This window comes from Rhizobium sp. 10N427 (assembly GCF_056394605.1).
The window spans coordinates 1-50,942 of the sequence record NZ_JBFTID010000024.1 but is presented as its reverse complement, the minus strand read 5'-3'; the positions used below and the strand labels follow the sequence as shown (position 1 = coordinate 50,942).

Annotated in this window: 57 protein-coding genes and 2 pseudogenes; 34 read left to right on the top strand and 25 right to left on the bottom strand. The window is 56.8% G+C overall.

Features of this window, described 5'->3' with window-relative positions; translation table 11 throughout:
* Positions 1-113 precede the first annotated feature (113 nt).
* The gene (locus AC1DIJ_RS29485) at positions 114-908 is read left to right on the top strand and encodes a 3'-5' exonuclease (protein WP_477831737.1); all 795 of its coding nucleotides are present in this window, start codon (positions 114-116) and stop codon (positions 906-908) included.
* Positions 909-991: 83 nt separating this feature from the next.
* Here AC1DIJ_RS29485 and AC1DIJ_RS29480 read toward each other — a convergent pair whose 3' ends face one another.
* The gene (locus tag AC1DIJ_RS29480) at positions 992-1,213 is read right to left on the bottom strand and encodes a hypothetical protein (RefSeq protein ID WP_162698710.1); all 222 of its coding nucleotides are present in this window, start codon (positions 1,211-1,213) and stop codon (positions 992-994) included.
* 341 nt (positions 1,214-1,554) lie between these two features.
* Between AC1DIJ_RS29480 and AC1DIJ_RS29475 the strand changes: the two genes are divergently transcribed.
* On the top strand, positions 1,555-1,896 hold the full coding sequence (locus AC1DIJ_RS29475; RefSeq protein WP_162698711.1) for a helix-turn-helix domain-containing protein: 342 nt from the start codon (positions 1,555-1,557) through the stop codon (positions 1,894-1,896).
* Entirely contained in the window at positions 1,883-3,163 is a 1,281-nt protein-coding gene (locus AC1DIJ_RS29470) for a type II toxin-antitoxin system HipA family toxin (protein ID WP_162698712.1), read from the top strand. Before AC1DIJ_RS29475 ends, AC1DIJ_RS29470 begins: the two co-directional genes overlap by 14 nt.
* Before the next feature lie 342 nt (positions 3,164-3,505).
* On the opposite strand, the pseudogene AC1DIJ_RS29465 reads toward AC1DIJ_RS29470, so the two are convergent.
* Positions 3,506-3,619, bottom strand: a pseudogene (locus AC1DIJ_RS29465) (IS110 family transposase); the annotation flags it as partial.
* Between the two features lie 340 nt (positions 3,620-3,959).
* Complete coding sequence (locus tag AC1DIJ_RS29460; RefSeq protein ID WP_148194362.1) at positions 3,960-4,229, bottom strand: hypothetical protein; 270 nt, start codon at positions 4,227-4,229, stop codon at positions 3,960-3,962.
* A gap of 190 nt (positions 4,230-4,419) precedes the next feature.
* Here AC1DIJ_RS29460 and AC1DIJ_RS29455 point away from each other — a divergent pair, with 190 nt between their 5' ends.
* Positions 4,420-4,545 (top strand): hypothetical protein, encoded by a 126-nt coding sequence (locus tag AC1DIJ_RS29455; protein ID WP_442208228.1) that lies wholly within the window; start codon positions 4,420-4,422, stop codon positions 4,543-4,545.
* Between the two features lie 689 nt (positions 4,546-5,234).
* Here AC1DIJ_RS29455 and AC1DIJ_RS29450 read toward each other — a convergent pair.
* On the bottom strand, positions 5,235-5,510 hold the full coding sequence (locus AC1DIJ_RS29450; protein ID WP_112390520.1) for an ArsR/SmtB family transcription factor: 276 nt from the start codon (positions 5,508-5,510) through the stop codon (positions 5,235-5,237).
* A 241-nt stretch (positions 5,511-5,751) separates the two neighbouring features.
* Between AC1DIJ_RS29450 and AC1DIJ_RS29445 the strand changes: the two genes are divergently transcribed.
* From AC1DIJ_RS29445 to AC1DIJ_RS29395, 11 genes are all read left to right on the top strand, one after another.
* Positions 5,752-6,135, top strand: coding sequence for a LysR family transcriptional regulator (locus tag AC1DIJ_RS29445; RefSeq protein ID WP_112538312.1), 384 nt, complete (start codon positions 5,752-5,754; stop codon positions 6,133-6,135).
* Between the two features lie 1,080 nt (positions 6,136-7,215).
* Entirely contained in the window at positions 7,216-7,638 is a 423-nt protein-coding gene (locus AC1DIJ_RS29440) for a hypothetical protein (RefSeq protein ID WP_112390473.1), read from the top strand.
* 107 nt (positions 7,639-7,745) lie between these two features.
* Positions 7,746-8,324, top strand: a complete 579-nt coding sequence (locus tag AC1DIJ_RS29435) for a hypothetical protein (protein ID WP_112390474.1) — start codon at positions 7,746-7,748, stop codon at positions 8,322-8,324.
* 29 nt (positions 8,325-8,353) lie between these two features.
* Positions 8,354-8,899, top strand: coding sequence for a hypothetical protein (locus tag AC1DIJ_RS29430; protein ID WP_148194361.1), 546 nt, complete (start codon positions 8,354-8,356; stop codon positions 8,897-8,899).
* Positions 8,900-9,252: 353 nt separating this feature from the next.
* Positions 9,253-9,939, top strand: coding sequence for a hypothetical protein (locus tag AC1DIJ_RS29425; protein ID WP_112390521.1), 687 nt, complete (start codon positions 9,253-9,255; stop codon positions 9,937-9,939).
* An 851-nt stretch (positions 9,940-10,790) separates the two neighbouring features.
* The gene (locus tag AC1DIJ_RS29420; RefSeq protein WP_112390476.1) at positions 10,791-12,266 is read left to right on the top strand and encodes an N-6 DNA methylase; all 1,476 of its coding nucleotides are present in this window, start codon (positions 10,791-10,793) and stop codon (positions 12,264-12,266) included.
* Entirely contained in the window at positions 12,256-13,179 is a 924-nt protein-coding gene (locus AC1DIJ_RS29415; protein WP_112390477.1) for a hypothetical protein, read from the top strand. The genes AC1DIJ_RS29420 and AC1DIJ_RS29415 overlap by 11 nt, the downstream gene beginning before the upstream one ends.
* A gap of 281 nt (positions 13,180-13,460) precedes the next feature.
* A complete protein-coding gene (locus AC1DIJ_RS29410) occupies positions 13,461-13,652 on the top strand; it encodes a hypothetical protein (protein WP_112390478.1) in 192 nt (63 codons plus the stop codon).
* Between the two features lie 90 nt (positions 13,653-13,742).
* Positions 13,743-13,925 carry a hypothetical protein gene (locus tag AC1DIJ_RS29405; RefSeq protein WP_112390479.1) on the top strand — a complete coding sequence of 61 codons (183 nt, stop codon included), beginning with the start codon at positions 13,743-13,745 and terminating at the stop codon, positions 13,923-13,925.
* Positions 13,926-14,017: 92 nt separating this feature from the next.
* Positions 14,018-14,491: a GNAT family N-acetyltransferase gene (locus tag AC1DIJ_RS29400; protein WP_112390480.1), complete on the top strand. Its 474-nt coding sequence runs from the start codon at positions 14,018-14,020 to the stop codon at positions 14,489-14,491.
* Between the two features lie 162 nt (positions 14,492-14,653).
* Positions 14,654-14,863, top strand: a complete 210-nt coding sequence (locus tag AC1DIJ_RS29395; protein WP_442208230.1) for a hypothetical protein — start codon at positions 14,654-14,656, stop codon at positions 14,861-14,863.
* A gap of 173 nt (positions 14,864-15,036) precedes the next feature.
* On the opposite strand, the gene AC1DIJ_RS29390 is transcribed toward AC1DIJ_RS29395, so the two are convergent.
* The 5 genes from AC1DIJ_RS29390 to AC1DIJ_RS29370 all read right to left on the bottom strand — a co-directional run bounded on the left by AC1DIJ_RS29390 (position 15,037) and on the right by AC1DIJ_RS29370 (position 19,092).
* Complete coding sequence (locus AC1DIJ_RS29390) at positions 15,037-15,264, bottom strand: hypothetical protein (RefSeq protein WP_112390481.1); 228 nt, start codon at positions 15,262-15,264, stop codon at positions 15,037-15,039.
* Between the two features lie 779 nt (positions 15,265-16,043).
* A complete protein-coding gene (locus tag AC1DIJ_RS29385) occupies positions 16,044-16,304 on the bottom strand; it encodes a hypothetical protein (protein WP_112390483.1) in 261 nt (86 codons plus the stop codon).
* On the bottom strand, positions 16,291-17,121 hold the full coding sequence (ku, locus tag AC1DIJ_RS29380; protein ID WP_112390484.1) for a non-homologous end joining protein Ku: 831 nt from the start codon (positions 17,119-17,121) through the stop codon (positions 16,291-16,293). Before ku (AC1DIJ_RS29380) ends, AC1DIJ_RS29385 begins: the two co-directional genes overlap by 14 nt.
* Positions 17,122-17,134: 13 nt before the next feature.
* The gene (gene ku, locus AC1DIJ_RS29375) at positions 17,135-18,052 is read right to left on the bottom strand and encodes a non-homologous end joining protein Ku (protein ID WP_112390485.1); all 918 of its coding nucleotides are present in this window, start codon (positions 18,050-18,052) and stop codon (positions 17,135-17,137) included.
* A gap of 878 nt (positions 18,053-18,930) precedes the next feature.
* Positions 18,931-19,092, bottom strand: coding sequence for a hypothetical protein (locus AC1DIJ_RS29370; protein ID WP_310295772.1), 162 nt, complete (start codon positions 19,090-19,092; stop codon positions 18,931-18,933).
* Positions 19,093-19,422: 330 nt separating this feature from the next.
* Here AC1DIJ_RS29370 and AC1DIJ_RS29365 point away from each other — a divergent pair, with 330 nt between their 5' ends.
* The gene (locus AC1DIJ_RS29365; protein WP_112390487.1) at positions 19,423-19,602 is read left to right on the top strand and encodes a DUF3309 family protein; all 180 of its coding nucleotides are present in this window, start codon (positions 19,423-19,425) and stop codon (positions 19,600-19,602) included.
* A gap of 198 nt (positions 19,603-19,800) precedes the next feature.
* On the opposite strand, the gene AC1DIJ_RS29360 is transcribed toward AC1DIJ_RS29365, so the two are convergent.
* Positions 19,801-20,703, bottom strand: a complete 903-nt coding sequence (locus tag AC1DIJ_RS29360) for a hypothetical protein (RefSeq protein WP_112390488.1) — start codon at positions 20,701-20,703, stop codon at positions 19,801-19,803.
* Positions 20,704-21,679: 976 nt separating this feature from the next.
* On the opposite strand from AC1DIJ_RS29360, the gene AC1DIJ_RS29355 reads away from it, so the two are divergent.
* A complete protein-coding gene (locus AC1DIJ_RS29355) occupies positions 21,680-22,084 on the top strand; it encodes a PAS domain-containing protein (RefSeq protein WP_112390489.1) in 405 nt (134 codons plus the stop codon).
* 499 nt (positions 22,085-22,583) lie between these two features.
* Here the strand turns inward: AC1DIJ_RS29355 and AC1DIJ_RS29350 are convergent.
* Both AC1DIJ_RS29350 and AC1DIJ_RS29345 read right to left on the bottom strand, forming a co-directional pair.
* Positions 22,584-22,667: pseudogene (locus AC1DIJ_RS29350) on the bottom strand (conjugal transfer protein TraH); the annotation flags it as partial.
* A 291-nt stretch (positions 22,668-22,958) separates the two neighbouring features.
* Positions 22,959-23,690: an SDR family NAD(P)-dependent oxidoreductase gene (locus AC1DIJ_RS29345; RefSeq protein WP_112390490.1), complete on the bottom strand. Its 732-nt coding sequence runs from the start codon at positions 23,688-23,690 to the stop codon at positions 22,959-22,961.
* Between the two features lie 85 nt (positions 23,691-23,775).
* On the opposite strand from AC1DIJ_RS29345, the gene AC1DIJ_RS29340 reads away from it, so the two are divergent.
* Positions 23,776-24,165, top strand: coding sequence for a winged helix-turn-helix transcriptional regulator (locus AC1DIJ_RS29340; RefSeq protein WP_112390491.1), 390 nt, complete (start codon positions 23,776-23,778; stop codon positions 24,163-24,165).
* 123 nt (positions 24,166-24,288) lie between these two features.
* Here AC1DIJ_RS29340 and AC1DIJ_RS29335 read toward each other — a convergent pair whose 3' ends face one another.
* Together AC1DIJ_RS29335 and AC1DIJ_RS29330 are read right to left on the bottom strand one after the other, a co-directional pair.
* On the bottom strand, positions 24,289-24,864 hold the full coding sequence (locus tag AC1DIJ_RS29335) for a flavodoxin family protein (protein WP_112390492.1): 576 nt from the start codon (positions 24,862-24,864) through the stop codon (positions 24,289-24,291).
* 105 nt (positions 24,865-24,969) lie between these two features.
* The gene (locus AC1DIJ_RS29330) at positions 24,970-25,317 is read right to left on the bottom strand and encodes a DoxX family protein (RefSeq protein ID WP_112390493.1); all 348 of its coding nucleotides are present in this window, start codon (positions 25,315-25,317) and stop codon (positions 24,970-24,972) included.
* A 134-nt stretch (positions 25,318-25,451) separates the two neighbouring features.
* Here AC1DIJ_RS29330 and AC1DIJ_RS29325 point away from each other — a divergent pair, with 134 nt between their 5' ends.
* Positions 25,452-26,024: a TetR/AcrR family transcriptional regulator gene (locus AC1DIJ_RS29325; protein ID WP_112390494.1), complete on the top strand. Its 573-nt coding sequence runs from the start codon at positions 25,452-25,454 to the stop codon at positions 26,022-26,024.
* 867 nt (positions 26,025-26,891) lie between these two features.
* Here AC1DIJ_RS29325 and AC1DIJ_RS29320 read toward each other — a convergent pair.
* Positions 26,892-27,233 carry a hypothetical protein gene (locus AC1DIJ_RS29320; RefSeq protein WP_112390497.1) on the bottom strand — a complete coding sequence of 114 codons (342 nt, stop codon included), beginning with the start codon at positions 27,231-27,233 and terminating at the stop codon, positions 26,892-26,894.
* 237 nt (positions 27,234-27,470) lie between these two features.
* On the opposite strand from AC1DIJ_RS29320, the gene AC1DIJ_RS29315 reads away from it, so the two are divergent.
* A complete protein-coding gene (locus AC1DIJ_RS29315) occupies positions 27,471-28,196 on the top strand; it encodes a Crp/Fnr family transcriptional regulator (RefSeq protein WP_112390498.1) in 726 nt (241 codons plus the stop codon).
* 57 nt (positions 28,197-28,253) lie between these two features.
* On the opposite strand, the gene AC1DIJ_RS29310 is transcribed toward AC1DIJ_RS29315, so the two are convergent.
* Positions 28,254-28,454 carry a hypothetical protein gene (locus tag AC1DIJ_RS29310; RefSeq protein ID WP_112390499.1) on the bottom strand — a complete coding sequence of 67 codons (201 nt, stop codon included), beginning with the start codon at positions 28,452-28,454 and terminating at the stop codon, positions 28,254-28,256.
* A gap of 508 nt (positions 28,455-28,962) precedes the next feature.
* A complete protein-coding gene (locus AC1DIJ_RS29305; RefSeq protein ID WP_162702750.1) occupies positions 28,963-29,100 on the bottom strand; it encodes a hypothetical protein in 138 nt (45 codons plus the stop codon).
* A 1,002-nt stretch (positions 29,101-30,102) separates the two neighbouring features.
* Between AC1DIJ_RS29305 and AC1DIJ_RS29300 the strand changes: the two genes are divergently transcribed.
* From AC1DIJ_RS29300 to AC1DIJ_RS29285, 4 genes are all read left to right on the top strand, one after another.
* A complete protein-coding gene (locus AC1DIJ_RS29300) occupies positions 30,103-30,591 on the top strand; it encodes a hypothetical protein (RefSeq protein WP_112390502.1) in 489 nt (162 codons plus the stop codon).
* Positions 30,592-30,686: 95 nt separating this feature from the next.
* The gene (gene xth, locus AC1DIJ_RS29295) at positions 30,687-31,478 is read left to right on the top strand and encodes an exodeoxyribonuclease III (protein WP_112390522.1); all 792 of its coding nucleotides are present in this window, start codon (positions 30,687-30,689) and stop codon (positions 31,476-31,478) included.
* Positions 31,478-31,810 (top strand): hypothetical protein, encoded by a 333-nt coding sequence (locus tag AC1DIJ_RS29290; protein ID WP_112390503.1) that lies wholly within the window; start codon positions 31,478-31,480, stop codon positions 31,808-31,810. Before xth ends, AC1DIJ_RS29290 begins: the two co-directional genes overlap by 1 nt.
* Before the next feature lie 97 nt (positions 31,811-31,907).
* Complete coding sequence (locus AC1DIJ_RS29285) at positions 31,908-32,606, top strand: DUF899 family protein (RefSeq protein ID WP_112444222.1); 699 nt, start codon at positions 31,908-31,910, stop codon at positions 32,604-32,606.
* A gap of 143 nt (positions 32,607-32,749) precedes the next feature.
* Here the strand turns inward: AC1DIJ_RS29285 and AC1DIJ_RS29280 are convergent, their stop codons facing one another.
* On the bottom strand, positions 32,750-32,956 hold the full coding sequence (locus tag AC1DIJ_RS29280; protein ID WP_148194360.1) for a hypothetical protein: 207 nt from the start codon (positions 32,954-32,956) through the stop codon (positions 32,750-32,752).
* A 175-nt stretch (positions 32,957-33,131) separates the two neighbouring features.
* On the opposite strand from AC1DIJ_RS29280, the gene AC1DIJ_RS29275 reads away from it, so the two are divergent.
* The 6 genes from AC1DIJ_RS29275 to AC1DIJ_RS29250 all read left to right on the top strand — a co-directional run bounded on the left by AC1DIJ_RS29275 (position 33,132) and on the right by AC1DIJ_RS29250 (position 39,926).
* Positions 33,132-34,118, top strand: a complete 987-nt coding sequence (locus tag AC1DIJ_RS29275; RefSeq protein WP_112390523.1) for a helix-turn-helix domain-containing protein — start codon at positions 33,132-33,134, stop codon at positions 34,116-34,118.
* A 1,157-nt stretch (positions 34,119-35,275) separates the two neighbouring features.
* Entirely contained in the window at positions 35,276-37,063 is a 1,788-nt protein-coding gene (locus tag AC1DIJ_RS29270) for a putative bifunctional diguanylate cyclase/phosphodiesterase (RefSeq protein WP_442208236.1), read from the top strand.
* 14 nt (positions 37,064-37,077) lie between these two features.
* Positions 37,078-37,500, top strand: coding sequence for a PilZ domain-containing protein (locus AC1DIJ_RS29265; RefSeq protein ID WP_148194359.1), 423 nt, complete (start codon positions 37,078-37,080; stop codon positions 37,498-37,500).
* Positions 37,501-38,004: 504 nt separating this feature from the next.
* Entirely contained in the window at positions 38,005-38,172 is a 168-nt protein-coding gene (locus AC1DIJ_RS29260; protein ID WP_162698910.1) for a hypothetical protein, read from the top strand.
* Between the two features lie 422 nt (positions 38,173-38,594).
* Positions 38,595-38,750 (top strand): entericidin domain-containing protein, encoded by a 156-nt coding sequence (locus tag AC1DIJ_RS29255; protein WP_112390507.1) that lies wholly within the window; start codon positions 38,595-38,597, stop codon positions 38,748-38,750.
* A gap of 798 nt (positions 38,751-39,548) precedes the next feature.
* The gene (locus AC1DIJ_RS29250; RefSeq protein ID WP_112390508.1) at positions 39,549-39,926 is read left to right on the top strand and encodes a helix-turn-helix domain-containing protein; all 378 of its coding nucleotides are present in this window, start codon (positions 39,549-39,551) and stop codon (positions 39,924-39,926) included.
* A 1,089-nt stretch (positions 39,927-41,015) separates the two neighbouring features.
* On the opposite strand, the gene AC1DIJ_RS29245 is transcribed toward AC1DIJ_RS29250, so the two are convergent.
* Positions 41,016-41,516 (bottom strand): cupin domain-containing protein, encoded by a 501-nt coding sequence (locus AC1DIJ_RS29245; protein WP_112390524.1) that lies wholly within the window; start codon positions 41,514-41,516, stop codon positions 41,016-41,018.
* Positions 41,517-42,770: 1,254 nt separating this feature from the next.
* Here AC1DIJ_RS29245 and AC1DIJ_RS29240 point away from each other — a divergent pair.
* Complete coding sequence (locus AC1DIJ_RS29240) at positions 42,771-44,180, top strand: Dyp-type peroxidase (protein ID WP_112390510.1); 1,410 nt, start codon at positions 42,771-42,773, stop codon at positions 44,178-44,180.
* Between the two features lie 144 nt (positions 44,181-44,324).
* Here AC1DIJ_RS29240 and AC1DIJ_RS29235 read toward each other — a convergent pair whose 3' ends face one another.
* Both AC1DIJ_RS29235 and AC1DIJ_RS29230 read right to left on the bottom strand, forming a co-directional pair.
* Positions 44,325-45,308, bottom strand: coding sequence for a L,D-transpeptidase family protein (locus tag AC1DIJ_RS29235; RefSeq protein WP_112390511.1), 984 nt, complete (start codon positions 45,306-45,308; stop codon positions 44,325-44,327).
* 186 nt (positions 45,309-45,494) lie between these two features.
* Positions 45,495-46,382 carry an adenylate/guanylate cyclase domain-containing protein gene (locus AC1DIJ_RS29230; RefSeq protein WP_112390512.1) on the bottom strand — a complete coding sequence of 296 codons (888 nt, stop codon included), beginning with the start codon at positions 46,380-46,382 and terminating at the stop codon, positions 45,495-45,497.
* Positions 46,383-46,572: 190 nt separating this feature from the next.
* Between AC1DIJ_RS29230 and AC1DIJ_RS29225 the strand changes: the two genes are divergently transcribed.
* On the top strand, positions 46,573-47,505 hold the full coding sequence (locus AC1DIJ_RS29225) for an NAD(P)-dependent oxidoreductase (protein ID WP_477831736.1): 933 nt from the start codon (positions 46,573-46,575) through the stop codon (positions 47,503-47,505).
* Positions 47,506-47,583: 78 nt separating this feature from the next.
* Here the strand turns inward: AC1DIJ_RS29225 and AC1DIJ_RS29220 are convergent, their stop codons facing one another.
* The 4 genes from AC1DIJ_RS29220 to AC1DIJ_RS29205 form a co-directional block, all read right to left on the bottom strand.
* On the bottom strand, positions 47,584-48,156 hold the full coding sequence (locus AC1DIJ_RS29220; protein WP_112390513.1) for a response regulator: 573 nt from the start codon (positions 48,154-48,156) through the stop codon (positions 47,584-47,586).
* Between the two features lie 168 nt (positions 48,157-48,324).
* Positions 48,325-48,579 carry a hypothetical protein gene (locus AC1DIJ_RS29215; protein ID WP_112390514.1) on the bottom strand — a complete coding sequence of 85 codons (255 nt, stop codon included), beginning with the start codon at positions 48,577-48,579 and terminating at the stop codon, positions 48,325-48,327.
* Positions 48,580-48,640: 61 nt separating this feature from the next.
* On the bottom strand, positions 48,641-48,886 hold the full coding sequence (locus AC1DIJ_RS29210) for a DUF982 domain-containing protein (RefSeq protein WP_112390515.1): 246 nt from the start codon (positions 48,884-48,886) through the stop codon (positions 48,641-48,643).
* A gap of 214 nt (positions 48,887-49,100) precedes the next feature.
* On the bottom strand, positions 49,101-49,463 hold the full coding sequence (locus AC1DIJ_RS29205; RefSeq protein ID WP_162706086.1) for a hypothetical protein: 363 nt from the start codon (positions 49,461-49,463) through the stop codon (positions 49,101-49,103).
* A gap of 122 nt (positions 49,464-49,585) precedes the next feature.
* On the opposite strand from AC1DIJ_RS29205, the gene AC1DIJ_RS29200 reads away from it, so the two are divergent.
* Together AC1DIJ_RS29200 and AC1DIJ_RS29195 are read left to right on the top strand one after the other, a co-directional pair.
* The gene (locus AC1DIJ_RS29200; protein WP_112390516.1) at positions 49,586-49,729 is read left to right on the top strand and encodes a DUF1127 domain-containing protein; all 144 of its coding nucleotides are present in this window, start codon (positions 49,586-49,588) and stop codon (positions 49,727-49,729) included.
* 240 nt (positions 49,730-49,969) lie between these two features.
* Positions 49,970-50,347 (top strand): response regulator, encoded by a 378-nt coding sequence (locus tag AC1DIJ_RS29195; RefSeq protein WP_112390517.1) that lies wholly within the window; start codon positions 49,970-49,972, stop codon positions 50,345-50,347.
* Positions 50,348-50,942 lie beyond the last annotated feature (595 nt).

Sequence of the window (50,942 nt, the reverse complement as noted above, 5' to 3'; positions counted from 1 at the left end):
TTTGCGCTCCGTTGTCCAGCGTCGCCGCCGGACGTCACCGATCATCAGATCAACCTGTCGAAACTCGTTAGACATAAGCTTATCCTCAAGCCTGTGCTTGAGCCTTCCTGCTTATGCTGAGTGTCCGGTCGAAAGTGGGGGCAGTTCACCAGATATCAAAACAGACCATTGTCCGCGTGATCGACCTCGAGACTAGTGGCAACGGTCCGCATGACGTGTGCGAAATCGGCTGGCAGGATGTGATACAAACGGACGACGGTCGCTGGCAGCTCGATCTCGAGCGCGGTTCGCTCCTGGTCAATCCAGGCCGTCCGATTTCCGCCGAAACGATGGCCGTCCACCATATCCGTGATAGCGATGTGGCGGGCGCGCCTCTATGGAAGGAAGTCGCAGCTTCGGTGCTTCAGCCCACCCGACCGGTTGTCGCGTTGGCTGCCCACCGCGCCAGTTTCGAGCAGCGTTACTGCACCCCACGCCTGACGGGCGGCGCGCAATGGATATGCACGTGGAAATGCGCGATGAGGTTATGGCCGCATCTGCAACGATTTTCGAACCAGATGCTTCGCTACCAGCGAATGCCTGAAGGCCTTATCCACCAGCTAGGACTTCCAGCTCATCGGGCTATGCCGGACGCCTACGTCACCGCGCACCATCTTCGCGACATGCTCAACGTGTCGTCAATTGAACGGCTGCTCGCGTGGAGTGCTGAGCCGGGACTTCTGCCCCGGGTGCCATCCGGACCTGACCGCGGTAAGTCTTGGGATTTGATAGACTCTAAGGTCGTCGAGCAGTTCTTGATGGATCGTGATCGAGATGTCCGATTTACCGCCGAAACCGAGATGGTTAGGCGAGGAGCAGCATCGGTAGCTGACGTCGATAGCGAGCCGAGCCAAGGCAGTTTGCTGTAATAAATGAGCTGCCACGGCGCGGTATCAACAATGCAAAGCCAGGTTGACCTGTCTAGGATCGAGCCGTCTTCGGGTCCTAGCCTCTAGGCCGAGACGCCGTCCGGAAAATGATCCGCCTCCCACGCCTCGTCTTGGGCGGCAGAGTAGTCCTCCTGTTCCTGCCTCAACTTCTCAAGGCGTGATCGCTGCTCTTGGACGAGCGCGATCATCGCCTTCACCTCCGTCCGCTTCTTGTGGTTTGGCTCGACCTTCGTCAGCTCTTCGCTGTCGAGAACTCGCGACGCTTTCGAGTAGACGTCGTTCACCGCGAGCCTCCGAAACTGACCGCGCCGCTCGCGGAGGAGGCGAACTGATGGGCGGCCTCGGATCTCGATGCGAACTTCGTGATCCAGGTGGCGTTTGTCGAAGCGGCTCAAGCGGCCGGGATGAACGTGTTGCCCGACGACCTCCCTCGATTAAAGATGGCGATCTGACAGAGAGGTGCTCCGCAGGGGTAGGGCGGGGCGCGCGAAGATGCAGCAGGTCGATGCGGCGAAGATTTTTTCGTTTTATTGAAAAATATCACGTAAGATTCTCTATATAGAAATTGACAGAAACACGAGTGTTCGATAAAAAGAAATATTATATGATATTTTCGGCTTATCGAATGAGTATCAAGACTGAGATCGGAAGACAGGTATCGAGTTTTCGCAGGAAGCGAGGGCTGCGTATCCACGATCTTGCACAGAGAACAGGAAAGAACCCCGCTCGTATCAGCGAGCTCGAAAATGGTAAGTCCAATAGCACGGTAGACTTCCTCAACGAGATCGGAGCAGCATTGGGGCTAACGCTGATGTTCGTGCCAAATGACAGACTTGCCGATGTGCAAGCAATAATTGGTATTCGTGACCGTCAGATAGCACCGGCCTACGACCTGCCGACTGTTTTCGATGAAGTATTCATCGACGACAGCGAAACCGGCGAGGAAGGCCTCGATGCTGATCGTTAACCGGGCCGGGTTGATAGGGATCACGTTCGCGGTAGCGCCAGGGAAGGAGCTGCGAGTTGGATCATTGATACGTGAGCCATCAGGGACGGTTAGATTCTTCGTTGACGATGGTTACATCGCTCTTGGCAAGGAGCGTCCGCTTGTCAGTGTCTCATGGCGAGGTGCAAATGAGGAAGAAACCGTCGCTCGCTTGAGGGCGACGGGAGATAAGGTAATGTTTGGTGGCTCGTTACCTTCCTTCTTTCAAAACCTTCTGCCAGAAGGTGCGCTCCGGGAGCTCGTCGAGAAGGAATTCGGTGCTGGAGCGTTTGACAATTTCGATGTGTTGGCAAAACTAGGCGAGGACTTGCCCGGCGCGCTGATTGCTCGCCTCGAGGCAGGCAGTCCAGCGCTTGCGGCGCGAGTAGACAAGCAACCGGCGACCAAACCTGCTCCTTCTGAAGAGATCAGATTCTCTCTTGCAGGTGTGCAGCTGAAATTCTCAGCGACAAATCGGGCTGCGTTGACAATCCCTGCGAAATCCGGAGACGGCCATCTCATACTCAAGACCCCATCTCCCCAGCACGCATTTCTTCCAGAAGCGGAGTGGACCGCGCTTAGACTTGCTGCAGCCGTCGGCGTGCGCGTCGCGAACGCGGATTTGATTGCACAGGAGAAGATAGACGGAATCCCTGCCGAGTATCTGTTAAAAGGCCAGCACTCCCTTTCCCTCGAGAGATTTGACCGGGGACCAGAGGGCCAACGAATACAGTCCGAAGACTTTGCCCAGATTGTCGGCGCGATGGGGGATCAGAAATACACCAAGGCCAATGAGGCAACCGTCATGAACATCGTTCAGCGGTTTTGCTACGACGGCAGGGGTGAGCTTCTAGAGAGCGTACGGCGTATCGTGGTCAATTTGCTGCTTGGAAACGGCGACGCTCACTTGAAAAACTGGTCATTCTTGTATCCCCGGAGCGGAGAAATAACTCTGACGCCCGCCTATGATATAGTGCCGACATTCCTTTATGGTGATGCGAAGATGGCCCTGGAATTTGGAGGGACGAAAGATCCAAATCTAGTCGGATTACGCAGGTTCGAGCGGGCGGCGGGTGCGCTCAAGGTCGCACCAAAGGTGATAATTGATCAAGTCATCGATACCGTTCGAAAAGCGGTTCACTCTTGGCCACCGATAATCGACGAAGCGCCCTTACCCTCTGAAATGAAGGGCAAACTTCTTTCTCGCTTGTCCACACTCTCCCTCGTGCGAGAAGTTGTTTCAGCATAGCTAAAACCTCGATGATCAGACGAGGTGATGATTTGCGCTGAAAGCTGACGCCGGACTGCGGCAGACTTCTCAGTGCAAATCCCGGGTCAGCTTTCAGCGCAAACGCATGGCCCGCCCTTTTTGCAAGTAGATTTTTTAGAACCCTGAACAGTCTTCTTCAACGTATTCGGTCTCACGGTCATGCAGTGGCCAAGATGGATATCCGCACGTCCGGAGCCTCAATAATCAACACGGCTTCAAGCCATTTGCACTGCTGGGCTTTCCGTACGCCGGTCAACTGTCAGGCCATCTATGGTCCTTCTCGCAAACATCATGGGCTGCAGATAAACGCAGCCGATCTTCTTACGCTGTGATGGCGCCCCACGCGCGATCGAATGGACGTTCCTTTCGCAATACGGCCCAGGCAATGCGGGCGAGCTTGTTTGCCATCGCCACGATTACGACGTTGCGGTGCAGGCCGGGCTGACGCGAGCGTCCGCTTCCTTTGCGCGAACGCGGTGCGGCGAAGTTCTAGTCCGCTACGAAATGGAGCGCCTCCAGCTGGTGCCCATGGCGAATGTGCAGGTAATGTCGCTGCGGCGCGTACAAGGAGCGCCCTGCGGCCTCCGCTGTCGCCCAATGAATACGGCAGTTGTTGGGGATAGATCGGTGCACTTAGCTACGAGGTAGGCCCGGCGGGAGTGCATTCCAATGCAAAAGACCCACCGTGAGGGTTTCGCGGCGGGTCCTAGGCCTGCCCTGGGGCGAAACCGGCGGCTGCGGTGCTGCCAGAAATTAAGTAAGCATGCTATCGAACTCACGGCAATTCTACGGTGGGATTACCCGGCCCTACACCTCGTGCCATTCCCACAGGTGGCTTGCCCAGACAATGACAGCCCGCTCCTGGCGTTGCTGTGCAAAGCAAGGTGAACCATATGAACAGTTGCTGCTGGACATGTGTGCAACAAACCGTATCGATCTCGGCTATGCCAACGGTAGCGGGGTGAGAAAGCGCATAGTGGATCAGGCCAGCGGCAACCACAAAAGACGCACCGATCAAACAGAATGCCAAACGCAAAATCGTCATGTTTCCTCCTGCATGCCACGACGTCACAATCGCGCAAATTCGGTGCAGCACATCTTGGCTATCAGGGGGATAACGGCGTGATCGTAGCGAGAAGCGGTTACAGGCATCCCATTCGGCTTAAGTCGTATGGCCCGGTTGTATTCTCGTCAGGCACGGCAAAACTGACAAGATAAGCGGTGGGGGAGCGTCGATGTTCATGCTGACTGTCGGAGTACCAATTGCATTTGCTGTCGTCCTGATTATTGCAGGGTTGCTGAAGCTGCTCGAACATGCGGTTGCGGGACCGAACGGCGGCTCCGGCAAAGCCGATCCCTAAATGGCGCCTGTGGATGGTGTTCAGCTCGATCTACTGCCAAGAGGGTCGCGGTCGATGCCGATCGATAGCGTCAGCAATACCCGGTTTAGCAATTTCAAAGCGGTCATCGGCATGCGATCGATGGACAGTTCGTTTCCCGCCGCTATGCTTTTAATCTGCAGACCTGATCCCGCTACCTTGATCCTCGATGAAGGCTTAACCCGACTTAACAGGATGCGGTGACGATAGGCTCGTTGAACGGTCCTCGTTACGGCATGTTGCGTTGCCGTTGCTCACCCCGCCCGATGCTCGCCGCCGCTTTCGCGTTGGGCGGGGTGAAGATCCCCGGAGCCGCCGCTTCCTGCATATCGAATAGTCTTTCAACATTCGCGGATCTGCCGAACAACCAGAGAATTCGCCTTCGCCAATCTCTGGTTGACAGTGCTGAACGCTCCCAGCAACGTTTCAATCGGCCATGCGAGATTTTGACCCGAGGATGGTTTCATATCAAGCGCGACGGTCTTGGCACAGCATCTTGCCCCGGATGGCAGCCCCCCCGCATCAGTCTCAAGCGAATTCGCCAAGGCCTCTCACGGACATCCCTGTCATCGGCTGCCGCAACGAAAATTAGCAAGAAAGAATATAGGGAGTGACAAATGTGAGAACGTGTTGCGAACGCGAAATACAATCTGCGAGATTGCAAGTGTTGGTCATTTGCCGGACGATTGCGCGTGTCTGCCGCCCCGTTGGTTCTGGACGAAAATCTCTTCCAGAACCGAAAGCATCTTGAGAACGCGAGGATCGCGTGTTGCGTAGTAAATGGTCTGGGCGCTCCGTCTCGTGGAGACCAATTTGTCGTGCCGAAGCTTGGAGAGGTGCTGGGAGAGCGCTGATTGCGAAAGCTCAACATACTGCTCAAGATTGCCCACGGATGTTTCGCCCCTCGACAACGCCAGCAAGATCTTTAGCCGGTTGGGATTGGCCATAGCTGAAAGAAGGGCGGCTTTCTTTTCAGCCAATCTCTCGTGTTCGTCGCTCAAACTGTACGCCTTCCGTAAGGTGATGTACCGCAATTACGGCTAGCGTTAATCTACCGGCCGCAAAAACGGAAGCAACCAAAGATCATTGTTTTGGTCCGCGGTTCGTGCTGAGAGGTATTCGCTTAACGATGCCAAGCACTTGGGCTTGACGTTGATGAGCTGAACATCTTGAAGGCGCAACGCTGGCGTGGACGAGAACCCGCACCGGTGCGTCGAAATCCAGACAGCAATGTCGGTCAACGAACTGAATGACCGTCGATACTTCACCGCTGTCGTCGCCCATGGCGGTTATTCGGCAGCCAGCCGCAGCCTTGGCATTGCAAGGTCGAAACTCAGTATTCGCATCCAGAAACTTGAGGATGAGTTGAGCGCGCGGCTGATAGAGCGCTCAACGCGCAATTTTCACGTAACGGAGATCGGAAGAGCTTTATATGAACCCTGCGTCGCGATCCTGCAGGCCGCCGAGGACGCGAGAAATGCAGTCATCAGCGCGCAGGAGCGGCCGCAGGGGCTTGCCCGGCTGGGATGTCCGACGCCATTCGTTGAGCTCGTCGTCACCCGGACGGTTTAAAATTTTCTCAAGCGCTATCCGGATGTTTCCGTTGAGGTGGTCGGAACTGAGCACAATAGTGACCTTGTCGGTGCGGGGATCGATCTTGAAATCCGTTCGAGCCGCACGCGTGAAACGCAATCCAGCATCGTCATGCGGCGTTTGCGCAAGACGTCCTCGGTCCTAGTAGCCAACCCGGACGATAACCCGCTGTTGATATTAAGCTTCAAGGTAAACGCTAGGACGCAGCCAGTATGGCGAGGTGTCTGATGTCACGTCAGGGAGAAGCGCGGCTTGCGGAATGCGGGTCCGACCAAGTAGATCGCTCCTGCAATTAGGGAAAGATGGCAAAGTGGCACCAGATGCCAGATCGACCATCCCCCGTATACGACAGCTACCACCACGAACCCTGCCGAGACGAATGGCGCGATATCGATGCCAGAAATACCGCCGTGACGGTAACGGCGAAGATCGAATGGACGACTTGGTAGAGCCCGGCGCGCATGACCCGTTTCGATACAATAGTTTGCTCCCGATCTATTGCCTCATATTGGGGTAAAAGGCCGGATTATCGCGCGAAACCATACCGGCCCGCATTCACACCAAGATGACATGGCGTATTGCATCCTTACGCTCGTACAAGAGAGGTGTCTCAAAACGGCACGGCTTTCACCCGAATTTAAACCTATTGCGGAATGCTTGTGGAGCGGAGAATGCCGCGCTTGGATCGACTCAGCTGCGCGTTCCAAGTTGCGTCGCCGCCTCGCGGCAGGAGCCCGCTGACCCCCGCTTGACGCGCGGCGGGCTCCGCATTTGATGCGTGTCTCAAAGCGCAATGCCGGCGTGAGTAGTTTGTCAGCTCCTCTTTTCAGACGCTAGGTTCAGGTGCGCCTCCTTACCAGACATAATCTTTCGCCATCGACATTTTCACCTGACCGTGCGCAACCGGTCGATCGATGCGTCCGCTGTGAAAGAGACCGGAAGGAACGAGGTCGCCTCCGGACAAGATTCGCTTGCTAGTCATTCTGCCGTCCAAGCGGCTCGATTGACTCTGCGCGTTGGACATCCGACAACATCTTCGCCTTTAAAGGGAGAAAACCGATGGCCGACGAAATTACCCAGAACCCTGCTGCCGACACGGCGGGTGTTGCTCCGATTGCATCTGCTCCTGAAAAGAAGAAACGTGCTCCCCGTACGCCTAAAGTTGCGCCCACTACTGCTCCTGTCGCAGCTGCCACGACCGGAAGAGGGCGCAAGAGCGCCGCCGTAAAGGCTGACGAGACCAAGCCAGATGCCCAGCCTGTGGTACGTCGTAGAGGCAAAGCCAAGGTGGAGGGTCCAAAGGTTGACGGGCGCAAGCGCGCTGCGGCCCAGACTGCTGCGACGGTCGCGATTTCTTCCGCCGCCGATGAGATGACCGAACTCCTGAAGCTCGAAGACGAGAACAAGCGCCTGCGCAAGCAGCTCGGTGACAAGCTCCGCGCCGAAAATGTCGACCTTCGCAAGAAGCTCGGCGTTAAGTAATTACCAGCGACGGCGGTTGCTCAGGCTGCCGTCGATCCTAGATCCCTAAGGTCTGGCAACCGGGTTCGCGCCGCGGCCCCGGCTGCAATGTGTTCGGGGTATATTACATGAAATCACCATGGAAACTTCTGGGCCAGTTCATCTCGCGCCGCGATGCGAACAGGGAGATCGGCGAAGAGGATCCCGTCCTGCATGAGGATCCTGCCGACAAGACGGTGCAGGTTCCTGCGTCGCCACAGACCCTGGTCGACCTTCAGTCCCCCTCGACCAACAGCAGCATGGACGAGGGTCGTTCTGCGGGGAATACGCCAGCTGTTGGTGATGGGACAGAGACTGGCAAGACGCCATTGGCAGTAATCGCTGGCGAGACAACGCCCCCGCCCCCGGTCAGGCAGCCAAAGCAAAATGCTCGTGCGCCAGGCGGAGGGGCTCAACAGCCGCAAGCCAATACCGCCGAAACGGGCGCGCCGCCTGCAAATAAATCGAAAACGCCGCCGGTTTCCCCGCCAGCGAAGCGGTCCAAGTTACGGCCTCGCGTTGGACCGTTGAAAGCTGAGCCGGCTTTGGGTTCCGAAGCTGCCGAGCTGGATGACGAGATCAGGCAATTGAGGCGCCAGTTGGCTGGCAAGTTGCGCGCGCAGAACGAACAGCTTAAGGCGATGCATGCGCGTTTTACACGCGGCTGATGGACCCGAATACGTAACATAGGAATGACATGAGAAGACAACAGCGAGCCTTCGTTGTCGAAGTAAGGCAATCGCGCCGCCGAACCCGTGGCGCAAAAGCCTCCATCTGGAGCGGCACTGACCTTGAGGCGCTGACGCGCGAAACTGAAGCGGACAGGGGCGAGGAGCCGGCGCCTGCTATTTCAGCCAAGACCTTGCCCCAAGCGGTTCCATCCGATCATCGCGACAGGTCCGTGTCTTCGGAAGGCAATGCAAAGCAAGCATTGAGTTTACCAGCTGAAGAAGAGGCACGAGAGACACAGCGTGAGGCTTTAGCGCATGGCACCGCTCAAACCGATAGTGCCGGCCTGGATGAGGTTGTCCATACCGTTGCTGCCGCTAGACAGCCCGGCAAGCCAGAACGTGTTTCGCGATCGCCGGTCCGGCAGCGACGAGCAAAACAGGTTGCCGTTCTGCGTGCGGACGAACTTTCCGAACTCGAAGCAGAGAACTATCGCCTGCGGCAGATGCTGCATGCGCGGCTGATTACGGAAAACGCAGAGCTTCGGGGAAGGCTTGCGCGGTTCAACACCTGAAATTCGCTTGATATCTAAGGCCCTGACCGGTTCGGCCAAACGAAGCAGGTCTTGCAAATAGAGCTGAGAAAAGCCAATCGATTGGCGGATGTGCGTGAAAAGCGGCCTTCTCTGTCGTCTCAGCCGGCAATCGCGCGTGACAGGTCGGCGCCGATTGTGGAATGAAGGGCCTCAAGGCCCGCTCACTCTGTCTGATATGATGGCGGCCGGCCCTTGAAAGCTGCCCGGTCGGGTCGCATTTTAAGAGAAGCATTTCCAATCGCTTCCAAGCGAGGCACACTGCAGAAGCCGGTCGTCATTCCGTGCTGCGTGCGACCGATGCAAGTCACTTCTCGAACTTTACGAGGTGGGTGTTGACGCAGTTTTTCGAGACAACGCAGGGCATCATGGTGATCGGAGCAATCATCGGAGCGGGCGGTTTTGCGGCCGGTTCGATCGTGCCGAGCGCGTTACGATGGGCGAGTGGCGGTCGTAGACGCGTCGAGAAGGCGGCCGCGCGCAGGTCCGCGATGCTGACCGTCCTTGCTTTGGACGATTTCGTTGGCGCCGCTTACGCCGCAGCCAACGACGAGCCAGAGTTTAACCCCGTCAACGAGGGTGAATTCGTCTTTCACACTCCAGACCCCATTCTGGTTCTGCCGCCGGCTCAAGATATCATGTTGCTCGGAGACGAGTTTTTCAACGAGACCCTGTGGCTTTCCAACCGCGTCGCCAACCTTGGGAATGCGCTGGACAGTCTCGATCTCTCGAGCCCCGGTTTCGACAGCTTCTTTGAACGTCGCCAGGAAGGATATGCGGTTTTAGCCGCAAAGGCGATGGACCTTATCGAGCGGATATGCGCTGAATTTACACTCCATCTTCCGGAGAAGCCTGACTATTATCAGCAGCGCGAGGGGTTGGCATCGGTCGTGCAGGCGGCCGGCGAACGGCGATCGCGAGCTAAACCAATTTCCGGCCCCCTTCCGGCCAACGGTTCCAATGTGACGGAGCTCTTCCCCAAGACAGGCGGCGAGGGCTGGACGCCGGGTGTCGGCGGCTAGAGGAACGACATTCCGGTAACGTTGGAAAGCGCCATCTTAGCATGCTGCGAGTGTTCATCTGCCGGCAAATCCTCTTCAGCTGGCCGCAAAAGAGCGCCAACTCTGAGATTGATTTCCGTTGCCTGTGGCCCGAGTTAGAAAACAATTTTACGTGCTCATGATAGAGGACGCCAGCTATCACGCGGGTTTCGTTCGATAGGTTGGGACAGAGCTACTGTGACGCATGTAAAAGGCAGCGTCCATCATGGCGGATGCCTCGACGAGATGGAAGCTTATTCATTTGTCCGCACAAGCATTGCCATAGCAGCGACGGCAACGTATCCGGGCTTGCTGGTCGAGGAGCTACGGCCGCATGTGCGTGGGTGCAGCCAGTCCTCGTTGGGTCTTGTTAGCTCCAGGGTCTGGCGCTGAAACTACGCATTTGGACGGACCAATCCCCCGATCGGGGCTACGCATCATTGAACAGAGCTCTGGCGGTTTGCTTGTTTGATGGTGGCGCTGGGTTGGATCGATCTGTTGTCTTTCTGGCCCTTATCGGTTCGCAGGTGCCCTCGGTCTGCCGGAGGAGCAAGACGGCCTCAGCGCTAATCTCTCGTCTTCGAGTTTCCCTGAGTACCAATCGCCGCTTCCTGTCCAACGGTGCCGGGCTGCCCTGCATGTCTTTGTCGGCTGACGGTTTACTCTCGACGAAATCTCTCAAAAGGACGAATGGCGAGTTCGTCCCCAATTCCAAACCGGCCACCTTCAAGCAAAAAAAGCTTCGAGGCTAACAGACGCTCGTTCTATTTATGTTCTTGAAACTCATGCCCGTCTATGTTTGAAAAGCACTCCCATTTCCCTAAGGTGGCGCCATGGACACAGGACAATCGATTCGACCGCCGCAGAAGCAATCGGGCGCGTATTTCACGCCGGATGATATTGCGGCCGCCCTCGTGCGTTGGGCGCTGCGTCATGACGACGATCGGCTGCTAGATCCATCCTGCGGCGATGGCAACTTCCTTGTCCACCACCGCAATTCCGTCGGCATCGAGCAGGACTTCGTATCAGCGCGCTCTGCCATGGACCGCGCTCCCTGGTCGCTCGTGCACGAGGGCGATTTCTTCACCTGGGCGGCGGAGACGTCGGAACGCTTCGAGTGTGCAGCCGGCAATCCGCCATTCATCCGCTACCAGACCTTCAAGGGCGACATGCGCAAACGCGCTCTCGCCCATTGCTTATCGCATGGCGCACGCTTCAGCGGACTGACATCATCATGGGCGCCGTTCTTGGTGTCGACAGCTACGCTTTTGAAGGCCGGCGGCCGTCTGGCTTTTGTCGTGCCGGCCGAGATCGGCCACGCTCCTTATGCTGCGCCGCTAATCGAGTATCTCGTCGCCTCGTTCCGGCAGGTGAAAATCGTCGCCGTGCGCCAGAAGCTCTTCCCGCAACTGTCCGAAGATTGCTGGCTTCTCTATGCCGACGGCTTCGGCGAAAAGACCGATCGCATCGAGCTGTCAGTTGTAGATCAATACAGACCGGCCGCACAACCGCCCGCGGCAACAACCTTTGTCAACGTCGGAGAGTGGCGTTCTATCTGGAATAGCAGATTGCGGCCGTACCTGATTTCGGAAGAGGTAAGAGGGATTTATCAGGTAGCCGCGGCGGACCCGGACAGCCGTCGGTTTTCGGAATTCGCAGCCGTTGGGATCGGTTATGTTAGCGGCGACAACGACTTCTTCCACCTGAAACCGTCCCTGGCTGAGAAACTTGGGATCCCATCACAGTTCCTCAAGCCCTCGGTGCGCAACGCGCGCTCGCTCCCGAAAGACGCTATCACCCAGTCTACTGTGACGGATTGGCAGGCCAATGACCAGGCAATGCTGCTGCTCAAGATCAGCCGCGGACAGGAAGTGCCGGCCACAGTCAGGCGCTATCTCAATAGCAATCCTGGTCGGGAAGCCCGGCAAGCCTATAAATGCCGGGTGAGGGACCCCTGGTATTCGGTTCCCGATGTCCAGGAGCCCGATTACATCCTTCAGTACATGTCGGGCCGCGCAGCGAGCCTTGTCAAAAACGACGCAGGTGTTACCTGCACAAACAGTGTCCACGCTGTGAGGCTGCGCGACCGTAAGCTCGCAGCGAAACTCCTCCCCTCGTGGGAAACGCCTTTCGTCCGGTTGAGCTGCGAGATCGAAGGCCACGCGCTTGGAGGTGGAATGCTGAAGCTGGAGCCGCGTGAAGCCGGTAACATTCTCTTTCCGGCTGGTCGCGTGGTAGACAAGAAGTCCTCCGAGGCAATTTTGGACTCCATCCAGACGCTTCAGCGCTGGAGACACTATGCCGACTGAAATCGAAGGTAATGTCTGCCGTTGGACGACCGAAGCAGACGCGCTCAGGGAATTCGCGGAATTCTCAGGCAAGACGCAAAGTGCTAGCCACATCAAGCCTCTGCATTGGTATGTTGCCTGCCGGCTGGTGATCGAGGGAGGCTTCGATCCAGTCGACATCACGCCGCGACCGCCATTTCGGGTAGAGCGCAAATCTGGCCGCGTGCCTATTCTCCACTATGATCCATCCGTCGCCGGCGGCGGCGAACGAACTGTGCTCGGCGGCCTGAAAACCAAGAACGTCGATGTTGTCGTGACCAGGGAAGGGATCGGCCCCGTACTCGCTGTCTCCTGCAAGGGCGTAACCGGTGCGTTCCGTAACCTGACCAATCGCATGGAAGAGACGATCGGCGAATGCACCAATTTGCATATCACCTATCCGGCTCTCGTCCTCGGCTATCTCGTCCTGCTGCGGGCAAACCGACAAACGGAACGCGCGCTCGATATCGCTGCCGAAGCTGTTGACGACGTCAGCAATGAGACTGCCCCCGCGAAGGCCCTGGCGGCCAACGACATTGCGATTGCAATCGGCGGCGAGCCGGTGGCCGGGATCGTCCGCTTCCACAATGCGCTGCGCGAGCTCGTCGGGCGCCGTGGGATCCGTGACGATGTCAGCCGCTATGAAGCAATCGGTTTCGGCCTGGTCGAAATGGAAGGCCCCACCAAGAACAAGCTTTTCGAACCTTTCCCCCCTGAAACCAGCCCGCTTGCAACGACCAGTTTCTTCGAGACACTCTATCTCCGTTACGACGAGCGCTTCGTTACCAGCGCGCCAGATCTGAGCCGCGTGACACGTAGGCTCGAGTGGGATATCAGTTCGCCGGCTTTGATTCAGATCAACAATCAGATGTACGGCGCCAGAACAGCTGGGTAGCAGTGCCCAGCGTCGCTAAGCCGTGTCGGTACCGGACCTTGTTCAAGATCGGGTTCTACCGCTTGATCCCCGCCACTTGTGATGTATTACGACGACATTTGGCGAAAGTGATTAACCCGCTCATTTTGGGAAGATCGACAGGATGTAGGGTCAACGCCTGAAAATCAGGCATTGGCCGAGTGAGAGACACACTTCTCTTCCTTTTCGCGGGCCACTCCGCACGGAACGAATTTCCTTCCTTGCCGTTCATGAAGGAATCAAGTCGCAGACGGAGCACAAAGATGTCACGCAACAGAGATAACGGCATCGACCTGAAGGCAAGCCGAGCAAAGAAGTCGGCGCGTCAATTCGCGCATGGTGGCAATCCAGCGCATAAAATCCTGCCGGAGCAGGCGGTCAAAAACGACGTGCCGCCGCCTGCAATGGATGACTATACGATGATGATGATCCAGGCGATGGAAGGCCGATCGTGACGACAATACCATCCTCATGAAAAAAATCAGGCGGACGCCGTATCCTTTCACTGCTTGGCGCGTTCTCTCCCGGCAATAGAGGAAACACCCATGACCGAGAATTCGGCATCACAGCCCAGCGACTTCTCCAACTTACGGAAACACGAGCCGCGTCAAGGCTTCGCGCAAACGGCACGAAATTTCCTGACAGCGGAACAGCGTAGACGCGAGGCAAAGAAAGAACGCCACGCGCTGGCACTGGAACAGGCTCAAAACCAGGGTCGTCAACTCTAGCGTAGTCGTGCTGTCTCGACCTACATTCCCGGTGCGGCCGACATATTGAGACGGCCGGCGGTCGATCACCACAGCTCCGGAGCGAGGTTACAGTGAAGATTCGGACAGCAGAGGCTGAAGACGCTCTTCCTATAAGTGAAATGCTCAAGCGGCTGGTTGCTGCCGGAAAGCGGACGGCAAGAGCAGACGTCGAATTCGTTCGCGAGCATTATATCGACAATCCGGCTGGCATCCGCTGTTCCCTGGCCGAGGACGACAACGGAAACCTACTCGGCTTTCAATCGCTGATCCGAGCGACTGATGATAATCCCTATGACACGCCAGTTGGATGGGGCATTGTCGGCACGCATGTCTCTCCAGACGCAGCCAGGACTGGTGTCGGGCGCGAGCTGTTCGGGACGACCCGACAGGCGGCCATCGAAGCGGGGCTTGAGAAAATCGAGGCCTTTATCGGAATAGGCAACGACATTGCACAGGCGTACTACGAGCGGATGGGTTTTCGAACGTATCGGACAACCGAAACGACGGTCTGCAAGTGCTGCTCACTAGATGGTTCTGGTCCCTGACCTCGCATTGCGCGCTGGCGGTTCGAAGACAGAATCCCGTTCCTGCTCTGCATCACGCATCGATCATCACGGCGGATCTCAAAACTTCGCCCCTATCCTACCGAGACTTGGTTGGGCTGACGGATATTCCACGTCTTGACTTTCCGGTGAGGGACGCCACGGGTGCGCGATTTGCAGCTGCACGCGGTAGACCACGAAGGAACGTCCCGTAAGTGGCCGGCGATTGATCGCAACAGCTGGCATCTCGCATTGCGGATGCATGACTTCGATGGGGTCGTCGAGCGCTTAATTGCTTTCGATATCACCGAGGGCCTCGATGGCGATCCCGAGCGCATGCTTTTCTCCAGCAGTTGGGTCGCTGGTTTTCCGTAAAATTAATTTTATGCGATCGTCAAAGGCAGTTGAATGGCGCCCTGACATCCGCCGTTACGAAGAAGCCTCAAAGCGGCCCAACACCCCGGAATAGCTGCCGGCGGGCCGCTCAGTTATCAAAGTATGTGGATTTCCCGTGCAAGCACCGATGCGGAAATCGTCGATCAGAGAATTTACAGTAGCGGGCTGGGCTTGCCCTCTCTTTCGCAATTATTGAGTTCATTTGAAATGTCGCGCGCGTCTGTTTTTCTTAGTTTGATGAAGTCGCGGCCGTTGGAAGCCGCTGGAAGACCGCTCAAGCGATCCACCACCGTCCAGCCGTCCTCGCCCGGGATTGCCTGGTATCGATCCTCTCTGACATGGGTGCGGCTATCGACCGATCTGGCATCCTTATAGGACATGAGAAATCACAGTATCGATCACGATGAGAAGTCCCATGCCAATTCCCGCCGTCCATAGTATCCCCTTCACCCTGGGATTGGTGCGGATGTGCGTGTTTATGTCAGGCTTTGGCGGCTCCGCGGCAGCCGGCGTGTCAAGGTAGCGTGTCATGCTCTCCTCCATATTCATGCAGTAACGACGGCGAGAGCGGTCTGTTCCCACCGATTGACTCGACAGGAAGGCGACGCGACGCAGACAAGGATGGATGAAATGCGATGCGGCACTCACACGTGCTGGCGTAGAAGGCTTATTCACCTGGAACCTCAACTCAGACACGGTGTTACGGGCATGCTCCACTTGCAGCGCTTTTTGCCTTTCATGCCCTTAGTGCTGAGCGGGGCCAACCATATTGTGCTATCTCGGTGAGCGACAAGCCTGAGGTCGCGCGCGCCATTCATGAAGCAATAGTCAAGGGGTAGGTATATGGCAGCCAGATTTGCGTCTCTGCATTTGGGCGATGCTTTCGTGACAGTGTTGGTACGCCGTCGCACTATTCCGAGATCGTAGCCCGACCGTGCCCGGAACGACCAAAGCGGCCGCGCTTTTTTGGAACTGTAAAAGGCGCTTTAATTAGCGTCTGTCGTCTTCCGGATCTTCAGCGATAATGCCATTCACCTTCATCAAGCGAGCCACCATTGCCCCAGGCACAGCTTCGCTTGAAGGCAGCGTGAAGCCGCGACATCAGGCGTGTGAGGAAAAAACGTCTCATTCACGCGTGCCATCTGCCAAATGTCACATATCAGTGCCAAGTACCGAACGGCGGCTCGTCGTCGAAGTTGCCATTGCTCGCAGCGTCATAGGCGTTAATGCTTCGACCGCCACCGCGGGTGCCAAATGCAGTCAGTTGCACCATTACCTCCTTGGCGTGAACGATGGCCTCTTCCTCGCTGAATGCGTGCCCGTCAGCGACCTTGATCGACACCAACTCCCCGTCGTCGCCAAGAAAGTCTACGCGCCACCCTGTCTTTTCGTGAGCGACTTTGGTTTCAAGAAGATGCATGGGATGAGGCCGCCTTCCTACCTCGGAGATCGGCATCGACGCTCTTCCTCAGAGCATCCATTATGTTGACGACGTTATCCTTCGGAGCGGCATCCGAACGTTTGCCTCTGGCCGCCTTCTTCGGCTTCATCGCCTTCTTCTTCTCGGCTATCAGATTCAGCAGGCTCGTCTGTATTGGATCGCTGACCATGTCGGGCGACCAGTGTGCCGATTTCTGCTTTATGAGTTTCTGTACCAGCGGGATCAGGTCGGGATCGGCTTCGTCCTCGATGTCCTCGAAATAGCTCTCCTCCGGGCGCACTTCGTCGCCGAAACGGAGTGACCACAGGACAATGCCTTCCTCGCGGGGTTCGAGGATGACGGCACGCTCACGGCGACCGATCACGAGTTTCGAGACGCCGACGACGTTGTCCGACTTCATGGCATCTCTGATAACCGCGAAGGCCTCGTTGCCGACGGCGTTATCGGGGGTAAGATAGTGAGGCTTCTCCAGATAAACCCACTCGATCGAATCCGGAGGGACGAATTTCTCGATGTCGATGGTCTTAACGGTGTCGAGAGCGACGCGGTCGAGATCGTCGTCCGTGAGGATCACGTAGTCATTCTCACCACGAGCATAGCCTTTGGCCTCTGCGCCTTGCTTCAGTGCCTTTCCGGTCACGGAGTCGACGTACTGCGAAACGACCCGGTTTCCAGTGTCTTTGTTGAGGGTGTGGAAGCGGACCTTCTCGGACTCGGACGTCGCCGGGGTCATCGCCACGGGGCAGGTGACGAGCGAGAGCTTGAGGTAGCCTTTCCAATAATATTTGGGTGCCATCGATCGATCTCCCTCAGCTTGCCTTGCGCTGCGGGGCAGCCTTGGAGGAGGCGGCCTTCGCGGCCACCCCGCGCGCGGCGCGCTGCCGACCTGTGCCCTGATTGGCATTGGCCGCAGTGCGTTTCGGTTTGGACTCGGTGGACGCCCCAGACTTCAGCAATCCGGCGCTCTCGCGGAGGGCGGCTAGCAGGTCGTTCGGCTTCGAGACTTCGACCTTTCTTGCCTTCGGCAGCGCCTTGCCTTCGATCTTGGCTTTCACCAATTCGGCGAGGGCGGCTTCATAGCGGTCATCGAACGTTGCCGGATCGAACGTGCCCTTCTTCGTGCTGATGATGTGCTTGGCGAGATCGAGCATTTCGCCCTCGATCTGCAGCTTGGGAACTTCCTCGAACGCCTTCTTCGAGGATCGGACCTCGTAGTCGTAGTTCATGGTGGTTGCCACCAGGCCCTTGCCATGGGGGCGGATCAACACCGAGCGCACCCGGCGGAATAGGACAGCTCTAGCAATGGCTGCGACGTTCGACTTCTTCATGCCGTCGCGAAGGGCCACGAAAGCGTCGGCACCCATTTTGTCCGGGGTCAGGTAATAAGGCTTGTCGAAATACACATCGTCGACTTCGGAGCATGGGATGAAAGCGTCGATCTCGAGCGTCTTGTTGCTCTCCGGGATTGTCGCTGCCACTTCCTCGGGATCGATGATGATGTATTGCCCGTTCTCGATCTCGAAGCCTTTGGTCTGAGATTCCCGCTCAACCCGTTCTTCGGTCTCGCTGTCGACGAACACGCGATTAACGCGGTTACCCGTCGCCTTGTTGATCGTGTTGAAAGTGATGCGCTCGGATGTGCTGGCCGCTGTATAGAGGGCCACGCCGCAGCTCACTTCACCAAATTTAAGAAAGCCTTTCCACTGTGCGCGGTGTCCCGATGCCATGACGCTCCACTCCGAATCACTTGGGTCGTGATTCAAAGACGTGCGAGGGTGATTCGTTCCGACTCGAAACGAATCATTTTTCAATGACTTACGGAATCGCGCTCAGAAATTGATTCCGGTGCGCAGCTCGGCGACTGGAGTTCGACTTCAGGTCGTAGACGGTGGAAGATGGCCGTTTCGCCAGGGCGTGGAAGCGGCGGGAGCATCGAGTGCTCGCCGCCGCGCTCTCCGAGGTCCGCCGCCTGCTCTCAAGGAAAGCGTTGGCGACAATAGTCCTATCGACTCTTAAACGGAATCCGTTTCGGCCAATGGAAAGCCCTCTGTAACCATTTCGTCGCACTCGATTTATCCACACCATGGCGGCGAAAGGCGAGAGTGCCCTGAGATCAATCAGTTAGCCTGCGGATACCCTGTGGATAGACAGTGGAAAGGATGTGGGTAGAGCTTGCCCCATCGAAAGCGGGAAGAAAGGCGTCACTTGCGAGGCATTTGCGAATCCGCTCAGATACTGTTCTCGGACGATGGCCCCGCCGCAACGTCGCCATCTCCGAACAAGGGCGCTCCGACGTGATGTCGAGAAGCGCCCTTTTCATTTGCAGGAATGAGGAGCCGTTGCCTATGGTCTCAGTCGCCTTCACCGATGTATGTGAGGACGGGACTGCCGCCTGCCGTCACCTCTCGGACAAGCCTCATCTTCTCCAAATCAGAAATGACACCCCGAGAGAGACGACGGTCTCCGACCAGCCACGTACTGCCGACTTTCCGTTGGTGACGAAACCGTCGGATCGCAGTGACTGCATCGCGCTGCGTCTTCGTCAACGCAGCCTCGACTGCCCTTCCTTTCTGTATAGTCATGGTCGAACTCCTTGACCCGCGAGCTAGGCAGCGATGCGCCTGGCGGCCTTGTCGACGAGCTTCCGATTGTCTCCGTGCTCCTCGATGATCGTCTGTGCGTCCTCGACGGAGATCCTGTGTTTCTTCGCTAGCGTGATTGCGTCGTAAGGTTTTTCGGACGCAGGTGCGCCCTTGGCGTCAGTCATGATGTTCTCCTGTGCTTCTGTGGTGATGCAGCGCTATCAATGGCCCTCTCGAAGGGACTGCTGCCGCTTGGATGAGATATGGTGGTTCTGCGGACGGAATTCCATAGCCGCCCCTCATCGGTAACACTCTTGAGTCAGCTCGAACGGCATTGGCGCGGGAATGTTCAACGGCTCGTTGATGTGTTCTCGTCGCCGACCGGATATTCTTGGAGATCGCCTAGAGCGGGAACAATCCCAGCGTGTCCAGTGTTTACGGTAGCTGGGCCGCGAATGCTGTCATTTTAGGTCCGGGTCGAAGTCATTTGATTCGTAGAAACTCGGAGAAAACGCATGAGTACCCTTTTGATTATTGTCGTGTTAATCCTCGTGCTAGGCGGCGGCGGCGGCTACTATGCTCACGGCCGTTATGGAGGCCGCGGGCTCGGCGGCGTCCTCGGTCTGATTGTCGTCGTCTTGATCGTTCTCTGGCTGTTGGGTGGGCTCCATGGAGGCGCCGTAGCTCCTGTGTGACATACGCGGCGGAGGGGGGGCCGACTGTCCTCAGAAAAAATATGAAACCGTGGGTCTCCTACCCACGGTTTTTTTTGCAAACGTAAGCCACGGAAAGCGCCGTAACAGTTATAACTTCGTGTGGAAACGGTGGGAACACCTGCATAGAAGGGAAATCCGTCGATGGTGACACCATCGACGGAATATTTTGCCCACGGATTACGCGAACGGGCCGCGGCCCATCAGGAGGACATCCTCTTCATCGTCGCGCTGGCGACCGCCAAGAGCTGCAGCGGCACTAGCAATAAAGGCACCGATGAGAAGTGAGATCGATCCGACAAGCGCCGTCGTAGCTGCGGCCTTTCTTGCCTTGTCAGCAGCAGTCTGCGCGGCAACCTCAGCGTCGTCGATTTGCTTGAGGACCGCGTCTACCCGAGTACGGGCGTCCGCCTCTGACAATCCGCTCCGAGCGGCAACGATGCTCGCGATGTAGGTCCTGTCGCCTTCCGGAATCTCGCCCTTCGCGGCGTCGTTCAACAGAATTCTCGAAATCTCGGCCGAAGCCGCGCCGTCGTCCCTTGAAGCATTCGTGCTGACGCGCTCAGGCCGCAGAAGGGCATCTGTGAAATAGGAAGTCGCGAGATCGGGTTGTGTCGAAGTGGTGGACGCCGCTGTAGCCGCTCCAGCCGCCGTTGCCGCAGCACCTGCAGCACTTGCGCCTGCGCCTGCCAGCGAGGTTAGAGACGAAGCCAGAAAACCCACCACGAAAACCGTCGATATGGCCCAGCTGATGAAGCCGTGGGCAGTGTCTCGGAAGAAGACTTCGTCAGTATGGGTGGCTGCCCATTTCGTCCGGAGTCGTCCAGTCAAGTAACCGCCGAGCGCCGAAGAGAGCCATTGAACGACGACAAGCCAAATCGCGGCTGTAATGCCTACGGTGGCCGCGGAGCTGCTCTCCCCAGACCAGGGCGAGACCATCGTCAGGCCAACACCAGAGCCAAGAAGTAAGAGAATGAGCGTGACCCCGATGGCCGCGAAAGCGCCCCCCAAAATCGGGCCCCATGAGATGGCGGATCTGGAGGATTCGACGGGAATACCTCCCTGTGTTTCCAAAAGAGACATCTTTGACCCCTATCTTACGAAGAGAGCGAGAAGAATTATGATCGGCAGGGGAACACCGAGAAGCCAGAGTAGAATGCCGCGACCCATGATGAAAACTCCTTTTGAAATGAATATCTTGCGAGCATGAAACGAGGGAGTTGCACAATGGTTCCAGAGCTTTATTCGGGTTGAGTTGAAGCCGGGACTTGGCTTGCCAGTACATTAAAACCTCGCGGCCTTATGACGATCAGTTTGTAACGACGTCAGCCGTCCGTTGGGTTGCCACCTTGCGTGACCATATCGCTTGCGGCGGGGCGCGCCAGTGGGGCTCACGCAGCAACCAAGCCGATCTGAACTGTTTGATTAAGCAGCTGTAGAGGCGATCAACTCAAGTAACTTGAACCCGAAGCTGGCTTGGCGACAAAACGCTTCCGGACATGTCTACGTCGGTAAAATGAGTGCCGATTTCGTCGTTCCTCACAAAACCAAGGCTTGTCGGCATTCCCCGCTGGTTCCAAAGGCTCCCAATGATATTTCAACCGACGCTCCGTCAGTGACCCTAGATTGATAGGCCCGGTAAATTGAATGTCATTCTATTGTTCTGGCATAAGTGTCACGATCTGAATATAAGGACACTTCACACCGATTTGAGGCACGTCCATGTTATCCGATATAAACACCAAGAGGCACGGTATTGAGAAGATCCTCGCACGGCTCCTAGAACAGTCTAGGGGCGCGGCGGCGCTGCCGAAGAAGACGTCTCACCAATCTGCACTATCAACTCATTTGAACCGGCTTTCTGGCCTAATAAACGGACATGTGTCCGATGACGTGATTCAAGAAAAATCAAATGCCAGATCGGTGTCGGACTTGGTTGAAATGCTAAATCGTCTAGCAGCCAAATCGAGCTGAACGATAGTTTGGACACAACGTCCATGCGTCTTGAAGTTGTTCGACGTAGCATTAGCTTCTCCTTAACAATTCAAGGGGAGCAGCAATGTCCATTGGAGTTGGCCGAGTATTCTCGACTGAAGTGGGCGTAGATTTGCCGGGCGAGCCGGGCATCTACACCTGGGATATACGGTCTAATCTCGTGTTTGCTGACGGCGCTGTCGCTCGTCTTTTTGGTGTCGACCCAGGTGACGCCAAACACGGCTTACCCCTTGATTCCTACCTTGACAAAGTTCATCCCGAGGACCGGCCAGCACTGGCAAAAGCGATAACAGATACGATCGTGGCGGACATCCCGCAGCAGCAAGTTTACCGGGTTCGTAGTTTTGAACACACCTATCAAGCCGTCGCGGCCTTCGGCAGAGCGTTTCATACGCGAGACGGTACACTGGTGGCATATTCAGGCATGGTGATCATCGCAGAGAATGAACAGCAGGATGCCAATCACTGAAGCCGCCAACCCTTGAACTATAGGGTCGGGGAGCAAGCACCTGGCTTTGGATCAAGGCCAGTTGGCGATGGTGGATTACTGGGCGTTGCTGCTATCGGTCTCCAACGGGCGTCCTGACACCGCCCGTCCTTCCGCTTGCTAGCGGCCTTGCGACCCGCTCCATGGCTGCGCTCTGAGGACGGCAGGCTTCAGTCTCAGACGGATGCACAGAGGCTCGCGTCGGGGCTTCGAATTCGAATGATCAGTCATACGGCCACTCTTAAATCAATGACCGTCCAATTTAAGGTGAAATGCCGTCTATCTTTAATCTAACAAACGTCCGATCTTGACTAACATCACTTTTGGCCCCCCGGATCCTCTTCAGATCGATGCGGATGCCGGCATCATCGGGCTTGATCGGCGTTCCTCCGGCATGTCGGAGGGTGCATTATCCTCGGCTTTGTCAGCATCTTCGGCGTCCACCTCCGAGCGCTGCGCGACCGGGCCCCGGATCCTCAGCTTAAAACACGCTCTCACCCTCGAACTTGCCGGTCCGCCAGGCGTGGATCGCGTCATCGAACAGCTGCGGGAACACGTCGCTCGTCGGATTTTCATATCACTTCGCGATGCGGAAGATCTTGGCGACATCGCGGCGCCCATCGGGCGGACTACCTTGCGAAATCACCAAAGATCAGACACGCCCAATTTGCTCCAGCGGACTACAGCGGTCGGGCGACAGGTTCACCTAATCGCCCAGTTTTATCGGGCGGCCGTAAAGACACGGCACACCGGAATGGCACATCGATATTCTGAAGGTGAAAAGCCGGAATTTTAATTGACGATGGAGGACGCTCCAGGCGGAGCTGGAACGTCCGAATTTGTTCAGTTAGAATTCCTACACTTGGCGCATGCCCCCGTCGACACACAGCTCAGCGCCGGCGATATAGCTCGCCTCGTCGCTCAGCAAGAACAGCGTTGCCGCTGCAATTTCAGCTGGACGTGCCATCCGTCCCAAGGGTATGGGCGCGATCAAGGCCTCGCGGACGTCCTCAGGCACCGCTGCCATCATCTCAGTATCAGTAGGCCCAGGAGCGACGACATTTACCCGTATACCCCTGCTGGCCAGTTCGGCCGTCCATGTCCTCGCATAGGATCGAAGCGCAGCTTTTGTCGCGGCGTACGTGCCGTAGGCCGGGATGCCAGCGACATCCGCGATTGAACCTATGAGCACGGCTGAGCTCCCTTCTTGCATTGCCGGCAAAGCTGCCTGTAAAGCGAAAACCGTCCCTCGTACGTTGACGTCGAAGTGACGGTCGAAATGTTCAACCGTTTCCTCGCTAATTTGGGCGGGCTCTGAAATTCCGGCGTTTAGGACGAGCGCATCGATACGTCCATTCGCCTGCTGAACTTGGGCCACGACGTTTACCATGTCTTCTGGAGAACTTGCGTTTGCCGCGATGCCCACTACCTTATCGCCGATTTCGGCGGCAGCCTTTTCGACATCGTCAATCCGACGGCTAGTGATGAAGACAGTCGCTCCCTCGGCAGCCAGCCGGTTCGCGATCGCCAAACCAATTCCCTTTGCGCCGCCTACGACGAGCGCGACTTTGTCCTGCATACGGGCCATTATACGTCCTGCCTTCCTATTGATGGTCGGAAGATGATATACGTCGTAAATCTGATATCAATTACGCACCTTGAGTAGCTTAGATATGGACCAGTATACCGACCTCGAAACCCTTTCTCAGTGCGCTCTCAACAACATGACCGTTGTGCGTCCTGTTCTCGACAAGATCGCCGACAAGTGGACAATCTTGATCCTCACTGTGATCTGCCCGAAACCTTCGCGTTTCAACGAGATCAAACGGCGTCTGAACGGAATCACCCACAAGGCGCTTGCCGATGCATTGAAGCGGCTCGAGCGGAACGGCCTTGTGACAAGGACCGTATTGTCAACGCAACCGATCGGCGTCGAGTATGCGATTACGCCGCTTGGCCATTCGCTCCGCGAGCCGTTCGAAGCGCTTTGCGCATGGTCGCTCGAAAATGGGCCTCACATCGAGGCTGCGTCTGTACGCTACGACAAGGCGGCCAAGGGCTAAGCCACCTCGGCCGTTGAGATAGGCCGTCGGGTGTCGCCCAAGTGGCCATGGGAGTGGCTGCTCAAAACCCTACCGCGGATAGCGCGGAAGGGTACGGAGCTTTGCCAACTTTCTCGGTCGAACTCATCGAGTGGACATATACTGTCGCGCAATTCCAGCAACTCGCGCCCCGTATAGACGTGCGGTTTCAAGATCGCCGACCGACATCTCCTCGGGGGGCGCGTCGGCGTCAGATTGCGCCATCGGGCCGATATACGATCCCATCCGATTTACATCGTCTCGTAGCGACGCCTTGATGTTTGATGGCTTGATAGCCAGGCTGACCCAGGAACCACCGTGTTGCCCCGCCAGAAGAACGAAGTATTGCAGCGTGTTTAGCTTGTCACCGTTGAGGCTGGCGCAGTTCGTGAATCCACCGAAAATCTTGTCTTGCCATTTTGCGGAGAACCATGGCTTCGAAGATGCATCGGCGAATCTCTTAAACTGCCAGCTTGGTCCGCCCATGTAGGTCGGTGCGCCGAAAATGATGGCATCGGCCGCATCGAGCGCCGCCCATCCGTTTTCCGACAAGTTACCCTCGGCATCAATGGCGTGGAGCGCTGCTCCGGCTCCCTTGGCGACCGCCTCAGCCATGCGGTGGGTATGGCCGTAGCCAGAATGATAAACGACGACGATACTTGAAGGTGAGTGGATGGTCATGCCTGGCTCCTTTAGCCGTGCTTTTGCGCCTCGCCGACGGAAGTCGGCGCGGTTTCGAAGTGTTTCTGTTTGATGGTGGTTGAGGTTAAAGGCTTGTCGCCGAGGTTATGAGACCTGGACAGTAATCGCGATCATGAGCAGAAGTAGGAAGACTGCCGGCGCCCGGGTGTGACGGAAGTCACGTGCTCGGACGACAGCGAAGATTGCGGCGATCATAATGCATGATCCTAGCGCAGCGCCGATCGCAAATGTCGGACGGAGGACGAGGAGAATGGCTGTCGTGAATTCCAGCAAAGCGGTAACCCAGCACCACCACCATGGAAATCCGTACCGGACGAATTCATCGCGGATTGTCTTAAGGGCGGTGGCGTTGACGATGCTGCCCACGAGAAATGCCGCAGCGGCCGCGAGTGTCGCCGCATCGCCCGGTGAAAACGATATGAGGTAGGACATTTGGAAAGACCCTTCGGTTTAATCGCCCAGTTACTATAGCGATGAACTTAAATCTAGCGATGCTAGATTGTCAACCATTGCCCTGATTAATTAGGGTCACTAAAGTCTCTCGTGCATGGATCGAGGGCGAAAGAATGGGTATCAGCGAGCGAAAAGAGCGTGAGAGACTGGAACGGGAACAGCGGATCGTCGCCGCGGCGCGAACGCTGGCGCAACGTGATGGTTGGGCTTCCGTCACCGTACGACGCCTTGCACAAGAGATCGAATACAGTCAGCCGGTCCTGTACGCCCATTTTGAAAATCGCGACGCGATCGTCGGCGCGGTCGCGCTCGAGGGCTTTGCGGAGTTAGGCCCGACGTTGCGGGCCTCTGTCCGCGACGGCGCACCTCCGATAGACGCACTCCGAGACGTTGCGACGGCCTATCTCGTATTCGCTTTCGAAAGGCCAGCTCTGTACGAAGCCATGTTCGTCCTGCCGAGTGGCCTTCGATTCGCCAAGTCCGATACGCCCAAAGTGCTGCGAGATACATTTGGCGCTATGATGGTCGTCGTGGAACCGTTTTGCTCTGACCCCGAGGTCGCGACAGAATATTTCTGGGCAGCTTTACACGGATTGGCAGAGCTTGAACGCCACGGTCGAATAAGGGCCTCGCACCGCGCCGAGCGGGTGAGGCTCATTGTTGCAATGTTTGCGACAGGTGACTGACCTTAACCCGCGGCTCCCGAGCGGAGCGAGGCGGGGAGCCTAACAGCTCGGCTATCGCCAAGAGGAGCTGTCATTCCCAGACCCACGGCCAAACACATAACCAACCACGAATGCCAGTGCGCCCACGCCGAGAAAAAGACTGGTGGCTGTGTGCGGGTGATCGACCGCGCCCGCCGCGACGGCGCTCGTCTCCCGCTTCACGGCATCTAATGCGTCACTGGCGACCTTACGGACGCCGGTAGCAGGTTCTGACGGAGCCCCAGTGAATCCAACCTTTAGGTCTTCAGACATTTCAGTTCCTCCATGTTCGTGTCTTGCAGGAACAGTTTGGCCGCCAGGATGTTCCCCGCTGTCAGTCTCTGGGTGTTCGTCGAGATTGGGAGCGGGCGGCGGCCCGTCCTTTGCCGAATGCCACCATAGAGATGGACGTGCCCCAATCTCGGCGGCGGACAACCCACATCCTTAGCCTCGCAGACTGTGATAGCCGCGCATGTTCTTCGACGCCCAATTTTGACCAGCTGCTCGCGCCAGTCGCTTTCCGCGCAAGAACCACCAAGCTGATGCGCGGTCAAGCGCCTAGGCATCAATGTATTCCATGATCGCCCTCAGCTTGCCGTCCTCGACGGTAACGTCGAAAACCCAGATCAGCGAACGATTTGCTTGTGGAAATGAGTGGCAAAGAACATATCAGGAATCGCAGCGGCCACTTAATGAACGACTGGGGGTCGTACAGCGCCTGACGGTGCTCTCAATTTCGTTCTAGAGAGAAAGCCCCAGCAAAAACCGGAGCCTGCAATAGGGGATAGAGCGCTGACTGAAAGACGCAGTTCCAAGAGCATCGCAGCGCTCATGCCTAGCTTCGTTCCCTTACCGCCGGGTGATCTCCGGGCATCCGCGACGGTTGGCAAACTGCATGCGCTCCGGGCCGCGACGGGTATACCCCTGAATGACGATGCTTCGGGGCGTGACGCGCAGGATCTGCGCACGACGAAGGCCCTCACCACGGGCAATGTCAAGCGCGTCGTCCGGATCGCATCCTCGGTCTCGTCTGCGATCATATCGGTCATCGTCACGATTAGGGTCATAAATCCCGACACCGCCAGGTCCGACTCGCAATTCCATGTCCTGTGCCCCGGCGATAACCGGAGCAACCGTCAGGCCGCTCATTGCAGCGAGCCCGATCAGTATAAACTTGATGGTTCTGTGCATTTCGATGTTCTCCGTTTGATCATCTGAAACATTGGGAGAGAGTAATTGTTCCAGCGGGCAGGCGCAGCAGCGGCTGGAGCGCGAGCTTTCAGACATGAGGGCGAGGGCAGGCGGCCCATGTCGCCTCCTTAAGCATTGCTCTTTGTACGGTAAAAGACAGTCGGTTGTTCTGTATTTTCAAGTCATTAGGTTCCCTTGCATCGAGTCGGATTCACTCCGAACGCTGTGGGGACGAGAATGCCGACTGACGAGCGTCAATACCGGAACGAATTGCTAAAAAGCCTCGACACAAGCGACCTCACGCTTCTCGCTCCCCATCTCGAATTCGTGACGCTGGACATTCCCTATCAGATCGAAAAAGCCCACGCGCCGGTCGATTACGTCGTCTTTTTGGAATCAGGACTGGCGTCGATCGTCGCCAGACTACCGGGCGGGCGGGATATAGACGTGGGGATTGCCGGGCGTGAAGGCATGACCGGTGCTGCGATTGTGCTTGGTGGCGAGCAATCGCCGAATACGACCTTCATGCAGGTATCAGGTACTGGGTATCGTATCACATCCACAAAGCTACAGGAGGTTATCGATACCAGTGCAACGCTGCGCGGTAAACTGCTTGCCTACATTCAGGCATTTCTGGCGCAAATGTCCTCGACCGTCCTTGCCAACGCCCATGCCAAGCTTGAGGAGCGTCTCGCGCGCTGGCTTCTCATGGTTCACGACAGGATGGATGGCAACGCGATTTCGCTAACCCATGAATTTCTGGCGATCATGCTCGGCGTGCGGCGCCCCGGGGTTACGGTTGCGGTTCATATCCTGGAGGGCAAGGGGTTCATCCGCGCTAATCGCGGCAAGATTATTGTCGTCAACCGGCTTGGCCTGATGGACGAAGCCAAGGGCTCCTACGGAGCAGCGGAGGATGAATATCATCGGCTTATGGGTGTGAAAATTCGCAAGACGTCCTAGCGTCCCCAATCATTTCTGAAGATACCATGCCGGAGACGAAAGCCCGGGGCGACAAAATCAGTAACTCTCGTCTTCACCGGGCTGCACGTCCACCGCCGGCCCGGTTTTCTCCTGAGCTCGCCCAGGGCCGATGCGCGGCGCCAATCCTATGTCCTCAAGCATTTGGGCCTTTTCAGCTTGCGAGAATTCTTCCATAGCGCTGATAAGCTCTTTACGCCCGCCGCGGCGATAGATTTCAGTCAGCTCACTTAACTTCATGTGTGTCTCGCAAATGGGTTCTGTTCGCGCGCTATAATCAACCCTGGAGGCAAATGTTCCGTGATGGCGTGCGGATTACCTCCACGCCCGTCCGATGTTCCATCAAAGCATTTCGCGGGCGAAGAAGGCTGCAACGGTCGAAATCGGGATCGTGATGATGCTGATCAACCCCCAGAGCGCGAACCCTGAACTTGGTCCGTTGAAACAGAAGGCGTTCAGAAGCGCGTTCCGACGAATTATCCAGGGCAACGATAGTCCAATCGAAATTCCAATCAGCCATACCATCACATGTCCTCCTCCAGGAGCCTGATGACAAAGGGCCGAGAAGAGGAATTCGTTCCAGCATCGCGCGAGCGAATGATTAAAAAGCTCGCCACGACATACAGGTACGTCCCACGAAATGCTCCCGGGTGGTCCGCCAGGTCGCATCAGCGCGGATAATTAATCACAAAAGGTGAACGGCGTCGCGTGACGCAAGCGTGACAACAGCACCAAAACAGGTTCCTGCTCACTCCTCGTCTTGCAGATATTCAACCTCTTGCTCGACGTTGATGAAGAACTCATCGATCATCCACATCCCAGCGAAGGTGAAGAGCATGATGGCGACGATCCAAGATAATCGTAGGCGAGACGGCAGCGTTTCCATTGTCTGAGCATGCTAAAGGTCGGATTTTCTCACAATTTGCCAATATGGATTACGCCTGCACAGCTACACTGCAGGATGATTATCTCTCTCGTTCAAATGACGGCGAGCCGTTTTCGCTTTTCGCGAAAAACGACTCTCCGCGCTGGGGGCAAGTCGCGAGAGTAGCTCGCGGATCTCCGGTGGTTGGACGGCTGGAACACGGACTGCGACCAACAGGCGGGTGGTTCGAAAGATGGGGTATTCCAGTCCGATGCGGCGACCATCGCCTCCGCGGACATCGGCCAATATCTGAGGAGGGGCCGGTCAGCTTCACCCAAGGTTCGCTCGTGCGAGCTGGTGGACGAACATTTCGACTACCTCCCAACGGTCATCCGTGAGACGCTTGCGAAGGCGACCGGCCGGTGGAAGAGGGAATGAGCCAGAGCCATTCGATCGATGATCTTGATCAGCCCCAGAGCCTGCCGGGCAGCCGGTAACAGCAGCGTCAACGAGATCGGGCCTCTATAACGCCGGACGCGCGCTACCTCGTGGTGTGCGCCCGATTTTGGGGAACTGACCTGCCCTGAAGGTCAAACGTCATTGTTGGGCTCTCCTCGTTTCGCCTGCATGCGCCTCGCTACTAGAGCTGGGTATTGTTTGCTTTGTCTATCTCGTCGAGAATCTGCGGGCGCAAACTGGCGTGCTCTGCTCAAACCCCGACGGAGATCGTGTCGAAGTCGGCGGTCGGAAGACGCCCGGCCGCCATCTCCCAAGTGGCGTTCGCGCCTCTTCCAACGCGGCCCTGTTCCGTTTCGAACACGTAGCTCGCCCCCCGGACCGGACGCCTTAGTGGTCGGGTGTTAGGAAATGATAGGGCGGCTGGTTCGTGTCGTCTGTGCGTATGCAGGATCGGCGGCGAAGGACTGGTTTAGCACCACCAGGTCAAAGGTGAGATAAAGTTTGTTAGGCGCGATGGAACTTAGGGACGACGCCGGACTTCCTTCCCCACAAAGGAGAACGGAAATGCCAGACCCTAAAAATTCCCCCGCGGCACGATCGATGGAAATCGAGCAGGAAGCCCAGCGCAAACGAGCTTCGAAGGGCGATCTCGAGACTGGGCTTGAAGACACGTTCCCCGCGTCGGATCCGGTTTCCGCCACGCACACCACCGTGCCCTCCGGTCGAACAGACACTGACGCTGCCGACCGCGTAAAGCAGACGCCGGAAGGTGAGGATGACTATGCGCTGGTCGACCAGGCGCTCCGATCGACGGGCGAAGGTCGTCCTGCGTTCGACGGTGTCCGCGCCGGGAGAGATGGCGTTCGCGCTCTTGGACGGGACGTTGATCGTCTGGGCGACACCGCAAGCGAAATCGCCTCGGGAGCCAAGTCGCTCGCCAAGTCCGAAGTCCGCGGTTACGTGCAGGACATCGAGGCGCGGATCCGCGAGCGTCCCATCGCAGCGGTCGCAATCGTCGCTGCGCTCGCCTTCGTATTCGGAGCGACGCGCTGACGAAGCCGACCCACTCGATGAGACTATAGTCGGCACTGGTCGACGATCTGCCGATGGTTCACCGGACAGACTCAAACGCTCTATCGGGGGATTTTTTGAAAATTGCCACGTACAATGTGAACGGCGTCTTGGGCCGATTGCCTGTCCTCCTAAAATGGCTGAAGGAGGACAGGCCCGACGTTGTCTGCCTTCAGGAACTGAAGACCGCCGATGATAAATTCCCACGAGAGGAGCTTGAGAAAGCCGGGTACGGCGCGGTTTGGAACGGGCAGAAGAGCTGGAATGGCGTCGCGATCCTGACGCGAGGTCAGAAGCCCCATCTTACCAGAAAGGGGCTGCCAGGCGATCCGAGCGACGCGCACAGCCGCTATATCGAAGCCGCCGTCGACGGCATCCTCATCGGGGCGCTCTATCTGCCGAACGGGAATCCCGCCCCCGGCCCGAAGTGGGACTACAAACTCGCGTGGTTTCGACGACTTCAGGAATACGCCGCGGAGCTGCTCGAACTGGAGGTGCCAGTCGTGCTGGCCGGTGACTACAACGTCATGCCGGCGGATATCGACGTCTACAAGCCGGAGCGGTGGCTGGACGACGCGCTGTTCCGGCCGGAAGTCCGCCGGGCCTATGCGGATCTCGTAGCACAGGGGTGGACCGATGCCGTCCGGCATCTGCATCCGCATGAGCGCATCTACACCTTCTGGAAATACTGGAGGAACTCGTTCGAGCGCGACGCCGGCTTGCGGATCGACCACTTCCTGCTCAGCCCGGCCATCGCCTCGTCACTCCAATCGGCAGAAGTGCGCAGGAAGCCTCGGGGCTGGGAACACACGAGCGATCATGCGCCCGTCATGATCGAGCTTGATCTGGCAGCCCTGGTGCACGGCTGATGGCAGCGCAGAACACACCTCTACAGACACCTGACGGCCGATACATCATTGTGCGCGGCCGGCTCTGGCGAAAGACGAACCCAAGCCTTCCCGAAGAAACGCGCACTCGCTTGGTGGCGGAGCTGATGGCTGCTCGAAGGGCGGTAAAGGAAGCCGGCGACGACGATGTGCGGCTGCGTGCGGTGCGCAAGGCCATCGATGCTGCGAAGATTGCGCTCGGCGAGCGGGGGCCGGTGTGGTGGGATGACGGCACGCCTGATCTCAATCGTCACATGGCAAAGACGACGTCTTATGCGGCTTGGCATCGACGAATGACAGGCGGCCGTCAATAACGGTCGAAAAAATCGGATCGACCTTGTCGGCAACGGCCCCCTTCATACGTCTAGTTATCATGTCACGTGAATAAGCGGAGCAAGGGAGAGACATAATATGAGCGAGTTGAGGTCCGCAACGGAACTGGCAGCGAAGCGCGTCAGCAGATTTCCGAACGAAACCGCCGAATACGCCGCGGCGAGAACGGCTCTCCTTGCGGAAGAGATCGAAGCCCGGCGATATCTTACCAAACTGGCAGAACAGCGCATGCGGCTTCCTCCTGGCCCTGTCGTCGAGAAAGACTATCGTTTCAAGGACGAAAATGGCCGCGAGCTGGCTTTGGCCGACCTGTTCGGAAAGCATCACACCTTGGTGACCTATTTTTGGATGTTCGGTCCGCAGCGCGAGAGGCCTTGCCCCATGTGCACGAACTTCCTAGGCGGCGCGAATGGGAACGGCGCCGACGTGAAGCAACGGGTTGCGTTCAAGATCCTTGGGCGCAGCCCGGTCGAGAGGCAGCGGGCGTTTGCGATGGAGCGCGGCTGGCACGACCTCGATTTCATAGAGACCGTCGGCGACGATTATGCCAGAGACCTCGGACTGCTCGACGACAAGGGCTATGAGTATCCGGCATTCACCGTTTACCAGAAGGACGGAAACACGGTTCGCGTTTTTTACAACGGCGAGATGCCTGCCGATGCCGCTGATCCCGGGCAGGATCCGCGAGGCGCTGTCGATATCGCACCCCTCTGGAATATACTGGACATGACGCCGGCCGGACGCGGCACGGACTGGTACCCGAAGCTCAACTATTGATCTGGCGGCTTCGACAGTCGGCGTAGGTGGCGCCGCCACGCCGGCGCGCCGGTGGACTAGCTGCCAGAGCGTCCGTCGTTGAAAGAGCAGGTCTTCTTTCGATATGCTCGCTTCCCTCAAAAGAGATCTTCAAGCTCCTCCAATCAGGCAAAGTCGGAAGCTGTCAAATTGCGAGGGAGGCCGATCAGTTGGCTGCGAGGCGCGAAAGGCCGCCGGCCGGCGCGAGTTGCCCCAAAATGTAAACGAATTCCTTCAATCAGCCAAAGTGATTCAAGGGTCGGCAGCGGCCGATTGAAAACATCATGCTCAATGACCGCAATTGGCGCGAAGGGAAGACCGCAGTCGGCCATTGTGGACCTCTTCCTCGCAAATGTCAGAGATGGACCGTCTCTCCGTTGGCAATCACTCGATGCGTTTGACTTTGACGACTTGGCGGCACTGTGCGACTGTCGTTGGCCAGGACCGGCGTCGACGCAAAAATGCTCGTCGAGAGATTTGAGTCCTCGCGCGGCGAAAGATATCCCCATGCGGATTGTCATTTTCGTGCCCACGGACGTGCATTCACTGGAACTTGCCGGGCTCATGGACGTGTTCGCCGAAGCAAACGCCCGTGTTGGCAAGAACTTCTATGACGTTGCCATCACAGCAGAAGAAGCTGGCTCGATCCTTTGCGCATCAGGGCTCAGGGTTCTGCCCGATTGCACTTTCGATGCGTATCCAGGTGACCCAGACACGTTGCTCGTAGCCGGGAGCGCCGGCGTTCCCCGTTCCCCGGGGAGACAGGTTATCGACTGGTTGACCAATACCGTCCCCGAGACCCGGCGCTACGGCTCCGTATGCACAGGGGCATTCCTGCTCGGCGAAGCCGGTTTACTCGCAGGCCGACGTGTCACCACTCACTGGCAGTTCGCGTCCTTGCTTGGCGAGCGCTTCCCTGAGGCGCAGGTGGAAAGCGATCGTGTTTTTGTCCGAGACGGTGCGATGATCACGTCGGCCGGGTCCAGCGCCGCAATCGATCTCGGGCTTTCTCTCGTTGAAGAGGACCTCGGCCGCGAGGTGGCGCTTTACGTTGCCCGGCGGCTTGTCGTGTTCCTGAAGCGACCAGGTGACCAATCGCAGTTCAGCGTGCATCTGGCGGCGCAGGCAAGCGACCGCAGCCGTCTACACAAAGTCCAGGAATACATTCTGAACCATGCTACAGCGGACCTTTCGGTCACGGCCTTGGCGAAAATCGCGGCGATGAGCGCACGGAACTTCACGCGCGTCTTTTCGCAGGAGGTTGGGATAACGCCATCCGACTATGTCGACCTGACGCGTATCGATGTCGCACGCTTCCTCTTAGAAGGGAGCCGGCTGTCGATCACGTTGATCGCAGAAAGATGCGGTTTTGGATCGGCAAGTGCGATGCGCCGCGCCTTCCTATCGCATGTCGGAGTGACGCCGTCTGATTACCGCGATCGCTTCCGAACGTCTGGCGAAGGAGCAAGATCGAGTTTGTCCGAAAACGGCTGATGGTTGTCCTGGAACCGCCTCGGCTGCGGGTTGCCCCAGCTGGGGTCGGAGTCAATGTTTATGTAATGGCAGACATCGAGAAGCTCCAACAGGTGGACTTTATAAAGCGCGCGCCGGGCCTTGCGTCCATTTCCTCAAGTGCGTGGTGTCCGTGAGCGGCGGCAGGCAAATGTTCGGCACTAAAAAGAGGCCCCGCCGGGCTGCGCCCGCTCGTGCTAGTTGCTCCGCAACTTCGCCATCCCAGCAACCCTTCGCGTCCACGCTACACAATTCGGATCACAAACAAATCTCTTTTGTCGTCACCGCTTGGGGCTTCGCCGAAAAGGTATTGGAGGTGACGTCACTTTGATACACGTGACGAAGCTTCTTAACGCTCTCAAGGGTCTGCCAACCCTGATCGCGCGAGTGGCATCTCACCCAGCCGACGCGAACGGAAGTGCTTTGAGTGGTGCGCAGGGGCAAGACCGCCACTGGACGAAGCTGTCAGCGCACAGTCGTTAGCTATATTCGGACGGCCATAAGAAGCTTGGAGCGTTATAACGCATGCAGGCTGTGGCGAGGACGTTTTGCTTCGACGTCACCTGATGTTTCGTCCCGCCAATCGGCGCGATCTCCGATCGGCGTTACTGTTTTAGTCCTGGCGACCCCGTGGTTCGCGCGTTGGCGATCTACCACCGGAAAACCCTCCCGATGAATATGTCTGCCGAATGAGCCGCGGTGCGACTGAAAGCCTTCATGCCGCGCCGTTCGGACCCGTCGTGGTGCCACGGCATCTCGAGTGGGAGCTCGAGCCTGGGATTTTACCAGTAAATCTCGGTAAACAGCCGCCGTGGGAGGTTTTGGCTCAACGCCGCAATTTCGATTGCGATGGTGTCGCGCTGTGGACATCCGTCTATGTCAGATTGACGTCGCGGGCTCTCTTTTTGAAGAGCCGGCTGTCAATCATATCGATCGCATAAGAAGTGGTTTTGGATTGCAACAAGCGATGCGCTCGCCTTCGTTTTGAGTGTCGGATTGACACCGTCTGACCACAGGGATCGCCTCCGGACATCTGGCGAAGGTGCAAGACCGAGTTTGTCCGAAAGCGGTTGATGGTTGTCCTGAGACGGCCCCGGCTGCACGTTGCCCCGCCTCGGGTCACAGTCCATGTTTCTGTCATGGAAGAAGTTGAGAAACTCAAACAGCCGGACTTCATGAGGCGTGCGCGGGGCACGGCCGACAATGGGCCTCTGAGCGCTGACGCCGTCAGGTCCATTCTTCCGACACTTGTCGAGGAAATGACGGACGGGATCGCCATCGCAAAGCGTTTAGGTGCCAATTCGCCGTTGCTCTACGTAAACAGGGCCTTCGAACATCTGACTGGATACTCTCGAACCGAGGTTATCGGCAAAGACTGCCGCTACCTGCAAGGCAATGAGCGTGAGCAACCCGAGATCGCTCGCATTCGCGCTGCGATCGGGGCGGCCGAGCCAGTGGACGAAACGTTGCAAAACTATCGAAAGGACGGTTCGGCCTTCTGGAATAGTCTTAGTCTTAGGCCCGCCTGGGTTGGGGACGAACTGTTCTACGTCGGAATACTGCGCGATGTATCAGCGCTTCGCCAAGCGCATATAGCGCTGGATCGTGTCGCAAACCTCGACGGGACCACGGGCTGCTTGAACCGTCAATCATTTATCCAAGCTACCGAGGGACGCTTCGCAACCAATGCCGAGACGATCCTTCTGGTTGTGAAGCTGGATGTTGTCAGCTTTCATGATCTCAACACCGGATACGGTTTCGACGTCGGGGATGCTCTGCTCTGTGAAACCGGGCGGCGGCTGCGTGACATGGGCGCTGCACTAGTGGGTCGGATGGGCGCGAACGAGTTCGCCCTCGCCTTCGAGCTCCAGGATGAACCAAGTGCAGACCCGACGGTAAAGCTGGTTTCCGCGTCGCTCGCAGCGGACTTCGTGGTGGCAGGTGCCAGTGTCTCACTGCGCTTCTCCATCGGATATGCCGTAGGCAGGCCAGTGGGCAGTGCCATTTCATTGATCCGGAACGCCGGTACTGCCCTTCGGGCAGCCAAATCTGATCCGTTGGGTGGTCCGCGGCGGTTTCGCGAGTCCGACCACGAGCAAGCCAGCCGACGCGTCAGGATGACACGCGAGTTGAAGGTCGCGGTCGCGAACGACGAATTCGTGTATCACTTCCAGCCCCAGGTAGACCTAATCACCGGTGAGTGGCTCGGCGCGGAAGCCTTGATTCGCTGGAACCATCCCCTGTTCGGCAGCCAACTCCCCGGCGGCTTCATTGAGACCGCTGAGCGATCAGGTCTGTTACTTGATCTGACCGAACGGAGCCTGACCACCGTTGCGACGTTCGCTCGGCGGATCAACGCGCACCGCGACAAGGCACTTCGCTTTTCCGTGAACGTGTCGGCCGGGGAATTTCTCCAGCATGACATGGCTGAAATGCTGAACCGCGTCCTGCATCTGACCAGTGCTGAACCGGAGTGGCTGACCCTCGAGATTACCGAAAGCATGTTCCTTAGCGATACGCCCGGCGTCATGGACGCATTCCAGCAGCTGCGACAGATTGGAGTCGGTCTCTCAGTTGACGACTTTGGCACTGGCTATTCGAACCTGCGCTCCCTTGAGACGTTCCCAGTTACCGAAATCAAGATAGACCGAACGTTTGTCAGCGAACTCGCAACCAGACCCGCCAGGCGGGTGATCGTCCGCGCTGTTATCGAGCTGGGACGCGCCCTTGGCCTGACGGTGGTCGCGGAGGGCGTGGAGACGGAAGTACAGCGTGCAACGCTTGGCGAAATGGGCTGTCGGGTCGGCCAAGGCTACCTATTCGGAATCCCAACCGACGCAGAAAGCTTCGCAATTAACCTGGCACGGATGGGGAGCGAAGCAATGGACGCACCTGCACGTGCGTTACCAGTATCTGTCCATAAATGAATTGGATTCTGGACATGAACAGGCATTACTTAACAAAGATTGCTCCAGTAGATGCCAGAAAACACAAGCGCTTCAAATGCAAAGCCGCTGTGCGGCTTGCTTACAAAAAAACTCTCAAGCAGCCGATTTCATCGTGTCGTGCCGTTATGTTGGAGGTCTCGCAGGGAGGAGCGCTAATCAGCGTCTCTGCAGAAATACCTGAACACTTTTACATCGTGATTGGCAACTTCGAGTACTCCATCGGTTGTGCCGTAAAACGAAGAGAAGAGAGTCTTCTCGCAGTCGAGTTCATAAAGGAACAACCTCGACACATTGTTGAAGCCTTCGCTCTCCTGAGATTTCCGCTGGCACCGTTATTCAGTTTGAAGGGCCTTTTGCGAAATGAGCTGGTACAACCAGTTGGTAGCGCTCTGCAGTGGGAGTCGCCGGCTGAATAATCTTGATGTTCTCGGATCGGGGTATAGTCGACACTGCGATCATTGCCCAATGAAAAGGAAAGTCTGAGAGCTTTCCGACAGCGGCGGCTACGGCGCTCGGGCGACGATCTCCATCGAAGTCCGTTGGCCGGAAAGAGGACCAGGTGACCTGCCAAGGACGCTGCAACCTCACGGCGGTGGCAATCATTGCGGCGTATGTCTTGCTCCGGTTTGCCGCGTTCGCTTTCAATCTGGACCTATCGCCCATAGCCTGCCTCCTGCTCGGCATGGCTCTGTAAGCCAGAGGACGACCGCAATGCTGATGATCCGCTCAACACGCCGATCGAAATGATTGCCATCAATATGCGTAAGGCAATCGGACAAGTAAATTGTGTTCTTGGCCGGTCACAGCCTATTCAACCCCGAAACACATTAACGACCGGAAAACGCGTCTTGATAGAGGAAGTACTGGAACCAGACGGGTGCGATGCGGGTTTATCGCCACCAACAGAATGGAAGACCCACATGAGCGATAAAGAGCAGGCGCCGATGGTGACGTTTAACAGGATCGATAAGAGTGCCTACTTCTCGTTCAACGGGCGACGGTATGAACTGCAGGGGAAGTACAACAGCCTCGATGACGCTCGACAAGTAGCGGAGAAGCAGTGCCGCGCCATGGGCTGGAACGGTTAATTCAAAATTAACCAAAGCCGAGCATGCTTTGTGCTCTTTCCCCCAGGAAGTAGCTGGTATCTATCGGCCGCGCTCCCCAATGAGTGCGGCCTTCTTTTTGTGCGCTAACCGAGTAAATGAACGTGATACGCAATATCCGAGAGAACACGACCATTCTCGAAGTCGTCTTCACCCACGAGGGCGTCGAGCGATATGTCCATAAACTTGCGGTATTGTCTGCAAGATCTGTTGGAGCCGGCATCGCAAAGGCAGTCCAACAGTTCCAAAAAGAATGTCCCGGTGTCGCGCTTACTGATGGCGTCACCATCGCGCTTCGAAATGCGGACTTATCGTGAACTTCTTAAGCTGGTAAAAGACGGCCGATCCGGAACTTCGAGCGGTTTGCGAAGTTAGTGTTTCCTTAGGCGCAAAGGAAACCTCACATGAAAATCATAACTGCAATTGCCGCTGCAACGCTGTTGACTGTGGCGCTCTCTAGCTGCGGCAACACAATCCGCGGCATGGGCAAAGACACCGCCAATACGGTGGACGCTACACAGAACGCTGGCCACCGAGTGAACCGCGCAGCCTCGAACTAAGTGAGGCACAGATAGGGGGTGGGATTTATTCTGCACTCGCTACGCCTTTTGGCTGAATTGCATTAACCGCGGATCTATTTATTCATTACTTGGTCGGGGTAGTAGAATAAGATGATCGAAACCCCTATATGCCAAAAGCCCGTCGCACCGGAATGCGACGGGCTTTTTTTGTCTAGGCCAGTTTGATGGCCGTATGTCTTTGCTTCCGCCATTTCCTCAACGAAGTGATCGCCAAGGCATCGGGAACGGGGCGAGTGAAGCGCCGGCCAGCCGATCTTTACGCACGTGGCCGTAGCTGCGTGCGGGTTCAGTCAGGTGGCCTGAAACGATCCAGCGCGAAAACGCCGACGCAACGCCGCGCATCATCGAGGACTTGATCAAAGGCGTCGGGTCGATAGGCGGGGGTGCCGTCCTTATCTGCGCAACAAGCGCCCTCGGAAGGTTCACGCGATTTTGCACCTCGCCAAGCGATGGAATTGCGTGGTGACAGGTGGAGCTTTTTGCACTCGTTGAAGAATCTCGAACCAATCGAACTCGTCGTGAACATCATAAGGTTCACGCCGGCTACAGCCGTTGCCTTCAACAGGTCGCTTGGAAGCGCTGGGCGGCCGAGCGTCGGCTGACTTGACGAGGAGCCGACGCCTGTCAACGTCTGGCAGCCGGCTAAAACGAAGACTACCGACCAAAACCTCTCGCATAATCAGGGCCGACTGATAGAGTTGGCTTTTCTCAACCAATGGGAGCCGCGACATCGCTAACGTTAGTAATCCAGACCATAACCCACGCCGCGTGACCGACATGGATGCCCTCATCGGAATGCGCCTGCGGGTCGCGCGCCTTTCTGCTGGGTTAAGTCAGACAGTCGTAGCCGACCATCTTGGGATCACATTTCAACAGGTTCAAAAATATGAACGGGGTGCAAACCGCATTGCAGCCACGACGCTCAACAACGTCGCCGCCCTCTTCGGGGTTTCGATCCTTTATTTCTTGGAAGAAGGATCGGGGGAAGTTGCGTCCGCTGAGGTGCCGCTGCGGCCAAAGTCGACAGACTTGGCCATGACCAAACGGGGCCAACGGCTACTGAGATATTTCGCGGCGTCGCCGGACAAGGTTCAAAACGCGGTCTTCAGATTGCTTCAATCCACTGGAGGCGACGAAGGCGAACGCGACGACTGATTGGCGGATGGTTTGATTTATTACCGGCGAGGCCGGCGTTGGCCTCGCCGGGCGCAGTCGTCCAGATTGACGAAATCGACCATCCCGTCTGCCTCTCGGTCTCCAGCGTGTCCAGTAGGATGCCATGAAAATCGACTGCCAGCCTTTGAATATGTCTACGTACTTATCGTCGGCTTTCTCGGAGACCGAGTACCGACGATGGGCATACCCTGATGCTAGCGCCTGATGGGCGTAGACATGCCCGAGTGCCGCACACCCATTCGATTCCGTCAGTGCAGACTCTGACGGACCGCAGCGTCTCTCATGGCGAGGTGTTCGGTAGACAGCGGGGCTTCTTCGCTTGCCCACACCAACATCGCAAGCGCGGCGATAGCCAGGTATCCCAGTTTGCTCGTTAACGCGCTACGCGCAGCTTGAGCACGGGTGCAGCCGGTCCTAGTTATCGAGTTCATTTTGTCGCGCTCGCTCCAGGTTCCTGCCAGGGAACTACCCCTTTATGCAAGTCGGTGCAATCCCCAGATATGGGCTGGACCGGCAGAGCGCCCCGGCTGTGGGCTCAGTCTTCCTAGATTCAAGAATTTCGAACAGCTGGAAAGGTCTGCATTCTGCAACACAGACCGAGATGCAGAGACGCCACTTCACCAATTTTGAGACGTTGCTTCCTAAAAATTGGACACGGATTGGTTCGAAATTCGAATTATTGACTATGCGGACAACTGAATAGCTGTCGACCACGACAATAAGAAATAGGAGTTTCAGTGGGTCTCAATGCTTGCTGTCGTCTGCGGGTCAACAAGATCGTGGCCAAAGGGGTTTGCAGCCACCAGAAGGGCTAAAATCAAGATCGCGGCTGACAAAGAGATCGCGGGAGATGTCATGCTGAACCCTAAGGGAGAGAAACGCGAACGCACTATCTATCGCGCTCACGGACGATAGCTTCCAAGTGTCAAGCATTCGTAAAAGCCAAAGGGTTGCCGACCCATCGAAGTCCTTAGACGTGCTAACGATCGCAACTTTCAAGCCGACCAGATCTGGCGACCTTCGGTCCGAAAACAGCCTCGGAGTAGGGAGTCTCAGGCATCCAACCAACTAGATTGGCCGTGACCATGCGACGACAGCGGGACCGCTGGTCCCTTGCACGGGGTCAGTCTCGGGCAGATGTAGGCGGGCTATCCGGGCGCAAACTGCCTTTGAAGGCGGTGAAGTTTGGATGTCCGCTTCTTGTCCACTGGGATAAGCGCCGACTACCTCAAAATCGTCACTAGCATCAATCCGCATGTGGCCTGTGCCGGCTGGGAGAAGAATACAATCTCCAGCGCTCAAGTCGATTTCGTTCCCATCAGGCCCGCCGATCAGCAGCTTGGCGTGGCCTTTGCCGACGCCTAGCACCTCATGCGCGCCCGAATGATAATGCTGGTAGTCAAACACACCGTTCCGCCACAGTCCCGTCCAGCCATGCGAAGCAAACAGTCTCGCAAACTCCTCCGATCCATCCTTGGTGATGAAGACGCCACGGTAAAGCAAAACGGGAAGGGAAGGGTTGTTAGGAACCCACGCGCTCGCGTCGAAGATCAGTTTTTCGATGCCCACTTGCTGCCTCCGGCCTCCGTGGCTGACAACCTTGCAATGGCTGTCGCCGCTTTGCCCCGTGGTGACGTTCAAAAAAGGTTCCACGCTGCAACGGCGGCCGCGATCCAGAATAATCCACTGACCTCAGCTGCGATCAGATATCCGGCTGTCCGATCGTTCATGCTCTCCTCCATCACTCCCATATTGTGACAATGCAACATGTCGCGTGAAGGTTCCCCCGTCTAGGTCCTTAGCGAGGCCGCTCGCTGTCGATGCACCAGGCTACCGCCTCAAGTCACTAGCGTTTTAGTAGAATTTTGAAACTGAAACGCACCCATATCGCAAGGGGGACAAGTGCAAACCGTAATCCCTGCGTCACCGCCGTGGATCCAATCACTTGAGTGCACCGGCCTAGCTCGACTTGGCCGGCATGACCGAGACGGCCATCGGTCGTCACGCTTCAGCAATTCAAAAGAAAGCCCCGCTTGTGGCGGGGCGAGTCGCGAGAGTGACATAGCCGGCAGAGGAACAAGCCAGCGCCCCATAAACGCGGGTTGACCTGTATTGGTTCCTTGCAGGACCGTTCGACGAACATTCGGCAAAAAGAGTTGCTTCGAAAGTTTAGATAGGATCGCGCAAAAATTTGGCTCAGACCGCAGCCCAAACATCGTCAATGTGATAATGATTACGAGGACGCCCAAACCTCCAAAGGCGTTCCGTATGCACACACTGCTGACCGAGATTTCCATGTGGTCGCTGGAGTGTCATTGCGGCTTTGCAAGGAGAGCCGGGGACATCCTTTGTCTTTCCAACCGGGCCAGCGGATCACTACGCCCGCCCCCCTATCGCCTTTTGCAAAGGAGTTGCCCATGCCTCCGCGTTCATGGGTGGAACGCGTCTCCACCGTTGTGCGATGGGGAGACCATGCCGAGGGAGGTCATTTTCCCGAGATGAAGCGCCCCGTAGAACTGGCAGAGGACACCGAACCCCATTTCGCGGACTGGGTCGAAGTGCGTAAAGACCTGCCTCGGGAGGTAGATTAAACACTATCTCGGTGTCCGGAATTGCGCCGATGCCCCGAGCGACAGCCGGAAAGTTCCCCGGGACAACACCGCGAGTTTGGTCCAGATCAGGTCAAATTCCCCTAAATCTCGAAGGGGGCTAGGTCTTTCCCGCTCAACGCAACTGGAAAATATAAACCCAGAAATCATAGTTGCGTTGACTCTAATACATGGTCAGAGCCTCCATGCGCCGTCTCTAATGGAGGAGCGCAAGATGTCAGTAACGTTGAACACGTCTATATCCTGGAAGAATGCAGCGCCCGACGATGCAACTATGCTGGATAGTCTACAACCCAACATCATAAAAGCTCACGTTCGGGAGTTCTTGACCCTACTCTTTCTCCAATTCGACGATCAAGCGGGTTCGAAGAGCTTTCTCAAGACTTTATCGAATTCGATGATGAAATCGGCCAAGCAACACCTGGACGAAATCGAGGCGTTCAAGTCAACGCCGCCTGTGGCTGGAACACCCTATGTCGGCGTTGGTCTCACAAAGAAGGGCTACGACAAACTCGGAATAACCCAGACACCGGGCGACAGTCTCTTTGGTAGCGGGATGCAGATGTCCGAGCTAAACGATCCCGATGCCAGTACCTGGGACCCGTACTTTGGCGATGACATTCACGCCGTTGTCCTTATCGGAGATATGCTCAACGAGACAAAGGTTGCTGCGCACGACCAAGTCGTCAACCTGATCAACAGCTCCTACGGCGTCAAAATTGTCGGCTCGCAGGATGGGTTGGGCCTGCACAACAACAACGGCCAAGGGATCGAGCATTTCGGCTATGTCGATGGACGCAGCCAGCCGCTCTTCCTCACAGAAGATATCGAGGGCGAGGAGAACGGGACCGATGGGACCGCAAACTGGAACCCCGACTTCCCGCTTGGCCAGGTCATCGTCGCTGATCCGGCGGCCCCCGATCCAACCGTGCATTTTGGAAGCTATTTCGTTTATCGCAAACTCGAGCAAAATGTTCGGCTCTTCAAGGAGGAAGAGGAGAAGCTGGCCGATCGGCTCTTCGGTGCAGAAAACGAAATAGCGGGAGCCATGGTTGTCGGCCGCTTTGAGGACGGCACCCCCGTCACTATGCAGTTCGAAGACGGAGTTGAATCTCCGGTGCCCAACAACTTCAACTATTTCAGCGACAAGAACGGCGCGAAGTGTCCGTTCTCCGGACATATCAGGAAAACCAATCCACGTGGGTCGGGCGGGTTCGAAGATCAGGATGGTGAACGCAAGCACCTAATGGCGCGACGAGGACAGACCTATGGCGTCAGGACTGACAATCCGAATGACGGCCGGATTGACAACAAGCCGGACAAAAACGTCGGCCTTCTGTTTATGGCCTTTAACAGCGATATCGGCAACCAGTTCGAGTTCACGCAAAAGAACTGGGCGAATAACCCAGGTTTCCCACGGGTGCCGGCCGGCTTTCCTTCGCCCGGTGTCGACCCCGTTATCGGCCAGATGCCGAGTGACGGCCAACGCCCAGACATGGAGGGAACGACTGAGTGGGGAAATCCCGCTGCCCTGATGACGACACCCGCTGTGCAGCGAGCCGTCACCATGAAGGGTGGAGAATACTTCTTTATGCCGTCACTGGCCTTCCTTAGGGCCCTCTGAGGTAAGGAGGTCAGCAATCATCGCCGACCTCCTTTTTTCACCACGGCTGCTGCGGTCTATCAAGGCACTCAACACAGCTCAATGCTGACAATAGGGCGATTTAAGCTAGGTGACCCAGGCCGCGGCATAAGCGTCGCCAACATTCTACTGGTCAAACTCGACAATGACCCCAGGTTTGACCATGCTGCTCAGCTCTTCGACGTCCCAATTCGTAAGCCGGACACATCCGTGAGAGCCGGCCTTGTCGATCAGTGACGGTTCTGGCGTACCGTGGATGCCGTAGGTCGGTTCCGAAAGATCGATCCAGACGGTGCCCACCGGGTTGTTAGGACCGCTCGGAAGTGTGAGTTTCGTCTTGTTCTTGCCTTGCTGAAAGTTGATTTTGGGATTGTAGACATATGGCGGATTGCGAGCCACGCCGTTGACCTTGTGCTTGCCTGAAGGGGAGGGATTATCCTCGCTGCCAATTGTCGCGGGATATATGGCCAGGACTTTGTCGTTCGCATCGTAGGCAACAAGCTCGCCTGCCTTGCGATGCGCCTCAATCCGCTTAACGTTTCCTGTTCGGGGAGCGCCGATTACGGCCACGGACAACGTTTCGCCAGGGACAAATTGCGCTGTCGGGTTCAGCGCATACATAAGGTCGACGTCCATATGGAAACGCTCAGCCAATTTTTCGGCGATGCTGGTGTACCCTAGATGGGTCATTTTTGCCTGTTCGGCGTAGTCTTTCGGAATCTCTGCAACGATGTCGTCGCCGTCATCAGGGGAAATGATGTAGGGCCCGACGACGCCCTTATCATCGGAAAGACGCGCTACAACGTCAGCGTCCAACTTCCCGTCGACCGGAAGTCCCTGCAGCATTTCGAATCCCGAGATGGCTTTCCGAACATTTGCGCCATCCAGTCCGTCAATGACCCCCGGAGATGCGCCAGCACGATCTAGCAACACCTGAAGGTGAATGGTCACGGGATCGGGCTGGTCGTTCGGCGCGCTTTCCTTGCTATTCTCAGACGAGAAGGATGAGAGATCAGCGTTATTAATCACCTCGCGCGATAAATCTTGAGCGTGAACGGCTCCCACCGACGCGAGGGAGATGACGGAGTTGAGAAGGAATGTTTTCATCATTCCGCCTAATGCTGCCAACCCCTCTGATGTTCCATCGTCGCTCACGATCACTGCCGTACGAACGTATGCATTCCATGCAGGCTGCTGCATCTGTTAGATTTTGAGGAGTAATGAAGTCTTGAAGCGATAAGACGTCATCTCGATCGATCCTCGCATGTTGCCCATCGTGCAATCGAGCTTTTGTCCTCACTGCGACTTCTGACCTGTAATAATCTCAGCAAGGCTTACAAATTTCCCGGTCGGATAACGTCGAAGATAAGCTTCAACCATTTCCGGATTGCCGCTGTCGCGAACGCTTTCCCAAAACGACACCTCCACTGCGGGATCCTCGCTGGTCGTCGGGCCACGATCAAGGCGTGTCCGGGCGAGGTCGGCAAAGGTTCCGTTTGGATAGCGCTCAAGATAGATTCGAAGCTCTGCACCATCATCGTCGTCGCGGATCGACTCCCAGAACGCCACCTCGGCGGCGTCGCCCTCAACGACCATTGTCGCGTCCTTCGACGGCGAGTCGATGGATTTCGGCACTGACAGCATGGGGTCGTAGTCCGGGTCAAACAACACCTTAAATACGCGAACCGGCCGGGGAATGTTCTTGACGCTATGCTCCCCCATGTCCTCGAATTTGGCCGCGACCCGATCGCGGAGGTGATCGCGAACACCCCTCGTCACACAGATTCCGCCAATCTCGGCTAAGCCCTCAAGGCGCGCCGCGATGTTGACACCATCGCCAAAAATGTCTCCATCCTTGACCATCACGTCTCCGATGTTGATGCCAATGCGGAAATTCATCTGATGATCTGGCGCCTCATCGGCGTTCGCGCGGCCGATGGCAAGCTGAATTGCTATCGCGCAGTTGAAAGCCTGGACGACGCTTGGAAATTCGGCAAGGACACTGTCGCCGGCCGTTCCGAATATCTGGCCGTTCGCACTTTCAATCAGCCCATCGACCACTGTCCGATGGCTTGTGAGTATTGCAAGGGTTCGCTCTTCGTTGACATGCATCAGCCGCGAGTAACCCTCGACGTCCGCGGCCAAAATCGCGGCGAGTTTTCGTTGCAGGGGTGGTGCTTCCAAGATCGATCCGATCCGACGGTTCGTGTTTTCAATAGAATGTGTAATCTCGCAAGGTTGTTCCGCGACATGGTCTAACGGCGATCTTTGCCCTAAAACGAATGTCCTTTAGCTGACAAGACCGGTTCCCCACGCTTGCACCAAACTCTGGCGCCTCTAGTTTCGAGATGAACAAGAACGCTGGAGAGATGCCGTGACGAAGATCGCAGTGATTGGAATGGGTGCGATGGGCAGTGCTGTGGCCAGGACACTGCTCTGCTCGGGCGCAGAGATCGTCACTCACCTTGAAGGTCGCTCGGCTCAAACACGAGAACGGGCGACGGCTTCGGGGATCAAGGACACTGATCTAAAAGCACTGCTGGCGTCGGACATCATTCTGTCCATCGTTCCGCCATCACAGGCATTGGCTGTAGCCGAACAGATAGGCAGGCTAGCGCGTGCAGAGAAGTCTGTCGGCGTCTTTATTGACTGCAACGCCGTGTCGCCAGAGACGGTGGCCAAGGTTGCTGATGCTTTCGATCAAAGCGGCACGATCGTGCTGGATGGCTGTATCATCGGTGGACCGCCGGAGCCGGGCAAGTACGGCCCACGCCTCTATGTCAGCGGGGGAGCCGGGCAGGTTGTCCCGGTCCTCGTGGAATACGGTCTCGATGCTCGTTTGATAGATAGCGGCTTGGGTGCAGCCTCTGGCCTGAAGATGAGCTATGCGGGCATCAACAAAGGCTTGATTGGATTGGCGACCACGATGCTCTTGGCTGCGGCAAAGAGCGGAGCTGACAGGGCGCTCATGTCCGAACTGGCTGAAAGCCAGCCCCAGCTTTTGGCGAAGCTTTCGACAAGCATTCCTGATATGTATCCGAAGGCTTATCGCTGGGTGGCCGAGATGGAAGAGATCGCCGCCTTCCTCGGCGCGAATGCGCCTGGTGCAAGAGTATTTGATGGGATGGCGGCCGTTTTTCAGAAGATGGCGGTCGACAATTCGGGTGAGCAGGGACTGGCGGCATCTTTATCCGAAATGCTGGCATCACCCGAGGGCAGTATCAATCGCTACGATGCACTCAGCAATGGGAACTTTGATGCCGGCAGCAACGGCCTCGGGGCCGTTCCGAACGCTAGCCAACGGTAGATCAGGCGGAATTGGAAGACGAATTAGAGGAGGGGCTCGAAGGCAGTTTCCCGGCCAGTGACCCTGTCTCGGCGACCGTCAGCAGCATCCCGAGCCGAGCCAGGGCTTGTGAGAACTGATAGATGCGGCCGATCCAAAGCAGTTGTCGTAGATCGCATCATCGATCTGGAGGCCGGTAGCAATGGCCCCGCAGACTGTTTGCGAGGTCGGCTGGCAGGACACCGCTCGCGATGGAGACGGACGATAGGGCCTCGATTGCGGCCCATCCATCGCCCGTTCAAAGAAGATTTCGCCCCCGATCAGGACTTGATCAATTCCTGTACCCGCTTCGTGTGTGTGCCTATGTCGAAAGACTTGGTGGTGACCTGCATGCCGGGTTCGAGATGACCATGCCCGAGAACCCCGGTTTCGGCATAGCCAGTCCACGAACATGACTTTGAGTTCGGGACGAAGCTCACACGCCGCGTCGGCGACCCGCCGGCCGTTCATTCCGTTCGGTAGCCCGACGTCTGTGATCAGGAGTTCAATCCTCACGTCCGGACGCAGCATCTTTAATCCTTCCGGACCGTCACCGGCATCCAACGTGCAATAGCCGGCGTCCTCGAGTACATCGACGACCAGCATTCGGACCAATGCCTCGTCGCCAATCACCAGTACGGTCTCTCCACTCTCGGACTGGAAGTCGCTAGGTTCCGCCTTTGCGGTGGCCGGACTGGCTTCCGCAGCCGCGTGACGAGGCAGGAAGATCGTAACGGTGGTCCCTTCCCCGACTGCGGAGTACTGGCTGACGATGGTTGGGAATACGCGATGGCCTGATGGTTATTCGGCGGCCCTGCTTCTATGTCGCTCGATCACCTCTCGCCATCGCATCACGTAACCATTGACGATGGCTCTATTCACTCCGGAAGCCAGCAATCGTTTTTCGAGATCGTTCGGGTTGAATTGGCCGAGGGCGGTTCGCTCTGGGTAGTGTTTGAGAGTGTACCGAAACAAATCCTCCCAGCTGCGGCGAACTCCTATGGACTCGTCAGCCAAGTCTTCACGGCACAGATTAATGACCTCGATCAGCGTCACGATGTTCTCCAGTCCGCGGGTTCTTTCACCAGTCTTGCTGGTGCCCGGTGACGCTGCAATCTCAGTCCATAGCGATGTTTGCTTCCTTCGCGGCGGCGATAAATGCAAGCCGCGCGTCTTCGTGTGGCACCCTGCGATCCATCGCTGCGAGGCAGATTTCCTGGGCAGCCCAGAAAGCCTTTCCGGAAGTGACTGGCCATCGCGAAATCAGAAGGTCAAATGCGGTCCGCGTGTTCGAAACAGGTATAAAACCCGATCGTGGTCTGATTTGCACTACAACTGTCTTGGACCAGCCCGCCGAAGTCATGAGAGTCCAATGTCTCCGATGTCGATATCAGTCCGTAACACGTTCGGCGAACATACGTTCCGGATCCGGAGGGAACATTAGGGACGGCCAGCCCTTAGACAGAGATTGAATGGAGATCGTTATGTCGGACAAGAGCACGAAGACCGTTACCGCAACTTTTCAGGCTCGCGAGGGTGCCGACCTCGCTATCGAACATCTGGTCCAACACGCGGGGCTAGACCGCGCCGATATTTTTGTGGAACCCAGCGGCCACTCGAACAGCTCGGGAGTAATACCAAACGGTGGCGATGCTCCCTCGGTAAACCACGGCACTAGAATGGATGCTGCGCTCGGCGGCGAAATCATCGTCTCGGTAATGGTCAAAGCCGACCAGATACCGACCCTCCATCGCATCTTTGGCGACGCCGGCGCAATCCACGTTTCCAGTCGCTAGGGCTTCGCTGAAAGAAGGAGCGATCAGCGCGCTGCCGTTCTCATGGGACAGTACGCCGGCAGCGGCGGCAAATCTTCTGCCATGGTTGATCCACGCAACGCGGTGACTTGATGACTTTTTAATCAGGTTATGCGCTTTCTGCATGGCTGGGATCGCGCCTTAGCGCTGCAAAATTAGCCGGACCTCCATTACATAGTGGTCATCGAGACAAATGAAGCGCCAAGGACTGGCAGCTGTGTTTCGAAAGCCCACGAAAGGGGATAGTCATGAACGTAGCACGCACTCTGAAGAACTGGCGCAAGTATCGTCAGACGGTCTCCGAACTGGGCCGCATGTCCAATCGCGAACTCCACGATCTCGGTATTGATCGCAGCGACATCCGCAACATCGCACGTGCTGCCTCTCTCTAACCGATAGCGGACAGCCAATTCTGGAGCGCTTGCCGATATTCGGCGGGCGCTTTTTCATTATTCACTGATGTTTCAAATCGGCTTCTCGTCGTACCGGAATTTCTGGCGATCCTATTCTTCCAACGCAAAGACATATCTTTATTTTTATTGACAACTTGAACCCGAACAGCTTGAGGACAGTTATGTTCGCAACCGTACAATCGGTTGAGTTGGCCTACGACGTATTCTCACAGAGAAGAAATGGCAGCGAACATTAAACCTATCGCCGTGGTTGTCGTAGAAGACGAGCCACTCCTGCGGATATCGATCGCCGGTGAGCTTGAGGACGAGGGCTTCCTTGTGTTCGAGGCGTCTAACGCGGACGAAGCTATTGCCATCATTCAGGCGAATCCTACGATCCACGCTTTGTTCACCGACATCGATATGCCAGGCAGCATGGATGGGATTAAGCTCGCCGCCTTCGTTCGCGACAGATGGCCGCCGATCAAGATCATTTTGACGTCTGGGCATCATGACCTGGCGGGCAGTGCGTTTGACATAGATGGAAAATTTCTTCCCAAGCCATACAAGGCCACTGAGGTGGCAAATCATATTCGGCAAATGACGGCGATCTGCTGAGGGGGAGGTGGACCGTCGACCGCCTCGGATCAATCGGTCGCCGATGCGGTGTTCGTCCGCTAATGGACGATGTCAAAGTTAATTGGCAGTGCTGACCGATGGGCCTATGTTGGATCGTCGGTCGGAATGCAATGGCAGCGACCGCTTGGGAGTTGGTACCAGCTCTCGCCCCTCTAACAGGGAGGGCGATCTATGTCGGAGCTATTCCGCGCGATTTCGTTCAATGATGACGTGACCCCGGTATTCGAGGCCATGGCTGAGTACTGTGCAACGCACCGCGTCACTCCGGACAGCATGGAGGGATGCTCCTTGGCATCGCGCCTATTCGACCTTCTGCAGGCCGGATATACGACCAAAACCGAGTTGTTGGCTGCTTTGGGCGAGGCACGGCCATGTTAGTGGTTCGCACGATCCCCAACGCACCTCATCAATCTCTTCCCCCTATCTGTCAATCGGCTCGCAATGTTGACCCCTTATCGGCGTCCAATATTCACCCCCCTGTAGACGATCAGCGCTTGGCCTGCCCGGCGCTGGCCGGGGTTGCAAAGGGAAGGCCAAGTGCGGGTGATGGGTATCTTCGGCTTTAGCTTTGAGA

Excerpts from the sequence above, each read along its gene's own strand:
- AC1DIJ_RS29415 (WP_112390477.1), top strand. The coding sequence starts at position 12,256 with ATGCCGACTGAAATCGAAGGTAATGTCTGCCGTTGGACGACCGAAGCA.
- AC1DIJ_RS29250 (WP_112390508.1), top strand. The coding sequence starts at position 39,549 with ATGGATGCCCTCATCGGAATGCGCCTGCGGGTCGCGCGCCTTTCTGCT.
- AC1DIJ_RS29235 (WP_112390511.1), bottom strand. The coding sequence starts at position 45,308 with ATGATGAAAACATTCCTTCTCAACTCCGTCATCTCCCTCGCGTCGGTG.
- AC1DIJ_RS29255 (WP_112390507.1), top strand. The coding sequence starts at position 38,595 with ATGAAAATCATAACTGCAATTGCCGCTGCAACGCTGTTGACTGTGGCG.
- AC1DIJ_RS29300 (WP_112390502.1), top strand. The coding sequence starts at position 30,103 with ATGCCAGACCCTAAAAATTCCCCCGCGGCACGATCGATGGAAATCGAG.
- AC1DIJ_RS29310 (WP_112390499.1), bottom strand. The coding sequence starts at position 28,454 with ATGAAGTTAAGTGAGCTGACTGAAATCTATCGCCGCGGCGGGCGTAAA.
- AC1DIJ_RS29435 (WP_112390474.1), top strand. The coding sequence starts at position 7,746 with ATGAAATCACCATGGAAACTTCTGGGCCAGTTCATCTCGCGCCGCGAT.
- AC1DIJ_RS29285 (WP_112444222.1), top strand. The coding sequence starts at position 31,908 with ATGAGCGAGTTGAGGTCCGCAACGGAACTGGCAGCGAAGCGCGTCAGC.
- AC1DIJ_RS29205 (WP_162706086.1), bottom strand. The coding sequence starts at position 49,463 with ATGCAGAAAGCGCATAACCTGATTAAAAAGTCATCAAGTCACCGCGTT.
- AC1DIJ_RS29385 (WP_112390483.1), bottom strand. The coding sequence starts at position 16,304 with ATGCATCTTCTTGAAACCAAAGTCGCTCACGAAAAGACAGGGTGGCGC.
- AC1DIJ_RS29345 (WP_112390490.1), bottom strand. The coding sequence starts at position 23,690 with ATGGCCCGTATGCAGGACAAAGTCGCGCTCGTCGTAGGCGGCGCAAAG.
- AC1DIJ_RS29280 (WP_148194360.1), bottom strand. The coding sequence starts at position 32,956 with ATGGCCGACTGCGGTCTTCCCTTCGCGCCAATTGCGGTCATTGAGCAT.
- AC1DIJ_RS29460 (WP_148194362.1), bottom strand. The coding sequence starts at position 4,229 with ATGACGATTTTGCGTTTGGCATTCTGTTTGATCGGTGCGTCTTTTGTG.
- AC1DIJ_RS29440 (WP_112390473.1), top strand. The coding sequence starts at position 7,216 with ATGGCCGACGAAATTACCCAGAACCCTGCTGCCGACACGGCGGGTGTT.
- AC1DIJ_RS29320 (WP_112390497.1), bottom strand. The coding sequence starts at position 27,233 with ATGCACAGAACCATCAAGTTTATACTGATCGGGCTCGCTGCAATGAGC.
- AC1DIJ_RS29475 (WP_162698711.1), top strand. The coding sequence starts at position 1,555 with ATGAGTATCAAGACTGAGATCGGAAGACAGGTATCGAGTTTTCGCAGG.
- AC1DIJ_RS29450 (WP_112390520.1), bottom strand. The coding sequence starts at position 5,510 with ATGGCCAATCCCAACCGGCTAAAGATCTTGCTGGCGTTGTCGAGGGGC.
- AC1DIJ_RS29210 (WP_112390515.1), bottom strand. The coding sequence starts at position 48,886 with ATGACTTCGGCGGGCTGGTCCAAGACAGTTGTAGTGCAAATCAGACCA.
- AC1DIJ_RS29265 (WP_148194359.1), top strand. The coding sequence starts at position 37,078 with ATGAACAGGCATTACTTAACAAAGATTGCTCCAGTAGATGCCAGAAAA.
- AC1DIJ_RS29365 (WP_112390487.1), top strand. The coding sequence starts at position 19,423 with ATGAGTACCCTTTTGATTATTGTCGTGTTAATCCTCGTGCTAGGCGGC.
- AC1DIJ_RS29410 (WP_112390478.1), top strand. The coding sequence starts at position 13,461 with ATGTCACGCAACAGAGATAACGGCATCGACCTGAAGGCAAGCCGAGCA.
- AC1DIJ_RS29330 (WP_112390493.1), bottom strand. The coding sequence starts at position 25,317 with ATGTCCTACCTCATATCGTTTTCACCGGGCGATGCGGCGACACTCGCG.
- AC1DIJ_RS29270 (WP_442208236.1), top strand. The coding sequence starts at position 35,276 with ATGGAAGAAGTTGAGAAACTCAAACAGCCGGACTTCATGAGGCGTGCG.
- AC1DIJ_RS29360 (WP_112390488.1), bottom strand. The coding sequence starts at position 20,703 with ATGTCTCTTTTGGAAACACAGGGAGGTATTCCCGTCGAATCCTCCAGA.
- AC1DIJ_RS29390 (WP_112390481.1), bottom strand. The coding sequence starts at position 15,264 with ATGTCCTATAAGGATGCCAGATCGGTCGATAGCCGCACCCATGTCAGA.
- AC1DIJ_RS29195 (WP_112390517.1), top strand. The coding sequence starts at position 49,970 with ATGGCAGCGAACATTAAACCTATCGCCGTGGTTGTCGTAGAAGACGAG.
- AC1DIJ_RS29470 (WP_162698712.1), top strand. The coding sequence starts at position 1,883 with ATGCTGATCGTTAACCGGGCCGGGTTGATAGGGATCACGTTCGCGGTA.
- AC1DIJ_RS29355 (WP_112390489.1), top strand. The coding sequence starts at position 21,680 with ATGTCCATTGGAGTTGGCCGAGTATTCTCGACTGAAGTGGGCGTAGAT.
- AC1DIJ_RS29275 (WP_112390523.1), top strand. The coding sequence starts at position 33,132 with ATGCGGATTGTCATTTTCGTGCCCACGGACGTGCATTCACTGGAACTT.
- AC1DIJ_RS29335 (WP_112390492.1), bottom strand. The coding sequence starts at position 24,864 with ATGACCATCCACTCACCTTCAAGTATCGTCGTCGTTTATCATTCTGGC.
- AC1DIJ_RS29200 (WP_112390516.1), top strand. The coding sequence starts at position 49,586 with ATGAACGTAGCACGCACTCTGAAGAACTGGCGCAAGTATCGTCAGACG.
- AC1DIJ_RS29260 (WP_162698910.1), top strand. The coding sequence starts at position 38,005 with ATGAGCGATAAAGAGCAGGCGCCGATGGTGACGTTTAACAGGATCGAT.
- AC1DIJ_RS29430 (WP_148194361.1), top strand. The coding sequence starts at position 8,354 with ATGAGAAGACAACAGCGAGCCTTCGTTGTCGAAGTAAGGCAATCGCGC.
- AC1DIJ_RS29325 (WP_112390494.1), top strand. The coding sequence starts at position 25,452 with ATGGGTATCAGCGAGCGAAAAGAGCGTGAGAGACTGGAACGGGAACAG.
- AC1DIJ_RS29485 (WP_477831737.1), top strand. The coding sequence starts at position 114 with ATGCTGAGTGTCCGGTCGAAAGTGGGGGCAGTTCACCAGATATCAAAA.
- AC1DIJ_RS29420 (WP_112390476.1), top strand. The coding sequence starts at position 10,791 with ATGGACACAGGACAATCGATTCGACCGCCGCAGAAGCAATCGGGCGCG.
- AC1DIJ_RS29405 (WP_112390479.1), top strand. The coding sequence starts at position 13,743 with ATGACCGAGAATTCGGCATCACAGCCCAGCGACTTCTCCAACTTACGG.
- AC1DIJ_RS29305 (WP_162702750.1), bottom strand. The coding sequence starts at position 29,100 with ATGGAAACGCTGCCGTCTCGCCTACGATTATCTTGGATCGTCGCCATC.
- AC1DIJ_RS29315 (WP_112390498.1), top strand. The coding sequence starts at position 27,471 with ATGCCGACTGACGAGCGTCAATACCGGAACGAATTGCTAAAAAGCCTC.
- AC1DIJ_RS29340 (WP_112390491.1), top strand. The coding sequence starts at position 23,776 with ATGGACCAGTATACCGACCTCGAAACCCTTTCTCAGTGCGCTCTCAAC.
- AC1DIJ_RS29370 (WP_310295772.1), bottom strand. The coding sequence starts at position 19,092 with ATGACTGACGCCAAGGGCGCACCTGCGTCCGAAAAACCTTACGACGCA.
- AC1DIJ_RS29290 (WP_112390503.1), top strand. The coding sequence starts at position 31,478 with ATGGCAGCGCAGAACACACCTCTACAGACACCTGACGGCCGATACATC.
- ku (WP_112390485.1), bottom strand. The coding sequence starts at position 18,052 with ATGGCATCGGGACACCGCGCACAGTGGAAAGGCTTTCTTAAATTTGGT.
- ku (WP_112390484.1), bottom strand. The coding sequence starts at position 17,121 with ATGGCACCCAAATATTATTGGAAAGGCTACCTCAAGCTCTCGCTCGTC.
- AC1DIJ_RS29240 (WP_112390510.1), top strand. The coding sequence starts at position 42,771 with ATGTCAGTAACGTTGAACACGTCTATATCCTGGAAGAATGCAGCGCCC.
- AC1DIJ_RS29455 (WP_442208228.1), top strand. The coding sequence starts at position 4,420 with ATGTTCATGCTGACTGTCGGAGTACCAATTGCATTTGCTGTCGTCCTG.